General features: G+C 45.2%; 52 protein-coding genes (1 of these 52 running past the window's edge). 15 read left to right on the forward strand and 37 right to left on the reverse strand.

What is annotated here, in order from left to right; genetic code table 11:
• The 7 genes from TW84_RS06535 to TW84_RS06565 all read right to left on the reverse strand — a co-directional run.
• A partial coding sequence (locus tag TW84_RS06535; protein WP_045974850.1) for an Ig-like domain-containing protein occupies nucleotides 1-1,178 on the reverse strand: 1,178 nt, incomplete at its 3' end.
• 416 nt (nucleotides 1,179-1,594) lie between these two features.
• The gene (locus TW84_RS06540; protein ID WP_045974851.1) at nucleotides 1,595-1,855 is read right to left on the reverse strand and encodes a DUF5062 family protein; all 261 of its coding nucleotides are present in this window, start codon (nucleotides 1,853-1,855) and stop codon (nucleotides 1,595-1,597) included.
• 176 nt (nucleotides 1,856-2,031) lie between these two features.
• Nucleotides 2,032-3,852, reverse strand: a complete 1,821-nt coding sequence (locus TW84_RS06545; protein WP_045974852.1) for an ABC transporter transmembrane domain-containing protein — start codon at nucleotides 3,850-3,852, stop codon at nucleotides 2,032-2,034.
• Between the two features lie 143 nt (nucleotides 3,853-3,995).
• Nucleotides 3,996-6,056: a cache domain-containing protein gene (locus TW84_RS06550; protein WP_240478144.1), complete on the reverse strand. Its 2,061-nt coding sequence runs from the start codon at nucleotides 6,054-6,056 to the stop codon at nucleotides 3,996-3,998.
• 92 nt (nucleotides 6,057-6,148) lie between these two features.
• Nucleotides 6,149-6,439 (reverse strand): hypothetical protein, encoded by a 291-nt coding sequence (locus TW84_RS06555; protein ID WP_045974853.1) that lies wholly within the window; start codon nucleotides 6,437-6,439, stop codon nucleotides 6,149-6,151.
• 78 nt (nucleotides 6,440-6,517) lie between these two features.
• The gene (locus TW84_RS06560; protein WP_045974854.1) at nucleotides 6,518-7,561 is read right to left on the reverse strand and encodes a hypothetical protein; all 1,044 of its coding nucleotides are present in this window, start codon (nucleotides 7,559-7,561) and stop codon (nucleotides 6,518-6,520) included.
• 52 nt (nucleotides 7,562-7,613) lie between these two features.
• Nucleotides 7,614-8,663, reverse strand: coding sequence for a hypothetical protein (locus TW84_RS06565; RefSeq protein WP_045974855.1), 1,050 nt, complete (start codon nucleotides 8,661-8,663; stop codon nucleotides 7,614-7,616).
• A gap of 407 nt (nucleotides 8,664-9,070) precedes the next feature.
• Between TW84_RS06565 and TW84_RS06570 the strand changes: the two genes are divergently transcribed.
• The 4 genes from TW84_RS06570 (at nucleotide 9,071) to TW84_RS06585 (ending at nucleotide 13,785) form a co-directional block, all read left to right on the forward strand.
• Nucleotides 9,071-9,892, forward strand: coding sequence for a helix-turn-helix transcriptional regulator (locus tag TW84_RS06570; RefSeq protein ID WP_045974856.1), 822 nt, complete (start codon nucleotides 9,071-9,073; stop codon nucleotides 9,890-9,892).
• 71 nt (nucleotides 9,893-9,963) lie between these two features.
• Nucleotides 9,964-10,554: a GNAT family N-acetyltransferase gene (locus tag TW84_RS06575; protein ID WP_045974857.1), complete on the forward strand. Its 591-nt coding sequence runs from the start codon at nucleotides 9,964-9,966 to the stop codon at nucleotides 10,552-10,554.
• Between the two features lie 330 nt (nucleotides 10,555-10,884).
• Nucleotides 10,885-12,633, forward strand: a complete 1,749-nt coding sequence (locus tag TW84_RS06580) for an ABC-F family ATP-binding cassette domain-containing protein (RefSeq protein WP_045974858.1) — start codon at nucleotides 10,885-10,887, stop codon at nucleotides 12,631-12,633.
• A gap of 144 nt (nucleotides 12,634-12,777) precedes the next feature.
• Complete coding sequence (locus TW84_RS06585) at nucleotides 12,778-13,785, forward strand: Gfo/Idh/MocA family protein (RefSeq protein WP_045974859.1); 1,008 nt, start codon at nucleotides 12,778-12,780, stop codon at nucleotides 13,783-13,785.
• A gap of 41 nt (nucleotides 13,786-13,826) precedes the next feature.
• On the opposite strand, the gene TW84_RS06590 is transcribed toward TW84_RS06585, so the two are convergent.
• A complete protein-coding gene (locus TW84_RS06590) occupies nucleotides 13,827-14,435 on the reverse strand; it encodes a LysE family translocator (RefSeq protein ID WP_045974860.1) in 609 nt (202 codons plus the stop codon).
• Between the two features lie 161 nt (nucleotides 14,436-14,596).
• On the opposite strand from TW84_RS06590, the gene TW84_RS06595 reads away from it, so the two are divergent.
• On the forward strand, nucleotides 14,597-15,154 hold the full coding sequence (locus tag TW84_RS06595) for a helix-turn-helix domain-containing protein (protein ID WP_205622470.1): 558 nt from the start codon (nucleotides 14,597-14,599) through the stop codon (nucleotides 15,152-15,154).
• Between the two features lie 49 nt (nucleotides 15,155-15,203).
• Here the strand turns inward: TW84_RS06595 and TW84_RS06600 are convergent, their stop codons facing one another.
• A complete protein-coding gene (locus TW84_RS06600) occupies nucleotides 15,204-15,797 on the reverse strand; it encodes a cysteine dioxygenase (RefSeq protein ID WP_084720195.1) in 594 nt (197 codons plus the stop codon).
• A gap of 268 nt (nucleotides 15,798-16,065) precedes the next feature.
• Between TW84_RS06600 and TW84_RS06605 the strand changes: the two genes are divergently transcribed.
• On the forward strand, nucleotides 16,066-16,779 hold the full coding sequence (locus TW84_RS06605) for an SDR family NAD(P)-dependent oxidoreductase (protein ID WP_045974862.1): 714 nt from the start codon (nucleotides 16,066-16,068) through the stop codon (nucleotides 16,777-16,779).
• A 59-nt stretch (nucleotides 16,780-16,838) separates the two neighbouring features.
• Here the strand turns inward: TW84_RS06605 and TW84_RS06610 are convergent, their stop codons facing one another.
• Nucleotides 16,839-18,551: a S8 family peptidase gene (locus TW84_RS06610; protein WP_045974863.1), complete on the reverse strand. Its 1,713-nt coding sequence runs from the start codon at nucleotides 18,549-18,551 to the stop codon at nucleotides 16,839-16,841.
• A 460-nt stretch (nucleotides 18,552-19,011) separates the two neighbouring features.
• Here TW84_RS06610 and TW84_RS06615 point away from each other — a divergent pair, with 460 nt between their 5' ends.
• Both TW84_RS06615 and TW84_RS06620 read left to right on the forward strand, forming a co-directional pair.
• A complete protein-coding gene (locus TW84_RS06615) occupies nucleotides 19,012-19,581 on the forward strand; it encodes a hypothetical protein (RefSeq protein WP_045974864.1) in 570 nt (189 codons plus the stop codon).
• A 188-nt stretch (nucleotides 19,582-19,769) separates the two neighbouring features.
• Nucleotides 19,770-20,246, forward strand: a complete 477-nt coding sequence (locus TW84_RS06620) for a PaaI family thioesterase (protein ID WP_045974865.1) — start codon at nucleotides 19,770-19,772, stop codon at nucleotides 20,244-20,246.
• A 74-nt stretch (nucleotides 20,247-20,320) separates the two neighbouring features.
• Here TW84_RS06620 and ompW read toward each other — a convergent pair whose 3' ends face one another.
• The 4 genes from ompW to TW84_RS06640 all read right to left on the reverse strand — a co-directional run bounded on the left by ompW (nucleotide 20,321) and on the right by TW84_RS06640 (nucleotide 23,714).
• The gene (gene ompW, locus TW84_RS06625) at nucleotides 20,321-20,968 is read right to left on the reverse strand and encodes an outer membrane protein OmpW (RefSeq protein ID WP_045974866.1); all 648 of its coding nucleotides are present in this window, start codon (nucleotides 20,966-20,968) and stop codon (nucleotides 20,321-20,323) included.
• Nucleotides 20,969-21,225: 257 nt separating this feature from the next.
• A complete protein-coding gene (locus tag TW84_RS06630) occupies nucleotides 21,226-22,479 on the reverse strand; it encodes a peptidoglycan DD-metalloendopeptidase family protein (protein ID WP_045974867.1) in 1,254 nt (417 codons plus the stop codon).
• Nucleotides 22,480-22,696: 217 nt separating this feature from the next.
• Nucleotides 22,697-22,996 (reverse strand): isoamylase early set domain-containing protein, encoded by a 300-nt coding sequence (locus TW84_RS06635; RefSeq protein ID WP_045974868.1) that lies wholly within the window; start codon nucleotides 22,994-22,996, stop codon nucleotides 22,697-22,699.
• 100 nt (nucleotides 22,997-23,096) lie between these two features.
• A complete protein-coding gene (locus tag TW84_RS06640) occupies nucleotides 23,097-23,714 on the reverse strand; it encodes a hypothetical protein (RefSeq protein ID WP_045974869.1) in 618 nt (205 codons plus the stop codon).
• A gap of 69 nt (nucleotides 23,715-23,783) precedes the next feature.
• Between TW84_RS06640 and TW84_RS06645 the strand changes: the two genes are divergently transcribed.
• Nucleotides 23,784-24,191 carry a GFA family protein gene (locus tag TW84_RS06645; RefSeq protein ID WP_045974870.1) on the forward strand — a complete coding sequence of 136 codons (408 nt, stop codon included), beginning with the start codon at nucleotides 23,784-23,786 and terminating at the stop codon, nucleotides 24,189-24,191.
• A gap of 177 nt (nucleotides 24,192-24,368) precedes the next feature.
• Here TW84_RS06645 and TW84_RS06650 read toward each other — a convergent pair whose 3' ends face one another.
• From TW84_RS06650 to TW84_RS06680, 7 genes are all read right to left on the reverse strand, one after another.
• Nucleotides 24,369-25,622, reverse strand: a complete 1,254-nt coding sequence (locus TW84_RS06650; protein WP_045974871.1) for an NAD(P)/FAD-dependent oxidoreductase — start codon at nucleotides 25,620-25,622, stop codon at nucleotides 24,369-24,371.
• Nucleotides 25,622-27,004 carry an FAD/NAD(P)-dependent oxidoreductase gene (locus TW84_RS06655; RefSeq protein WP_045974872.1) on the reverse strand — a complete coding sequence of 461 codons (1,383 nt, stop codon included), beginning with the start codon at nucleotides 27,002-27,004 and terminating at the stop codon, nucleotides 25,622-25,624. The genes TW84_RS06650 and TW84_RS06655 overlap by 1 nt, the downstream gene beginning before the upstream one ends.
• Nucleotides 27,001-27,321: a (2Fe-2S)-binding protein gene (locus tag TW84_RS06660; RefSeq protein ID WP_045974873.1), complete on the reverse strand. Its 321-nt coding sequence runs from the start codon at nucleotides 27,319-27,321 to the stop codon at nucleotides 27,001-27,003. Before TW84_RS06660 ends, TW84_RS06655 begins: the two co-directional genes overlap by 4 nt.
• A 613-nt stretch (nucleotides 27,322-27,934) precedes the next feature.
• A complete protein-coding gene (locus tag TW84_RS06665) occupies nucleotides 27,935-29,479 on the reverse strand; it encodes a M28 family metallopeptidase (RefSeq protein ID WP_045974874.1) in 1,545 nt (514 codons plus the stop codon).
• Between the two features lie 84 nt (nucleotides 29,480-29,563).
• On the reverse strand, nucleotides 29,564-31,903 hold the full coding sequence (locus TW84_RS06670) for a M4 family metallopeptidase (protein WP_045974875.1): 2,340 nt from the start codon (nucleotides 31,901-31,903) through the stop codon (nucleotides 29,564-29,566).
• A gap of 707 nt (nucleotides 31,904-32,610) precedes the next feature.
• Nucleotides 32,611-33,591, reverse strand: a complete 981-nt coding sequence (locus TW84_RS06675) for a ribonuclease Z (RefSeq protein ID WP_045974876.1) — start codon at nucleotides 33,589-33,591, stop codon at nucleotides 32,611-32,613.
• 8 nt (nucleotides 33,592-33,599) lie between these two features.
• Complete coding sequence (locus TW84_RS06680) at nucleotides 33,600-34,475, reverse strand: LysR family transcriptional regulator (RefSeq protein ID WP_045974877.1); 876 nt, start codon at nucleotides 34,473-34,475, stop codon at nucleotides 33,600-33,602.
• A 157-nt stretch (nucleotides 34,476-34,632) separates the two neighbouring features.
• Here TW84_RS06680 and hisC point away from each other — a divergent pair, with 157 nt between their 5' ends.
• A complete protein-coding gene (gene hisC, locus TW84_RS06685; RefSeq protein WP_045974878.1) occupies nucleotides 34,633-35,751 on the forward strand; it encodes a histidinol-phosphate transaminase in 1,119 nt (372 codons plus the stop codon).
• Complete coding sequence (locus tag TW84_RS06690; protein ID WP_045974879.1) at nucleotides 35,735-36,508, forward strand: ABC transporter substrate-binding protein; 774 nt, start codon at nucleotides 35,735-35,737, stop codon at nucleotides 36,506-36,508. The genes hisC and TW84_RS06690 overlap by 17 nt, the downstream gene beginning before the upstream one ends.
• Before the next feature lie 29 nt (nucleotides 36,509-36,537).
• Here the strand turns inward: TW84_RS06690 and TW84_RS06695 are convergent, their stop codons facing one another.
• The 10 genes from TW84_RS06695 to TW84_RS06735 all read right to left on the reverse strand — a co-directional run bounded on the left by TW84_RS06695 (nucleotide 36,538) and on the right by TW84_RS06735 (nucleotide 44,677).
• Nucleotides 36,538-37,308, reverse strand: a complete 771-nt coding sequence (locus TW84_RS06695; protein ID WP_240478146.1) for a substrate-binding periplasmic protein — start codon at nucleotides 37,306-37,308, stop codon at nucleotides 36,538-36,540.
• Between the two features lie 256 nt (nucleotides 37,309-37,564).
• Nucleotides 37,565-37,990: a YccF domain-containing protein gene (locus TW84_RS06700; protein WP_045974881.1), complete on the reverse strand. Its 426-nt coding sequence runs from the start codon at nucleotides 37,988-37,990 to the stop codon at nucleotides 37,565-37,567.
• A gap of 28 nt (nucleotides 37,991-38,018) precedes the next feature.
• A complete protein-coding gene (locus TW84_RS06705; protein WP_045974882.1) occupies nucleotides 38,019-38,312 on the reverse strand; it encodes an antibiotic biosynthesis monooxygenase family protein in 294 nt (97 codons plus the stop codon).
• Between the two features lie 39 nt (nucleotides 38,313-38,351).
• Nucleotides 38,352-39,080 (reverse strand): sulfite exporter TauE/SafE family protein, encoded by a 729-nt coding sequence (locus TW84_RS06710; protein ID WP_045974883.1) that lies wholly within the window; start codon nucleotides 39,078-39,080, stop codon nucleotides 38,352-38,354.
• Between the two features lie 112 nt (nucleotides 39,081-39,192).
• Nucleotides 39,193-40,737, reverse strand: a complete 1,545-nt coding sequence (locus tag TW84_RS06715; RefSeq protein WP_045974884.1) for a cryptochrome/photolyase family protein — start codon at nucleotides 40,735-40,737, stop codon at nucleotides 39,193-39,195.
• Nucleotide 40,738: 1 nt separating this feature from the next.
• Complete coding sequence (locus tag TW84_RS06720) at nucleotides 40,739-42,061, reverse strand: DASH family cryptochrome (RefSeq protein WP_045974885.1); 1,323 nt, start codon at nucleotides 42,059-42,061, stop codon at nucleotides 40,739-40,741.
• Nucleotides 42,062-42,136: 75 nt separating this feature from the next.
• Entirely contained in the window at nucleotides 42,137-43,354 is a 1,218-nt protein-coding gene (locus TW84_RS06725) for an MFS transporter (protein ID WP_045974886.1), read from the reverse strand.
• Between the two features lie 9 nt (nucleotides 43,355-43,363).
• Nucleotides 43,364-43,546, reverse strand: a complete 183-nt coding sequence (locus tag TW84_RS23990) for a hypothetical protein (RefSeq protein ID WP_084720196.1) — start codon at nucleotides 43,544-43,546, stop codon at nucleotides 43,364-43,366.
• A gap of 124 nt (nucleotides 43,547-43,670) precedes the next feature.
• A complete protein-coding gene (locus TW84_RS06730) occupies nucleotides 43,671-44,273 on the reverse strand; it encodes a glutathione S-transferase N-terminal domain-containing protein (protein WP_045974887.1) in 603 nt (200 codons plus the stop codon).
• Nucleotides 44,264-44,677 (reverse strand): rhodanese-like domain-containing protein, encoded by a 414-nt coding sequence (locus tag TW84_RS06735; RefSeq protein ID WP_045974888.1) that lies wholly within the window; start codon nucleotides 44,675-44,677, stop codon nucleotides 44,264-44,266. Before TW84_RS06735 ends, TW84_RS06730 begins: the two co-directional genes overlap by 10 nt.
• A 121-nt stretch (nucleotides 44,678-44,798) precedes the next feature.
• On the opposite strand from TW84_RS06735, the gene TW84_RS06740 reads away from it, so the two are divergent.
• Nucleotides 44,799-45,764: a helix-turn-helix domain-containing protein gene (locus TW84_RS06740; RefSeq protein ID WP_045974889.1), complete on the forward strand. Its 966-nt coding sequence runs from the start codon at nucleotides 44,799-44,801 to the stop codon at nucleotides 45,762-45,764.
• A 100-nt stretch (nucleotides 45,765-45,864) separates the two neighbouring features.
• Here the strand turns inward: TW84_RS06740 and TW84_RS25305 are convergent, their stop codons facing one another.
• Entirely contained in the window at nucleotides 45,865-45,999 is a 135-nt protein-coding gene (locus tag TW84_RS25305) for a His/Gly/Thr/Pro-type tRNA ligase C-terminal domain-containing protein (RefSeq protein ID WP_162197120.1), read from the reverse strand.
• Nucleotides 46,000-46,227: 228 nt separating this feature from the next.
• On the opposite strand from TW84_RS25305, the gene TW84_RS06745 reads away from it, so the two are divergent.
• Nucleotides 46,228-48,075 carry a M3 family metallopeptidase gene (locus TW84_RS06745; protein ID WP_045974890.1) on the forward strand — a complete coding sequence of 616 codons (1,848 nt, stop codon included), beginning with the start codon at nucleotides 46,228-46,230 and terminating at the stop codon, nucleotides 48,073-48,075.
• A 194-nt stretch (nucleotides 48,076-48,269) separates the two neighbouring features.
• Here the strand turns inward: TW84_RS06745 and TW84_RS06750 are convergent, their stop codons facing one another.
• The 5 genes from TW84_RS06750 to TW84_RS06770 all read right to left on the reverse strand — a co-directional run bounded on the left by TW84_RS06750 (nucleotide 48,270) and on the right by TW84_RS06770 (nucleotide 56,013).
• On the reverse strand, nucleotides 48,270-49,643 hold the full coding sequence (locus TW84_RS06750) for a YjiH family protein (protein ID WP_045974891.1): 1,374 nt from the start codon (nucleotides 49,641-49,643) through the stop codon (nucleotides 48,270-48,272).
• A 293-nt stretch (nucleotides 49,644-49,936) separates the two neighbouring features.
• Nucleotides 49,937-50,836 (reverse strand): helix-turn-helix domain-containing protein, encoded by a 900-nt coding sequence (locus tag TW84_RS06755; RefSeq protein ID WP_205622473.1) that lies wholly within the window; start codon nucleotides 50,834-50,836, stop codon nucleotides 49,937-49,939.
• A gap of 71 nt (nucleotides 50,837-50,907) precedes the next feature.
• Nucleotides 50,908-53,997, reverse strand: coding sequence for an efflux RND transporter permease subunit (locus TW84_RS06760; protein WP_045974893.1), 3,090 nt, complete (start codon nucleotides 53,995-53,997; stop codon nucleotides 50,908-50,910).
• Complete coding sequence (locus TW84_RS06765; RefSeq protein WP_045974894.1) at nucleotides 53,994-55,136, reverse strand: efflux RND transporter periplasmic adaptor subunit; 1,143 nt, start codon at nucleotides 55,134-55,136, stop codon at nucleotides 53,994-53,996. The genes TW84_RS06760 and TW84_RS06765 overlap by 4 nt, the downstream gene beginning before the upstream one ends.
• Nucleotides 55,126-56,013: an ABC transporter six-transmembrane domain-containing protein gene (locus tag TW84_RS06770; RefSeq protein WP_045974895.1), complete on the reverse strand. Its 888-nt coding sequence runs from the start codon at nucleotides 56,011-56,013 to the stop codon at nucleotides 55,126-55,128. The genes TW84_RS06765 and TW84_RS06770 overlap by 11 nt, the downstream gene beginning before the upstream one ends.
• A gap of 414 nt (nucleotides 56,014-56,427) precedes the next feature.
• Between TW84_RS06770 and TW84_RS06775 the strand changes: the two genes are divergently transcribed.
• Both TW84_RS06775 and TW84_RS06780 read left to right on the forward strand, forming a co-directional pair.
• Nucleotides 56,428-57,615 (forward strand): acyl-homoserine-lactone synthase, encoded by a 1,188-nt coding sequence (locus TW84_RS06775; protein WP_045974896.1) that lies wholly within the window; start codon nucleotides 56,428-56,430, stop codon nucleotides 57,613-57,615.
• A gap of 1 nt (nucleotide 57,616) precedes the next feature.
• On the forward strand, nucleotides 57,617-57,671 hold the 5' portion of the coding sequence (locus TW84_RS06780; protein ID WP_045974897.1) for a hybrid sensor histidine kinase/response regulator. It continues 2,459 nt past the right edge of the window; the window shows 55 of its 2,514 coding nt (coding positions 1-55); its start codon is at nucleotides 57,617-57,619; its stop codon lies beyond the right edge, outside the window.

Raw genomic sequence — 57,671 nt, forward strand, 5'->3', positions numbered from 1 at the left:
ACTCCAGTTACTTTTCCTCCAGGCACGACCGTCGCTGTGCTGGGTTCGATGGTGCTCCAAGTGACGTAATCACTGATATCCGAAGAGGTGTTATCACTGTAGATGGCTGTGGCCGTTAGTGCTTGGTGTTGTCCTTTAGCGACCGCCACCATTGGTGGCGTGACGCTGATACTGATAAGCTCGGCTTCACTGACCACCACACCGACGGGTAAGCTTGTAATGCCATCTTTTGTCGCTGTGAGAGTAGTGGTGCCGATATCGTCACCAGACAACACGCCATTAGAGGTGATGGTGGCTGTATTGGTATCGGCAGGGCGCCAAATGACGGAATCAGTGATAATCGATGAGGTGCCATCACTGTAAATGGCGTTGGCGGTGAGCGTTTGGTGTTGCCCTTTTGCGATACCAACAACAGCGGGCGTGACGTTGATAGCGGTGATCTCGGCATCAGAAACCTCGACATCTACTAATTGGCTGGTTATGCCTTCTTTTACTGCAGTGACGGTGGTAGAGCCGACATCAACACCGTTGAGTAAACCGTGTTCGGTTTGTGATGTAATGGTGGCTGTAGAGGGATCGTCCGACACCCAAGTGACCGAGTCACTGATGTTCATCGACAGGCCGTTGCTGTATGTCGCGGTGGCGGTGAGCGGTTGGTGATGCCCTTTGGCAACACTCACCACTGAGGGGGTGATGGTGATACCGGTAATGGTGGCATCGGTCACCGTCACTTGCAATGAGTTACTGGTGAGGTTACCTTTGCTAAACGAGACCGTTACTAACCCTGGCGCTTTCCCTTTCAATACCCCCGATTGAATAAATTCGCCTAATTTTGTGTCACTGGATTGCCAATCAGAGAGACTTAATGCCTCGGTCAACACTTTAGATTCACCATTCGAGTATTCGCCCACGGCGAGAAAAGACTGCTCGCTGCCCGTGATCAGCGTGAGCTCGCTCTTCCCCTTGGTTTTAAGTGGGTATGCGGTGAGGGTCAGCCGCTCTAGTTGTGCGGTCGCATCTTGGTTCGGTGTGTTGGGTCTAGTAGAACTTGAAGAAGGAGGGCTTGAGGAAGAGGCACTGCCTCCTTCGTCTGAACCGCCACAGCCAAGAAGGAGTAGCACTACTATGGTCAAGACCATGAGGAGCAACAAATCTTTAACGTTAAATTGCTTGTCCATTTGATAGTTTTCCCTGTGTTGAATTAAATAGATTCAAAACGAAACGCAGGGAGGATTTGATTAATTAATGGATAATTTATGAAAAACTTTTGATAATATGTTTTATCAATCGATATATATGCGTTACTAAATTAATTGCACACAGATTTATTATCGACAGATTACATACAATTGCTAAACAATGACCAACACTGAACTCATTGGTTTTGATCGCCTTCTACGTGCTTATAGATCAGGAATGAATACTATTAGCCCTAAACTCCTGCTTAAATCAAGGGGCCGATTTTATGATGTTAAGCTTTCGAGTATTTTATAAAAATTCAAAGAAAAAAATAAACAAAGGCAACATAACGGTTGCCTTTGTTTATTCTCTGCCAACGCTAAACACTTTAGATGCGTTAGCCACTCACACGCATTTATTTTAACGGGTCATCATCAGGCAATGCACTATGAATCCAAAGCGCAAGTCTGTGCTTGATATTGGCACCATCAAGTTTACTTTCAGGTAATGGCGTGATCTGTTTTGCATCAACCAAAAACAGATATACGGCTTTCACTCTGACTGGTTGCGGTGACTTCGGCAGATCAAAACCTTGCATCTTGGCCATTTTCTCACCGATCTCCAACGCTTTCTTGACCAGTTTGTCTTCATTGTGAAGCTTTGAGCTTTTTGACATCAATTACATCCTCTTTCCTGACTTCACCTAGAATACATCAAGCTTCGCATTCAGCGTGTTAGCGTACTCTCAGATCGAACAATAAAGAATGAGATGTACGCCTAATTTAACGCTGTACTCGCTGACGCAACTCAGTAAAGAACGCCCTTAATTTGTCATCGTCCGTGTTGATCAGACTATCGGTCAATTGGCTTAAACTGCAACTCAACCAAACGCTGGTATAGTTCACAACTCTGCATTAGCTCGCTGTGGTTACCCACATCCACCAGCTTACCCTGATCTAAAACGGCAATCTGATCGGCGTGTTTAATGGTCGACAAGCGATGAGCAATAATAAGTGTGGTTCGATCGCGCATAAGTGCTTCCAGCGCCTGTTGAACATGGTGTTCACTCTCGCTGTCTAGTGCACTGGTCGCTTCGTCCAGTAGCAAAATATTTGGGTCTTTAAGAATCGCCCGTGCGATGGCGATACGTTGACGTTGACCGCCTGACAATCGCACTCCCCGTTCACCAAGGAAGCTATCGTAACCCTGTGGTAGCTGCATAATGAAATCATGAGCGTGGGCTTTTTTCGCGGCGGCTATCACCTGCTCGTCTGTTGCGGCAGGGTTACCATAACGGATGTTGTGCAGCACGTTATTGCTGAACAAAGCAGGTTGTTGAGGCACCAGAGCCATTTGTTGTCGCAGTGCACTTGGCGCCATTTGACGAATGTCAGCGCCACCCAAAGTGACTTGCCCTGACTGAGGGTCATAAAAACGTTGCAGAAGCTCGAACAACGTAGTTTTGCCTGCGCCAGAGGGGCCAACCAAAGCCAATACTTTTCCCTCTTCAGCCTTGAGCGTTAAGCGCTCAATCGCCGCATGTTCGGGTCTGGATGGGTAATGAAAAGTCACATCATCAAACATGACTTCACTCGCGAGCTGCTCGGTCGATACCACCTTATCCGCTGGTGCAATAATATGGCTTTCAACCTGCAGGATTTCAATTAGTCTTTCGGTAGCCCCTGCCGCACGTTGTAGCTCTCCCATCACTTCAGAAATATTCGCTAGGGAAGAAGCCACCATAATGGCATAGAAGACAAACGCCCCCAGATCACCACCAGACATGGTGCCATTAATGACGTCGCTCCCCCCGACCCAGAGCATACCTGCTATTGCGCTGAAGACGATAACAATCACCCCAGAAATCAATATCGCTCGTTGCTTAACTCTTTGTCGTCCAATCTCAAATGCTCTTTCAACTTCCTTAGCAAATGCGGCTCTCTCCTGAGCTTCATAACTGTAACTCTGAACGGTTTTGATGTGCTCAATCGCTTCACCAGCATAGCTACCCACATCGGCCATCGAGTCCTGACTTTGACGGGACAAAGCTCTTACCCGTCGACCATAAAACAAAATAGGGACCAGGATAAAAGGGACAGAGATTAGAACGATCAGTGTCAGTTTGATGTTGGTGGCAAACAGCATGATCACTGCGCCAACGCACAACAAAGCGCTACGCATCGCCATTGAAAACGATGAACCAATAATGCTTTGCAGCAACGTGGTATCGGTTGTAATACGCGACATAATGTCGCCACTACCATTGGTTTCAAAATAACTAGGGTGCAGGTTAATGACATGGTTGAAGACCGCCAACCTGATATCAGCACTCACCCTCTCCCCTACCGAAGAAACGAGATAAAAGCGAAAGAATGTCCCGATTGAAATCATCACTGTCAACGCCACAATGAGTTGAATGGCGCTACTCAGCTCTTGTGTCGACTGCTGAGCAAAACCTTGATCGATCAACAGACGTACTCCTTGACCGACAGAGAGAGTTAATGACGCTGTGACAATCAACGCCATCAGAGCCGCAACGACCTTCCACCGATACGGCCTGATAAATGTCATCAACTCTAGAAGAATACTAAGATTGTTACTTTTCCTTTGAGAAGATAAAAGGCTCTGTTGGGTAGAATTGGGGTCGGTCTGATGCTGTTCAGCTCTTTGCATAAATACGCCTTGAATGAGTGGGCAGTTCAGGTCAAAAGCAAAGGCCTACTTTCACCATACTCTGCGCGAGAACTGTTGCTGAGATTACCACTGGGTATTGATATCATTCAATACCTTCCTCTATCTTGCTGCAATTACAATTTTCAATCACCTTTACCTTTCGATAACCGCTTTGGCAATCGGATCGTAAAACTCACACCTTGGCTGGAGGCAAACTCCAATGTTCCTTTGAGCTTCTGGGTCACCAAGTTAAACACCAAATTTAAGCCTATCCCCGTCCCGCCGCGTGCTCTTCTACTGGTATAGAAAGGCTCAAATATCTTTTTGTGTAGCTCTGGTTCCACACCGCAACCATTGTCTTCGAACCGAAACACTACCTCATCTTCTTCAAGCTGGACGTCGATAAGGATCTTTGGTTCAGCTTGCTGATCAAATGCATGGTGGACACTATTCAGGATCAGATGGGAAAATACCTGTGTTAACGCACCAGACAAACTGTGCATTGTCAGCCCAGGTTCCACAATCAGTCTTGGCTCGACCCCAGCTTTATGAGTCTCTGGATGTAGGCTTGCGAGCAACGCTTGAAGCACTTCATTAACCTCGAAGTCCGTGCAATCTTCAGATACCTGATTGACTGCCGTTTGCTTAAAGCTTTGGACTAATTTAGATGCCCGATTCAGGTTGTCCGTCAGCAATTCGATGGCTTGTGCCTGTTGAGTCACATAGTTATCAAACTGTTCACTGGTCAGAGACTGAGCCTCAAAAGCAGCTTTGAGCTTGGTATTCGATTCATGAATAAGTGACGAGGACGTGATCGCAATGCCCAATGGCGTATTGACTTCATGAGCAATCCCCGCAACTAATCCGCCCAGCGCCGACAGCTTTTCCGATTCGATCAGCTGTTCTTGGGTTCTCTTCAATTGTTCCATACTTTGTTCGAGCGCTAGGGTTCGCTGAGCGACTTTCTCTTCTAGTGTCTCATTGAGATTTTCCAGTTTATTCTGAGCTTTGACTCTCTCTTGTATCTCCCGGTAAAGCTCTTGATTGGATTTTTCCAGCTCAGCGAGAAAATGATTAAAGTAATTAGCCAATTGAGCTAGCTCATCATTCGATCCCGAATGATCTTCTACTCTCACGCTGTAGTTGCCATTTGAAGCCTTGCTTATCCATTGCATCACATTTTTCAGTGGTAACACGATAGATCGGCTGAGGAGTATGTTAGACGGGATAATCAGTAGGATGGAGAACACCAGCACAATCACATGAATGATCTTCAGATCGAACAGCGGCTGGTTGAGCTCTTGAACGTAAGTGGAGGACACGATATACCACTTATATTCAGGTAAATAGCGAAAAACAGCGATCTTCTCACGATGCTCCGGCTCTTGTGGGTTCTTCCACGTATATTTGATGGTGCCGTTTTGTTCTTTAAGCATTTGTTGAACAAACAACTGACCTCTGGAATCACGTATGTTGTAGAAGTTGCCATCGTAGTATGGGTGAACAATAGCGTCTCCTTGGTCGTTGAGCACGTAAGAATACCCAGTTTCATCAAAGTGGAGCTTAGATATCGACTCACTAAAATCCTCGATATCCACTAAACTGGCAAACTCTTGACGATAAGAAGATGACGTGATGATCCAATCCCACGGTTCAAAATAGACCATGTACAGCGCTTTTGGTCGCTCAACGAGCTCATCAGGGTTTTTCCACTGATATTCAAGATAACCTTGTCTGGCTGCTACTTGCTTCTGAATAAACTCGTACTTCATCAAGCTCATATCAATTAAGGGATCCTTTGGGTGGACCCGTATTATCCCTTCAGAGTCGACCACATAAGAATATCCAGTCGCACCAATTTTTTGCTCTAGGAGGAAAGTCGCAGCGCGTTGCTTCGCTTCTTGCTCAGACAGATTGCCTAACTGAAATTGGCGATACTGCTGCTCGACATATTGGAGGCTGAGCTCAGAAATACCTCGTAAGTAATTCCTAATGGTAATGTCGACCGTTGTCGCAATATTATCAGTGATGGACTCTGTTGCTGTGGTGAGTTCTTTCTCTACGCCTTTCTCTATTAGATCCCGCATCAATACATAATTTGCTAGATTGGCGATGTTGAGAACAAGCAGAAAAAGTAGCAGATAACCGAACATCAATCGGTTTCTGATAGAAAGCTGTCGGAAAAGAGTCTGGAGCAGGTTCATAACCATTCGCTATTGACGCATCGGTTAATAAAGCATAGACCTGAATCCAAAAGGTCGTGCACACAAGTCCATAACAAAAGACAAACACTAGGTCAGCGATGCTCTCCTGCAAAGATCCCGAAAGTGAGAATATTGAGTGTATCAGTGACACTTTCCAATGAACTGAGAATTTGCCTGGTCGGCTCATTATCTATCAGTACTTGTCCATCAATACCTTTACTTTTCGGTTCAGGGGGACTGTTGGTTGGTGTTACCGTGACCGCACGTGTGTCTTCAACAGCCGATTCTGGGGCCTTGTTGTCTGAAGGCATATTGGCTGTACTCGTGCAAGCTGTTGTGGTGCAACTGAGACTAAAGAGTAGGAAAAGCTGAGTACGAAACATCGCCACACCTAGAAAATAAAACACCGTTCAATTATATTGCAATACAGACTGTCAATCCAGTAGTCATTGCCACAAACATCAAAGCAATTGTTGCAGAAAGGCCATTTGTTGCCTTTCCTGCTCTGTCATTTGGTATTCTTCATCAGTTAAGGCAGCAGAATCAAAACGACCAATCGGGTAACTCTCTGCGTTACTCTGCCCATAAGCTGTTTTTTCTCCGGGGTATCCTGACATTCTCTCAATCACCACATCGCGTAACTCTAAATCCGTCGCCCCCTCTGGCAAGACTCGTTTGAACGCTTTTAATTCCAGTGTTTGCTCGCCCTCCGACAACCGTTGCTTTTTGACCAAAGAGGCAATGGCATTCCCGCCTTGTTGAAACAGGTTTGCACGCAGTCTGAATATACCCTCTTTGTCGATTTGCAGCGTCACCGGAACCGTCATATCAGGCCCCTGAGCGTAACCCTGAGACACTGAAACAACGCTCGCCACAGAATGATACAAACGAACATCAGCACTGATCACATCTTCCCCTTTCTCAAAATCAATGCGCGCTATCAATCTCAGCTCTTCTGGCCAATCAGCCCCGGGCGTGATTTGCCACTTCATATCATCCATTGGCAGTGTCGCTAAAGTTTGCTGGTTAGCAACAGAAACGACATCCAATGACGCACTAACTACTGCTTCCTGTGTTACAAGCGCGACCAATATCTGCTCAGGATAGAAATGCCGAAACTTTTCAACGCTCAACGAAGCCGTTGATTTACCGTCCAACACCGGAGTTTCAACCACTTCAAACGCATTCCAACTCAGATAGAGGCTGTTTTCACTGTTTATTGGCTGAGAGTAGGATGGGTATTGGAGGATCTGCTGGTGCTGAATTGCGATTTGCTTCAATTTCAGTGTGACCTCTTCAGACTCCAAAGGCGTTTTCAGCTCAACAGCACGGCTTGATGTTTCACGCTCAAAGTGCGTGGCAGGGACAGGAGAAATAGCGTTTGAAGGATGTTCACTACGCTTCGATTTTGCATATTCAGACGTCTCGACAGGGCTTGGCCAAAACATGACACTAAGCGTTGTCAAGGCTGCACAAAGGCTCAATATCCATAACTTTTTCTTCATTCCTTCCTCCAGAAAGCAAAGGGCTGGAAGCTCTGTCCAGCCCAATATCTGATCAGTTTAGACCAACGGCAATTTCAGACATGGTGTCTTTGTTGGAGCCTTGTACATACAGATATTTTTTACCCCACCAACCACGCTCTTGGTAGGTTGTGACACCGACTGACTGCCCATTGGCTAATGTCACGCCAGTGATGCTGGAAGTCACTTTACCTTTATGTTTAGCCCCTACAACATCACTATGACTGTAATCATCTCCCATGATTAAAGGGTAATGTTCAGGCATAAAGCTGGACACACCTTTACGTTGTGAGGCTATTTTGCCATTCATTGCTAAGCTCGTTGAGCAACTGTCATAACTGCCTGCTTCTGCGGCACCACATGCCGAATGCGCGGCAACAACCCCATCGTCATTACCTGGAAGGAAAACGGATGTCGTTTTGAAATAGTCAGTTCCGTTACCGATAAATCGAATACGAGGAATTCGATGTTCTGACAGACGAGCGATTTGCCGCGCATTAGAAACTCTCAGGTCATTGAGGACTCCAGAGTTGATTTGATTAGGCATTTCACCCAGCCACAATGAAATGGCATAGCGCATAGCACTATTCGCCAAGCCTCCCCCTTCAATGACGTTCATGACAATATCGCTAAGCTCAGAGCCACCACCAGCCCCCGCAAAATCATAGGTAGCGACAATGTTGAGCGGCGCTAACCCGGCATTTGTGAGCCAGTTTTCCTGATTATCCAGTAGATAGCGCGCAACGAGGTCTCCTGTAGAATGGGTGACAAAAATACAACCTGGCTGACAAGTACCGTTGCGTGAAAGTTCTTGAAGTTTAGGCCAAGCATATTCGCTGGAGATCTTACCTTCGACACGCTCATAAGCGGGCCAGTCGATTCGTGTATCCGCGTATTGAAGCCAGTATTCTTTCCAGTAATCTTCACCCTCTCGATCGACCTGCGCGGCGTCTGGTTTGGATTTCAACTGATCAGATTGCAAGCCGTGAATCAGTACCACTTTGTAGTTTCCTATGGCAGCATGTGTGAAACTAGAAAATGCAATTGCCACTGCAATGGAGGCAATTTTTGTCATTATATTCATGATGTTATTAACCTTTTCGTCCTGAAATTAGCGTTATTTTATTTGTCATCAGCGAGCAAAAATTCCAAACATCGAAACCACTTTTGCCCATAAAATAGAAATAGTCAGTGAATAAGCTTTATTCAACTCATCCGATGAGAGCCTTTGCACTAGGTTAAAAAAACAGCATATCAAGTTGCACAAAACGAGATCTAAGGCATATTTTTTAACAAGTTAGATATGAGTTCTATTGCTTATCGTTTAATTGTCACCTAAATGACATATTTTATTGATATGAGGATCAACCATGATTTCACGTAACCATCCGGAACAATTGACTTTTTATCCGTTGCAGACAAAAAGGTCACTTTGCGAAGATGCACCGTTATCACGTACACTGATGGAGAAACAACTCACTTGAATTTGCAATGATTACGTGGAAGCAACCACTACAAGAATTTGAATGGCTTATACACCAAGTTTGGTATCTCGAATTGGGCGTTGGTGAAATGCTAGAACAAAAACCTAAACTGATCCCTAACCCAAGACCTCACTTGTTGTTTACCCCTGATGAACAGCAGTATTGCTATGAGAATGATTTGCTTAAACTCGAAGGTCGAGGCAGTCATCTACTCTCGATTAGTCAGCAGCTGCTGACCTTGGAAGACAAAGCCCCATTGAAACGTATCGGTATCACATTTAGACCTGAAGGGCTCTACCTTCTTGATCCCTCTGGCAGCCTGAATACAAATCACTGTGACTGGCCCGATTGGCTGGCCACAATGTTTGGCCCCTCGTTACAAAACCAGTTGTGGAGTTCAAACGGTAAGTTAGACTTGCTTGATGTGCTCCATCATCACTTCCTCCAGCTCAACCTTGATAAGAGAAAAGACCGCGCTTTTTCTATCACACAGAAAGTCACCACAATGGTAGAAAGTCGCCTATCTGATTGGAACATCGATCAGATTGCAGACCAGTGTGCATGTTCTAGGCGCACGTTAGAAAGGCACTTTAAGCAAGTGACTGGGCTTAGCGTAAAGCAATATCTCATGATGATGAAACTGGAAGAGATAGTGCTGTCTATCTATGCTCAGGATACCGAGCCCGACTGGGCTGAATTTGCACAAGCATTTGGTTTTAGTGATCAATCCCATTTAATTCGCCAGCTCAAAAATCAGCTCAATCGGACACCAGCTAAGTATCTCAAAAACCGAGACCTGACTATCGACATCTACGGAGATTTCCAATAGCACTTGTCGCAAATATCCAATTTTCGGTACAGATCCTGATCTACCATGCTGAGCAAATGGAGAGGTACACAATGACATACACAGCATTACAAAGTGGGCACTCATTCCCTTTAAGTGACACGCTAAGCATCCAACTAATTCAACGTGACGACCTAAACGATATAATCGCTATGCTCAACGACCATAAGGTGAATGCCTATTTGTTCTTCGCACCTGCTGCGGACAGCATGTATCAGGCGTTTTTTGAGCCCATTATTGAAAACACGGAGCAAGCGGCTGAAAAAGGAAGTTGGCCAGACAGCCCAACATTTGTCATTCGAGACCAACAAGGCCACTACATGGGCATGTGCGGGTTGTCTAAAGTCATGTTTCTCGAAGGTAACTATGAAGTTGGGTATCAACTTCCCGTCCACGCATGGGGCAAAGGGATCGCTACTCGCGCCTGTCGCTTGCTCACCGATATTGCATTCACCGAGTTAGGTAGCCACAAAGTCAGTGCAGACTGCTATGGCGCTAACATAGGTTCATACAAAACGATGGAGAAGTGCGGTTTTTCATTTGAAGGCCGTCAAGTTGACTACTACAAGGTTGAGTCAGGATTCGACGACAAGGTGTATTACGGTATCACCGCTAATCAATACTTCAAAGTGTTGAGCACATAAACATCTTCAAGATGGGTCACAAATATTGCCAACTGTGCAACGTTTCTAAATAGTGAAGCTAGACCAACAGCAGGGCATTACCTTACACTCTCGTCACTGGGCCCATCAATCAAAATAAGGAGGACCCCCCATGACTAAGTGTGAATTGCATTTCGCACGCTTCTTCAGCGAACGTGCAAGCTCAAGTTTTACTGGTATCGTGCTGCGATAACCTTTGCTTGAGCGAAGATTAATACATACAGACTAGAGTCTCTTCTCTCTGGCTTACAGGGTTATCGTCAGCAATGTTTGACGAAAGGCATCTCCATGCCTGTAATTCTTGAGTAAGTTATGAGCACTTTACTATCTGCACAATCTATTTCTTATCAAACGACTTCAGCTCCTTTGCTTGAAGACATTTCTTTCACTGTAAAAAAAGGCGACCGAATCGGCTTAGTCGGTCACAACGGTTGCGGTAAAAGTACCCTTCTGAATCTGCTTCATGGTGGAATTCAAGCAAATGCCGGAACCATTACAACAGCAAGCCATTGCCAATTAGAATGCGTGGAGCAACACCTTCCACAATCTTTGCTGCGCCAGTCAATGATGGATGCTGTACTTGATCGTTTACCTGACAGTGAACGACTCAGTCAACGTTGGCGAGCTGAACTCATTCTTTCAGAAATGGGGTTCGATTCATCACAATGGTCATATGCCGCTTCTGGCTTAAGTGGCGGTCAGCATACGCGCTTGCTGTTAGCTAGAGCATTGATCGTGGAACCCGACCTACTCTTACTGGATGAACCAAGTAATCACCTTGATCTGACAACACTACTTTGGTTAGAACAGTTCTTGCTGCACTGGAATGGGAGTTTCGTACTCGTATCACACGACCGAAGGTTGCTGGACAACACCACCAATTGCACCTGGATACTGCGTGACAATAGCCTGCACTTCTTTCAACTGCCCTGCTCCCAAGCTTTGGAAATGCTTGAGGCACGTGATGACGCTGACATGCAACGTCATCAAGCGGAGCAAAAAGAAATCGACCGTATTGAGAAAAGTGCGAAACGCCTCGCTGTTTGGGGACATGTTTACGACAATGAAGACTTATCGCGAAAAGCCAAGAACATGGAAAAACGCGTTGAGAAGCTAAAAGGCGACCAGACGATACTCACGTCTGGGACACCATGGAAGTTGGAGTTAAAAGGCGAACGTTTAAAAGCGGACCGCTTACTGCAAATATCCGATCTGGATGTTTCGCCATCGTCCAAAGCTCCATGCTTATTCAATATCGTGGCTAACCAATTGAAAAGTGGCGATCGGGTAGCCATTGTTGGCAAAAATGGAGGGGGGAAATCAACCTTGTTGAAAACGCTATGGCAAAGCTACCATCAGGATGATGCGGTACAACATAGTATTGTGTTTCATCCTAGGGCCAACGTTGGTTTTTACGATCAAAGCCTTAAGCAACTCGACGATAACAAAACCCTATTGGATGCTCTGGCGAGCTTCACTTCTGTACCAGAAGAAAAGCGTAAGATGGCGTTGATCAGCGCTGGATTCCCGTACCTTAGACACAATCAGAAAGTTCATCAACTGAGTGGTGGTGAACGATCTCGCTTGTTGCTTATCGGGTTAACTCTAGCAAACTACCACCTTCTCTTGCTCGATGAGCCAACCAATCATTTGGATCTCAAAGGCAAAGAAGAACTGGCAGAAACGTTGGCCAATTTTTCAGGTGGATTATTGCTTGTCACTCATGACAGAGAATTGATTGAAGCAAGCTGCAATCGCTTTTGGTATATCAAGGGGAATTCTCTGGAGGAATGGTTAGACCCGCAACAGCTGTACCAAGCAATGAGTTCAGAGTCATCTCTTGCCTCAAATGAAACAGCAATCGAAGAAACTCAAGTAGCGACTCCTTTCCCTCTGACGGACGGGCTCGCTGATGAAGAGCAGTTAATTGAAAAACTCTATGACCTCGAAACAAAACTGGAGGAAGATGTGTCGAGAAAAACCAAGCACCAAAAGCCTAAGCTTCAGGCTTTGTGGCGCAAAGAGATTGCTCTCATTAATCAACAACTGGGAATTGAATAGCTCTCAGCTTGATAGTGACTTTCTTTAAGCAAAAGTCGCCTACTCAAGGCGGCTTTCTTGTTTAGTTCAACGACTTCTATTTGACGTAAACCCGCACTCATCGCTAGTATCAGCCTCATTAATACTAGAATGATAAAAATTGATATGACAGGACAAAAAGTACGCTGGGGTATTGCCGGCCTAGGGAAAATTGCCCATCGCTTTACCGCCGATCTCACTCAGCACGTCAATAACGCGACTCTCTACGCCGTCGCAGCCAGAGATGAACAGCGCGCGAATGCTTTTGCCCAGCACTATCAGGCTGCCCACGCTTACTCTTCTTACCAAGCCATGGCAGAAGACCCAAATGTTGATGCCGTATATATTGCGACTATCCATCCATTTCACAAAAGCATGGTTGATCTGTTCTTGAAACACCGCAAGCACGTTCTGGTTGAAAAGCCAGCGTTCACTAACACCCAAGACTGGGACGACATGAAGACACTGGCAGATAGACAAGGCCTATTGCTCATGGAAGCAATGAAGTCAGTCACTTTCCCTGCTTATCGAGCATTACGAGATTTCATTCAAAACAATAGCATTGAGATAGAATCAGTCGAAGCGGCGTTCGGCAACTGGCATGAGTTTGATATTCAACAGCAAATATTTAACCCTAACCTATGCGGCGGTGCGACTTTAGATGTCGGTGTTTATGCGCTCTGGCTGTACGCGGATCTTTGCCAACTCAAACAGAGTGAGATCCAACCGCCATCAGTGACCTATCAAAAACACAATACTGAATCCAAGGTCGATGAAACCGTGGAGTTTACGTTTAATCACGGTATCAAGGGCAAGATTGGCGCTTCAATCAGCCAAGACCTAAAACGTGTTGCGACAATACGTGGTCCCGAAGTTGAAATTGTTATCCAAGATAAGTGGTGGAATCCAACCGTCATTGATATCACATACAAAGATGAACATACCCAGATCTCACACATACCTGCAGGCGGTGGATTTGAGTTTGAAGCTGCTCACTTATCCCAGCTGATCATTGATGGTAAATCGAGCTCGGACTTCGTTCCTCATCAAACCAGTCGTCAGGTGATTGCTCTCATGGAGCGAAGCCTGAAAGACAATGGGTTCTCGCACTTGCTTCACGCCTCTCATCAATAACACTAATCATAGCGCCGAACTTTTCGCTTGGCGCTTTTCATTCATAGTTGCCTAGCGATCTCTCCAACAACAGGCAAGACAGAGACGACTAGCAGCAGCGCCATCAGCCTATTGAAGGCTTTCAAATAGGCTGGTTTGTCTATGTATCGGCGTAACGAAGAACCAAACACCAACCACACGCCAACACAAGGAAACGAGGCAATAAAAAACATTGAAGCGATGGTGAGGTTTTGAGTCATATACCCTTCGCCTATTGTCGTAAATGCGGATATCGCACCAATTGCCACAACCCAAGCTTTGGCATTGACCCACTGAAACAGAGCTCCATTTAGAAAACCAAGCGGTCGATTTCGGCCTTTCTCAGCACTCACACTGTCAGCTATGGCGATCTGCAATGCGAGATACAAGAGGTAAAGTGTTCCCATGACTTTGACCGCCAGAGAGAGCTGTGGGAACAAAGCAAAAAGTTCACCAAAGCCCAACCCTACCAATAGCAACATCAAAGTAAATCCAACACAAATACCGGTTAACAGCGGCAGGCTGCGTTTAACTCCAAAATTAAGTCCAGATGTCATCACCATGATGTTGTTTGGCCCCGGTGTCACCGAAGATGAAACGGCAAACAAAGCGACGGAGAGTAGGTATTCCATAATAAAAGCCTCGACGTTTAGTGGTTACTGTCACCGATTGCAACCGAAGTTAAACATTATAATGAACGATAGAATTTTATAATGAACACCATAAAAACGTTTGTCAAATCATGTCATCGTTTTTTATAATGAACGGAAACACACTGACTAGAGAGAGCATTGTGGATCAAAGTAAACCGCCAATCGAACAAATCGCTGCCACTCTGAATGCTGAAAGGTTGAATGCTGGCTTAAGTATCGCCGAGGTCGCAAGACGCGCTAACATCGCAAAATCGACGCTCTCGCAACTCGAAAATGGCGTTGGAAATCCGAGTATTGAGACGCTCTGGTCCATCTGCGTCGTGCTTGATATTCCTTTTTCTCGTCTAATTGAAACACCAGCACCTACGACCAAAGTTATTCGCTATGGTAAAGGAGTGAGCGTATTTTCAGAGCAAAAGGATTACCAAGCCATATTACTGGCTGCCAGTCCAGCAAATGTTTGTCGAGACATCTACTGGATTGACGTTAAACCTGGCCAACCGTTTTTGTCCAAACCACATAACCCTGGAGTTGTTGAGCATGTCGTGATCGTTAAGGGTCGTGCAAGGCTCGGATTGCAAACCGATCCTTATGAACTTGGCGAAGGGGATTACATTTCGTACCCCGGAGACTTACCACATATGTTTGAAGCCCTCGAAGAAGAGACTCGAGCGATGCTGATTTCTGAATACCGCTGATGGCAGAAAGACGAGCAACATGGCTCGCCTTTCTGCTATCAGCCTGACATCAAATTTCATAGAACCAAGAATCTTGCTGCAAGTCCAACAACTCTGGCTCGCCTCCTTCCAACTGATACAAATGGAATTGTTGTAACGGTGGAGAATAGACATGCAGTGTGACTAGAGGTTCATCATCGGCCTGTAAATTAGAAATTTGGTGAATATCGTTGTCTTTGCTAACAGTGACACTACCTTGTTGGTAATGGGAGGATTGGGATGCATAAATATGACCATTCGCTGCCGTTGCAAACAAAGTCTCGGTCGCTTCACCATGCAGGACTCGTACGCCACAGGCGGTATTTAAATGATCATGAATTTTGCTTCTCTGGCCATTTAGCCAACTCAATATAAGCACTTCACAGTGGTCGTTTTTGAACAATCTCCTGCGACAATAGTTGTCTTGATCAAAACTGGATAACGCCTTTATCTCAGTATCATCCAATGCCACCTTTTCAAGTATGAATCTGATCGTTGCAAGCGACAATGGTTTATTAGACAACTTAATTTGCTCTATAAACCCCTGGAAATTAAGTCGATAGTCACTATCAAGTAATGCCGATAGTGCTGGTGCTTGCTCTTGAGTTATCGCAGAGTGTCGCAAATTGTCCTCCTCACACATCCTGTTATGTTTTGGCAAATACACCTAGTTATCTTTAGATGTTGCATGAATAGACAATGAGCTGCATAAAAAGTGTCACATAGAAATGTCATTCAGAGAAGGTCATCACCATTTTACAAGTAATTAACAAACGGAAAAATTACCTCACAACCTTGAATGCTGTAAACATCTGCTACGACCTCTGAGACATCGCTTACGCCACAATGAGAATCGCTGTAGAGTATGCATAAACTCAAAAGGACAACATTCAATGACCAAAACGGCTTTAATCACAGGTGCTAGTCGGGGGATTGGCAAAGCGCTATCTCACTACTTTGCTAACCAAGGCTACAACTTAGTGCTGATTGCCAAGCAAGAAGCCAACCTCAACCGTTTGTTTGATGATTTGAAGGACCAGTATCCTCATCTCAGCATAAAAACTCACCATCTAGATTTTGCACAACCCGAAATCGCTGTGAATTCTTTTGAGGGGATTCTCAATCAGCTAGAAACAATTGATGTTTTAGTAAACAGCGCAGGAGTGCTGAAAGCAGGCCATATAGATCTGACATTTGAACAGTTATCTGAGTTAATCAACGTCAACGTACTTTCCACTATCGCAGTGTGCAATGCCGTGGTAGCAAGAATGAAACATCAGGGGTTTGGAGAAATTTACAATCTAGGATCGACTGCTGGGCTATCTCCGGTACCAAAAATTGCGGCTTACTCAGCCACTAAGTCAGCATTGGTAAGCTATAGCCAGTCCCTCTATCAGGAACTACTACCGCACAATGTTCAAGTGTGTTGCTTATGTCCAAGCGTTGTCGATACCGATATGACCAATGATGGGCGAATCGAAAACGAACTAAAAATACAACCTCAAGACTTAGCAAAAGCGATAGATTTTGCCCGTAGCCTATCTACAGGAGCAGCAATGTCTATATTACCTATTCGCTGTAAAGTCATCGACTTGGAAAATAGTTGATCCGTAATGAAGCAATAAAAAAGGGCTACCACTGTAGCCCTTAGCATCTTCACATTAAGTTATTTGCGACTTTCTAACTCTTCAAAAATCGCTTCCGCATCAACAACACCGCCAGAGATTGACAGTGTGCTGAACGGTACAAGCTCTTCAGGAGTAGAAGGCTTCTTAACCAATAGTTCTGGGTAAGTGCGCGCCTTACTCTTCAGCAGCTCTTTAAGCTCAACAGCAGACAGGTCTGGATAGTGTGACCATACCATGGCAGCGACACCAGAAACGACTGGCGCTGCCATACTTGTACCGCTGTACGCAGCGTAGTTGTTGTCTGGAGTTGAAGACAGAACACGGTAACCTGGGGCAAAGACATCAACCGTCTCTTGACCAAAGTTACTGAAGCTCGCAACCAATGAATCATCCGCATATTTCGCCGATGCACCGATGTCCATCCATGTTGAGATTGGCTTAGACCAAGAGTGCTTAGCAAAACGGTTCGGGAAACTAGGCTTAATATCGTTGTCGTTACGACTGTTACCTGCAGAGTGTACAATCAGTACACCTTTACGCGCTGCGTAACGGAATGCGTGGTCTACGATGTACTTACGTGGCGAGTAGCTCTTACCAAAACTCATGTTGATGATCTTGGCACCATTGTCGACAGCGTAGCGAACCGCGTTAGCAATATCTTTATCTCTTTCGTCACCATTTGGTACCATACGAACTGCCATGATTTGCGCATGATCAGCAAGGCCATCGATACCAATGCCATTGCGACGTTCAGCAGCAATAATACCAGCTACGTGAGTACCATGAGCGCCAACAGGGCCTTTAACATCATTGTTGCCATACCCTTTCTCCCAAGGGTTATTGATGTTATCCATCACGATGTCACGACGTGTATCAAGCTCTAGGTTGTAGTGATAATCTAGAGACTCTTGATAACGACTTCTGCGTGACTCTAGGTAATCAAAAGAATACCAAGATTCAAATACGCCAAGTAACCCTTTAGCGGCTTCAACGACTTCAGTATTTGAGTGGTCAAGCAAGACTTGTAGACCGTCTACCGTAAAGTCTTTGTGATCGGTTAATTGGGTGATCTTATCTTTGTACTGATTCGCTTGCTCAGTTGCTTCCGTCACTTGATTAAGAGAAGTCTGGTTGTACTCAACTGATTCTAGATAGTCCGCTTCCACGCCCTTGTAGTATTCGCGTTTTTTGCGCGGAATCCAGTGATTACCCTCTTTTAACTTAAGGTATTTTTTGTACTCACGAGTCACTTCTAGCGTGTCTTGATCAACATTGACACCTAAAGAGTTACCAAGGAAGTTCCAACCGTGAACGTCATCGATGTAGCCGTTACCATCATCATCGATACCATTACCTGGAATTTCGTCTTCATTGGTCCAAAGTTTGTTTTTAAGATCTTCGTGGTCAATATCAACACCAGAATCAAGAACCGCAACAATAACAGGTTGTGGCTTTAATGGTGGAAGCAATGACTCATAAACATAGTCGGCACCCACACCTTGAAGGCTGGAATAATTTGCTGAAGCATTGAACCAGTCTCCACGATCGGCTGATGGGTTGCTCATCATACGCATTGAGAACAAGGCGAAAGGTTGTACTGGCTTAGGCGAGTAATCTTCAACAATGTTGCCTTTCACATCTTTGATGAAAGGTGAGTTTGTTGGAACTGTTTCAGCACTAACGCTGACTGAAACCGACGCTGAAGCCATCATAGCGACAGCAAGTGCGGAAAGCTTATATCCGTTTATCATTCTGTTACATCCTATTTAATTATACGCTTACAAAGCGTTCAAAAGATAAAATGCAACTCAATCAAGATCATTCACAAAATCAATTAAATGAGTTTAAGATCTCACTAAGCGAGATATTTATCGCTCAAAATTTGAGATAAATTCTATTAATAATATTAACATTTATATAACGCACGATATCTATTTAATTATCCTTTTAATTCATAACCTTAATAGATAAATTCATTTAAAAACATCAGTTCAAAAATTGTCTAAATTTAATATCAAAATAGTCAATAAAAATTAATATTCGATGCTGACTCATACTGTTGAATCGTTAAAAAACCAATGTAAATAAAGGGTATTTTAATGTAGATAATGAAATTTTTTAACACTAATGAGATTGCCTATCTATGACATGTGGTAATCGAACCAAGATTCAATTATTTTGGCTATTTGTCATCACCAATAGGTAAGAGATATGCCTCATAGACAGCCTGTACCAAACCTCAATTTATCCAACCTACCACTTCAGCAAGCTCTAGTCGATTCGGTCGTTGACGCTTTTATCGACGACGAAGACGTGCTTGCTGCAGTATTGTTGGGCTCCTTGGCCGCTGAGACAGGCGACAGGGTTTCTGATGCCGATGTTGTTGTCTTCACGACCAACGGTTTCCATCGGAGATCTGAACGAGCTTACCAAGCCTTTGAAAATAACAAAGACATTTTTTATTGTCTCGATGGCTTCCACAATGACCGTGCTTTTTTTAAAAAATATATCTTCAATGATATGACCAGCGCTGAAATTCATTGCCTCGATCTTGAAGAGCCTTTCATGCTCTCAAAACCTTTCAAGGTATTATTTGATAAATCAGATATCGTCACCTCCCGCCTTACTGAGGCGCCGGCACCCAAGCATAAAGACTTCCCGGCTTATACTAGCGGCGATCAAGGGCTTATTTGGGAGTTATTCGATTGCATCAAATGGTTGAGTCGTGATGACACTACCTTAGCAAAAGATTACATTAAGAAGCTGGCTAACAAGCTTTAAGTGATTTTAGGTATGGTAACGCTTTGAACCATGGCCTGATGACGTCATCAGGATTGATACCGCAGGTAAAAGCATTGAGCAAGCCTTCACAGAATTGCTAGATAAGCTTGAAGTCTGGTCATCTCCTGCTTAACTAGACTGTGTATAACTCTTTGAAATCTAAAAACACTAACGTCTCAGGAGCAGGTATGGAGCAGAATAACGCCTTTCAGGAACAGATCCCCAATAACCATTGTTTTGGCTGTGGAGCCGAAAATGCGATGGGGCTACAAATCAAAAGCTACTGGAATGGAGACAATGAATCTGTCTGTACTTTTACTCCTTCTGCTCATCACAGTGCTGGGCCTTTGCATTTCCTCAATGGTGGGATCATCTCAACCATCATTGATTGCCACTGTGTCTGCACCGCCATAGCGAAAGGCTATGAAATGCAAGGCAGAGAAATAGGAGCAGGAGAGATGATTTGGTTTGCAACCGGAAGTTTGGATGTCAAATTCCTCAGACCGGTTCCCATAGACGATGACGTTCAACTTATCGCTTCTATAATTGACGCGAAAGACAACAAAATAGAGCTCCAATGCGAACTGTTTTCTGGTAACACACTTTGCTGTCAAAGCCGGGTTGTAGCCGTCAAAGTCCCCAATGAGTGGTTTGAAGGCAGATAAACACGACTAAAAAGCCAGTGACTCGCGTCACCGGCTTTACTTAATCCATCCGACTTATTATGTCGAACCAGTCATTAGAACTTGTAACCGCCACCAATCATAAATACCCATGGGTCGATTTGTACGTCTGTTGAGTACTCAGTAGAGCCAGCTTTGTAAGTCGCTGTTGTATCGATGTCGGCATACCAAACAGAAGCGTTCAGGAACCAGTCTTCGTTAAGCATGTAGTCCACACCAAGGTTTGCAGCTAGGCCCCAAGAGTCATCTAACGAAAGATCGCTCAAACCCGCACCAGTCCCCGTACTATTTAGCTCTTCATCAAAGAAAACCGTGTAGTTGATACCTGCTCCAACATACGGACGAATGTCACTGCTCGCGTCACCGAAGTAATACTGAACCATAAAGGTTGGTGGCAGATGTTTTGTCTCAGCAATGTCACCCAAGTTACCAAAGTTAGTTGAAATTTTGTGTGAGAATGGGGTCGCTGCAAGGACTTCTAGGCTGATGTTGTCAGTCAACATATAACCAAAAGTCAGGCCAAGCTGAGTGTTAGAGTCTACACCAAACTCAGAACCTGCATTGTTTAGTACATCACCACTGCTGTCATTTGGCGCTACGGTTGCGATACCTGCGCGGACAATAAAATCACCTTCTTGGTGAGCTAGAACATTACCGGAAACAAGGGCAGCTACGACTGCCAAACCACATACTGTTTTTTTCATTGTTGATTTCCTTACGTAGGGCTTTCTTTTAATTAATGATTGAGGGAATCTTATTTATTGTGGCCTGCAAGTTATCACACAAAGACCCTACTCTTTTGATGGAAATCAATTTGTGAATTTTATTGATTAGCGATTTACATTTGTTTCGACTTGATCACCTTTTCAATGCAATATGATGACATTTATGTAATGCAGCCTTTGTGTGTATCACAGACAAAAAAAGCTCCCGAAGGAGCTTTTTTTAGATATGTTTGCAGTTAGCCTGTGGTTTCGGGCTCACCTTGTTTAGCAAGTTGAATTTCTTGCTGTCGCAACATCGCATCAAGTTCATCTCGACGTACCTTAAATGCGGTCATTTCACTTTTTGGAACAGAACTCGCCATTGGTATGTTAGCCGTCATGGCATTAACAGGCCTGCCACGGTCAATCAATTCATAGTGAATATGAGGGCCAGTCACTCGACCCGTTGCACCGGACAAACCAATTCTTTCACCACGTGATACTTTCTGCCCTTTTCGAACGAGGATTTTACTCAAGTGCAGATAACGCGTTTTGTAGCGGCTACCGTGCTGAATCACAACATAGTTACCCGCATAGGGGTGTTTACGCGTCATCACAACGACACCATCTCCCGTTGATACAATCGGCGTTCCTGTTGGAGCAGCCCAGTCAGTACCATTGTGCGGTGCTATTCGTCCAGTGACTGGATGTTTCCGTGTCGGGTTAAAGTTAGAGCTCAGCCTGTAGTTCGCATTAATGGGCTTACGTTGGAATGCGCGTTGCAGGCTATTTCCATTTTTGTCGTAATACTGACCATCAGAGTGCAGGTAAGCCGTAACTTCTTTACCACGGTTATAGATTTTCACTGCTTGAAGCTCTTTATTGCCCGTCTGTTGTTCGCCAACGTATTGTTTCGACAAAACCACTTCAAACACATCACCAGCACGAAGATCACGAGCAAAATTCAGCTTATCTTTGAGTAGCGACACAATCTGCTCGTTCTCACTACTTCCCAGCCCCAAACGGTGCAGAGATTGAGAGAAGCTGCCTGCAATTTCTCCCACCAGCGCCTGTTCTTTCCATGTGCCGGGGATCTTCACATCCTCAAACGTATAACTACCATCATCGTGGCGCTTATACACGGCGCGTTCGACGATGCTGAACTCTAGCTCCATTTTCGCTAAGTTCTTCGTTTCAGTATCTCGCCAAAACCTGAGAGTGTTTCCCGGCTTTAAAGTATCCAGCGCAAGATAGTTAAGATCCGTTTCCATAATCTTCATCAGTTCGCTGTAACCAAAGCCCAGCTTACTGAAAATGGAACTTAGATTGTCGCCTTTCTGAATTACGTACTCGTAATTTGGCATGTCATGAACCGCTTGAATGTCAGTAAACAAGTCATTCACAATGCTGGATTCAGGCAGCGAAAGATCAATAGTGCGCTGATAATGGTTGCTTTTGTTTGTTGCAGATAAAGCCAATGCAGCAACAACAGGAAGGCTCAAAAGCATCATTTTTCTCGACTTGGAGAGTTCTCGAAAGCGAGACGCCAATCTTTTGGATTGCACAATTTGACCTTATTGCTTGATTTTAAGAAAGGCCTGATGTTACGAATTTATGCCTAGCTTGTCACCTATGGAATGTCATGTTTGGATCAAAAAAGGCGCAAACGCGCCTGTATCAGTATGACTTATGAATGATAGTAATCACCCACTTTCACATGCATTCAGATTACTGATAAGTTGAAATCAATCCGTTATCTGAACCAAAACCATTAGGCTGATATTGATCTGCATTGGGGTCATTAATCCACTTCTCATTATCCACTAAGTAGCGAAATTCGAATTGGCGGTCTTTCGGTAAACGTGTTTTGAATTTATATGATTTTGATTTAGCGCCTTTTTTCATCTGTGTTGGCTGCCAGTCCAAAAAATCGGCTACGATAGCGACAGACTGTCCGACCTGCTCTTCTGAAAGTTCGAACGTCACTTCTACTTCATCTTTGGTTTTAAAGAATCGCTTATTGATCATGTTTAACTCCATTAACGACAAAAACAAATCCATCTCATCACTTGTGAGGCTAAAGAATAAGCAATCTGTACCCTATGCACAATACCGTATTGAACACCGATTACTCGACACGTTCTAGGCTATCTTGCCCATTCAACTTGAAAAGTATAGTCGTTGAAATGACAGGCTCATGTGACATTGATTGATCAGCATCACGTTGTTTAACTCTTACACTTATATTGTGCTGCTGTTTTTCTAGCAAATCTACGATGATTCGGTCCCCTAGAAATTGAGCTTCTTTTGAAATCATGCGTTTTCTAAACTCATCATAGTGAAACGTTACCAAATAGTTGAACACGCCAGAGCCTTGGTTTGAGACGGTCATAATTGAGGCATAAATAGTGGGGGTAATCTGAAGCAACTTACTGGTATCAACAGTAACGACACCACGTTCTTCACCGTCTTCATACGTGCCACTTGCTAGCCCTGTCGTTGGGTTTAGCTCTTCCATAAACGTATAAGCTTGGCTTTCGGGTACTTTCACCGTCCAAGGATTCATAGTCGAAAGACCAAAAACAGACTTCATCACAGCATCACTGCTCGCCATTTGATTAGGAAACTTTGCCATGATCTCTTCATCAGAAAGGCTGAATCGGTAGAGGCCAGCGATCGTGACTACTATTAATAAGAAGATCGGAATCAAAAGAATCAGAGGAATAGGTAAAAGGCGCTTTTTCATCTTGTAGTATGTCTTATCAAATACATGAACACAGTGGCGTCATGTTAGCAGCAAGGACAAGGAGATAAAATGGAATACGAGCAGAAAATACGTATGGCAGATTGCAGTTGTGGGCAGGTCAATCTGGTTTGCCGAGGTGAGCCAGTGAGAACGTCAGTGTGTCACTGCTTTGAATGCCAAAAGCGAACGGGGAGCGTTTTCGGAGTTCAAGCTAGATTCAAGCAAGAGCAAGTTTCTTTCAGCGGAGATCTTGTCGAATACACTCGCATCAGTGATTCAGGTAATGAAGTCACCTATTCGTTTTGTCCTAGATGCAGTACGACAATGTCACTCAAACTCAGTGCAGCCCGAAATTTTATTGTTATACCTGTTGGTATTTTTCAAGAGCAAGATTTTCATACCCCAAGCTTCTCTGTTTACGAAGAAAGGCAACACGGCTGGGTGAAATTTGACTGCCAGATGGAACATCATCACTAACTGAATGAAGTGTTGAACGACAAACCTTGTTTTGATTTAGGCTTGACTGTGAATGTGAAGAAGGATGGATTTTTATATCTACTGACGAACTGACTACTGAATAACCGTAGGGACGCCCTTAACCAGAAGATGAGCCAGCTTGGTTGCTGGCTCAGTTCTATTTACACGCGAGCGTGTTTACAAAGCGTGATCCAGTTGGTATTTACCAATCATTTCACCTTCGCTATTTAGGAAGCGTTGGTAAGAAAAAGGCGAGATATCAACGCAAGTCGGCAAACTTCTCACAAGCTCATCAAGAATTCGCCCAGTGATCGCTGACGTCAACATCCCCGTGCGGAAATGTCCGCATGCATTGAGGTAGCCCTCGACACCCGGAACAGGGCCAATAATAGGTAGCTCATCTGGAGACCCCGGACGCAAGCCCGCCCAACAACGCTTGATGTTCATATCTTTTAGCGCTGGTATGGATTTCATCGCACCTTGACCTAACTGCTTGATGTACTTAATGTCGTTACTGGTATCAAACCCGCGCTCTTCAGTCGTTGAACCAATCAAGATTTCACCATTGTCTTTTTGCGCGATGTAACAGTCACTGGTTGTCAGACAACCATTCAGTAGCTTAGGCAGTTTCTCTGTGATGATCACTTGTCCTTTCACCGGGAACACGGGTAATTTATAACCGGTTGCCCACTGACTAATGGTCTCTGCCCAAGCACCTGCAGCATTGACCATCATTTTACATGGCAACACACCCTGCTCGGTTTTTACCGCAGTAACTCGATTGCCTTGTCTTTCAATGCCTGTCACTTTGGTATTCAGATACAGCTCAGCCCCATTTTGGCGTGCGGCTTCCAAATACGCTTCATTGAGACGATACGGATTAATTTGATGGTCACAGTCAAACTCCATCGCCCCAATGGCTTCCTTGGAAACATTCGGCTCTTCAGCGTGTAGCTCATCTTGAGTTACCCAGCGGACGTGATCATGACGATCCGGCACTGCTGCTGCGATTTGCTCAGCGTACATACGATCGTACTTATCGAACAGCAAAAACTTAAGCCCAGTGCGTTCAAACTTGAAGTCAACACCGTGGTTTTCAACTAACTCTTCGTATAGAGCGGGATACATAGCGTTCGACATCATCGCCATATCAAAAAAAGGTTTTGGCATTATATGAGGATTCATTTCCGGCGCTTCGCTAACCCCAGACTCCTGCATTTGTTTCGACAACGTCTTAAAAAGGATGACACCACAACCAAGTCCAGTCGATTCGCCCATCGCCCACAGCCCACCTGCCGATGCTCGAGACGCATTCCCTGGATATTTGAAGTCAACAACGGCAATCTTTAGATCTTTCTGTCGGCTAAGGAAATAAGCAATGGACGCACCAATAACACCGCCACCACAAATGACTACATCATACGCTTTCATTATTCTTCCTCCAGCGCTGCAAATGGGATTGGATCAAGTGGGAATCTAGGACGAACTAAGCCTTGTTCCTGACTGAACCCTTCTTTCTTCAACCTGTCGTAGCAATAGTGAGCGCAGGTTTTGCCCTGACAGTCACCCATAGTGACGCGGGTACGCATTTTTAGAGTCACAATATCGCGGCAGCCTTGAGCTATCGCCTCATCTATCGCTTTTTTCTTAACCTGTTCACAGCGACATATCACCGTATCTTCTTCTGGTAGAGAAAGCAGGCCTAACTCACGGAAACCCGCATTGTCGAATGCCTGACGAAAACGATAGAGACGAGATAACTTACGTCGTATCTCAACTATGTATTGCTCTGCATCCGCACTACCCAGTTTTCCCATTTCACAAGCAATGGCTTTTGCGGCAATCTTGCCTTCAAGCATGGCAGCGTCTGCACCTGCAATTTTAGCGCTATCACCAGCGCAGAAAATGTTTTCCTGGCTGCTCTTTTGCCATTTATCAACGGCGGGGATCGCCCCACTCATGTGGTCATACTCTATGTTAAGACCGATGAGTTGGGCCAATTGTGAGCGAGCAGCAAAGCCATAGCCCACACCTAGAGTATCAACAACATGAGTCACAGCCTGAGAGTGATCTGGAAACCAGTTGTTATCATAAGGAGCAACAGTGACTTCATTGAGTTGGTCGGTGCCTTCTGCTTTTACAAGTCCCCAACCGTAATGGAGAGGGATATTGTGCTGCTTGAGGTACCACATCATTGATAGCCCGTCTAACGCTTGCTGAGGGCGATTGAGCATTGCAAATGTTTCCTTGGCTATTGACGAAAACTTTGCCGCTTCATAAATCGCTTCAACCTGACAACCAGCTTTGTGTAACTGACAAGCGACGAGCACCAACAGTGGTCCACTGCCCGCGATCACGACCTTATTCCCAGGACGAACTAAACCACTCTTGATTTGAAGCTGTATAGCACCTAGTAGCATCACTCCAGGAAGCTGCCATCCCGGAAAAGGGATACTTCTTTCCTGACACCCAGTGGCCAATATCAGGTGGTCATAGTCAATGCGAGAAAGCTTGTGATCATGCGTCAGTAACAAGCTATTTTCTCCTAAAGGCCCAAGTACTCTTGTCTGAGTTCTTAAATCGATAGAAGACGCGTTGCTCTGGTAATCTTCTTGAAGCTTATCCATCGCCTTGGTGAGTTTTTCATCTAAGTGGGGCATATCCGCTGTTTTGCGCCACGGCCCACGATAGATAACCCCTCCAGCTTTCGGTGCTTCGTCAATGACGGTGGTATGAATACCAAAGCGTGCCAGTTCGGTTGCCGCCGACATACCTGCCGGCCCACCCCCTACAATCACGACTTTATTAGTCATATCTCACCCCCTTGTTCCATCACCAAATTGCGGCTAGTTTCCACCTTCATATCTGGCTTCACGATCGTCTGACAGGCTCTTTGCTTGTGACGACCATCAATGTGCAGCAAGCAACAATGGCACACTCCCATTCCGCAGTATGCGCCTGATTCAGCGCCATAATCATTCTTCATTAACTGACGAATGTTTGAAGCTAACAAAGCACTGAGTACACTCTCACCTTCAACAGCCGGAATGGTTTTTCCGTCAACATTGATGGTGAAGGGCTTATCGAGCACCTTAGTAATATCTTGGTTTCTTTTTGTTATAGAATTCATATACCTCTCCAATGCAACAAAGCGCACACGCATCATACCCATAAAAAAATTAAGGGAAATGATCAAAAAAGACGCATTTTCAATTTAAAAAGAGCCATCACAATTATTGTGGGAAATACTTGTGCTACTACTCAATATCTCATCAGACCACTGCAAAAATAGAGTTTGGCAGAATAATCTGTCCGAAAAACACAAGGATTCATACAGAAAATTTATGACCACGACTCATAATAGTGAATTAGAAAAATTAATTTTCGATGACATGAGCTAGGTTTCGAGCGTTAAGCTCTTTAAAGTAAAACCTATCTCCAGTGTCTCCTAGTTCAGCTCTCAGCCTCTTCTCGTTAGAACTTATAGATACCTTTCCACTGGTCGGTATTGCATCTCATCAGTCACCCAATGCTTGGCGAGGGTAACTCACCAGAAAGCTATCTACTTAGAAGCTAGCGATCACGAGCCCTTGAACACACTTGTTCAGGATTCTTTGCACCAGTATATAGGCAGAGTAAAATGACGAATGTCGGTCGCCAGATATCCTATTGGTTTGCCCTAAACCAAAATTCAGTGACGACTCATCATCAAAAAAGTCCACCATTTGGTGGACTTCTTTCTGTTATTGCTTCTGATCCTGTGCATTTTCTGGGCTAAAGCTAGCCACAATATCTACTTCATCAAAGTTACGGTAACCACGAATCATAATGTTGAACTCACCGGCTGGTTTATTGAATACACACTGTTCATTGCTGCCATTCTGGAATGGACGACAGTCATATTCTGTTTTCGAAACCGAACCTTCGTAGGTCACATATAAATCCGCATCACCACTGCGTGGCCCTGTAATAGAAATCGTCACCTCACCTGGCTCTGTGGTGCGGAAAACGAAGAACTGTTCATCAAAATAACCAGACGTCAGATTCTCCACTGGCGTACCGTTTTCCAGCTCCTTCACTGGCGACTCAACATCATCCAAACTGGTTTCAACCAAGTAGGCGATCGCTAACTTAGCAAATTTACTCGCATGGCTTGCAGTTGGATCGGAATTCTCCAGCGTGTCGTGTTCAGTGTGGATATGCGGGTTGTAATCATTGAACATGGTTTCAAACGGCATTGCTGACGGGTAACCAGCGTTATGCCATGAAGCGTGGTCAGAACAGGCGTAGCCACAGCGGTCAAAATCATAAGTAATTTCACTCGCGTAGGTGTCAATCAGTTCACTGAGAAATTGCGTTAAATTCGCGTCGGTGTAATCGTTGATGAAAGTAATATCATGAGCCGAACCGTTGTAGTTGGTCATATCCAGTTGCAAGGCAGAGACAACATTCGCCTGCTCGCCTTTCAGCGTTTGAGCAATGTCTTGAGAACCTCGCAAGCCCACTTCTTCTGCAGCATAGCCGTAGAACTTGATGGTGCGATCTGGCTGGATACCGCTGGCGATCATCAGGCGAAGTGCTTCCGTCACCGTCGCTATACCCGAAGCGTCATCATCGGCTCCCGGTGATATTGTACCTTCGGTTGTCCATGACCCAACTGTTGAATCTAGGTGACCACCCACCACAACGATCTCGTCTGGGTGCTTGGCACCGACTAAAGTAACTTCAACCGATTTCTGTGGGTAATCACTGTGTGAGATTTGCTGAGCTGAGGCATAAGGTACATCCTTAATCTCTTCTTGCCAGCGCTCTAGCAACCAGTTCGAAGCAGCAATACCCGTAGAGGTGGTATAAAAACGGTTAGTAAAGCTGGTTAGGTTTTCAATGGTAGTAACCATGTTGTTTGGTTCAACCTGCGCAATCAACGACTCGACCGTATCGTGGTGGCTGATCACCGGCTTCTCAAACGTACTCATCGACAGTGGCATACCCGCTGCTTTCATTGCGCTTGCCTTGTCTGCATGCACCATGTAACCACCACAACGGTGTTTTGCTTCGTGCATATGACTGGAAAGCGCCGCCAACTGCTTCTCATTAATTTTGGCGACAACAGCATTTGGATTCGCTGCAAAGCCGCTGACTACCGCTGCCCCGTGCTGCGTAACCAAATGTTGCGCATCTGCATCTGTGGTAATCCATACTTCTCCATCTTTCAGTACGTTGACATCTGAAGCAGCAAAGGCGGAAGCGCTCCCAAATAGAGCTAAAGCTAGTAATGTCTTTTTCATAGCAGAGCTGAGTTCCTTATAAATTCTTTAGGCTTGATAAAAAGCAGGGCCCCATAGAAGGAGCCCCGTCGTTTTTAGAATGGACTAGTTGGCTTTGATGAAGCGGTAACGCTTCGTTTCAGAACAAACGTCACCTGAGGTACATACCTGGTACTCAACATCAATCGTGCCGTTGTGACGGAACTTGTCGACGTAAGAGGTAAATTCAGTTGCACCCACCACTTTGCCATTGCGTTTCACAACAAAGTAATCGTCTGTTAGGTATTCCCAAGCTAGCTTAACGCGGGCCTTACCATTAGGCTGCTTGTTACCAAATTGCAGTTTAAGTGGGAACGCGTCTGTTGCCGTATCTTCAATTGTGATGGTCTTATTAGTCGACGTCGCAGAACCAGCATTGTCTGTTACCGTCAGAGTCACAACGTAATCACCAGCTGCCGCGTAAGTGTGGCTAACCACAGCACCTGACTGAGAGTTACCGTCACCAAGATTCCACTGGTAAGAAACAATCTCGCCATCGCTATCACTGCTCGTGCTGGTTAGGTCAACTTTCTTGCCCGTGACAACGTGGTTGAATGAAGCTACTGGTGGAACGTTAGTGCTACCGGAATCAAACGATGCTTTAAGGCTTGCATCTGCATATTCAGAGTAGCCAAATACATTGACGGTATAACGGCCAGCCGTTGGGTTTTCGATGACACAGATTTCATCAGTCACCGACTCACTCTTACAGATGTTTTCCTGAGAGCTCGGTGCGTAGTCAAGACCAACGTATATATCTGGGTCGCCAGTTGACACGCCAAGTTCTACCGTTAGCTTCTCTTTACCTTCTGGCACTTCTATATCGAAGTAAGTTTTCGAGCCTGTACCACCAGCAACCGTCACTGCTTGAGCGTTTTCGAGACGTTGATACTCTGGCTCAGGTGGTAAAGGTGGCTCAGCACATGGCTCAACACCAACCAGACCAAATGCCGCCACAACATCTTCAGAGTTGTAACCTAGGTCATTTGCAGCGTTTTTCACACCACAGGCGCCTTGCCAGAAATCACTGTCTTCTGCCCAGTAGATCTGGTTGGCCAGAACAAACAATTCAAATGCTTTCTTAGTATCCCAACCCTGTGTGGTCGCGATGTGGTAGAAGGCTTTATTGAATACACCAGAACTGTAGTGAACGTTAAGACCATCGTAGTAGTCAGAAGCGTGATTGATAGAAGAGCCGTCACGTGAAGGATCATCCATGTAACGCAATGCACCGTCTGCTTTAAAGATGTCACGACCGACCATCCAGTCGTTAGTCCCTTTCATGTAGTATTCAGCGGCTTCACCAGCGATATCTGAGAAGGCTTCATTCATACCACCAGACTGATTTGCATAAATAAGACCAGAGTTTTGCTCAGTAAAACCGTGGCTGACTTCGTGCGCGGATACATCCAAACTCACTAGAGGGTAGAAGTAACTTTCACCGTCACCGAAGGTCATTGCCTGACCATCCCAGAAGGCGTTTTCGTAACCGTTTCCATAGTGAACACGCATCATCAGTTTGAACGTCAGCGGTGCCGTATCAAACCAGTCTTTATACATGTCGAATACAACGTTACCGAAGTAATGTGCGTCGTTCAGCGGTGAAAAAGCACCATTGATTTCTTTGTGCGCATTACGCGGACATTCATAGGAATAAGGCGTAGAGCCTGACGTCGCACCGTTCAGATCCACGGTGACAACGTTATCGGATTCCATTACACACTCAGTGCCGTTTTCCGTCACATCAAGGTAGTGGTAATCAGTACCGTACTCATACTGGCCTGTTTTCTCGTTACCGCCAGGGCCAGTACCAATTTGGGCGTGGGCAATCCCCTCCCAACGTTCAATAATTTCACCGCTGTGGGCATCCAACATGGTAAACGGACGCGACGGATGAGCTTTACCTTCGATTAGGTAAGAAATCACATAAATCAAACGAGTTTTATCACCGTCTTGATATACGTAAAGGTCGTCTTTGGCGTTCGCTAAAGATGGACTCGCTGCAACACCAGCTTTAAGATCTTTGCTCGCCAGCTCTAGTGCTTGTGCACGGTTGAGAGAAGGTTTTACGAACTTACGATCAACGCCGGCCATCTTAACGTATTTACCCTGAACGGCTTTTAGGGCACCACCTTTGGCACTTTGCGTTGCATTTAGGTAGTGACCCCAAACAGGCACTCCCCAGATATTTTGCTGGACTTTGACTTTGTAGATACCACGCTTCTTCAGGTTAACTTCTTTTACCATTTTGAAGCTGGAGGCATTGTCTACACCAAGCTGAGAGTTCAGCCCGGAAAATGAAGTAAAGTTGATTGGTTTGCTTAAATAAACTGACTCACCGGCATGTGCAGATAGTGACATCGCACTCGCTACGGCTACTGCCAAAAAATGCTTGGCTATTTTCATTATGATTCTCCTTATCGTGGCATTTTATAAATGCCGGAGATAAACATAACATTAACAATTTAAATTAATACAAACCATTTTTAACAATTATTTAATAAATCAAACAAGTGCACAATATCAACAGTATTTATTTTATCAATCATAAATTAAACCAATTTATTTCAAACAAAATCAGTTAGCGTCAAGTATAAAACCTATTAATTGATAAAAACTATAGGGATCTTTGTATTATACAAATCCCTCTATAGATAAAACTAACTATATTTATAGTAATCAATAGAAACAGTTATTTATAAAAAACACAGTTCATCACAATGAAGAGAAAATCATTTATAGTCATTTTTCAGATATTTTAAATTTAAAAAATGAGCAAAGTAATATTTATACCCTTATATTTTATGACAAATTTAAAAATATAAAGCCGTTCAATAGTGATGATTACTGAATAAATCGAACTCGGCTTAATACCAATATTATCGCGACCAGCAACTGAAGTATAAAGCATGTAACGAATACCGCTTGCTCACCAAAGCTAACAACTATATATGGCACACCCCAAACTAGCCACGAGGCTCAAACAGTTTGAAAAATTGAGAAAAGCTTAATCAAAAAAGACATCTATCAACCACTCTTTCATGTAGAACAGGAGCTCAATATCTCAGACACCGTGACAGCACCTGCACTGCTTGCTAACGGTTGGACAGACTTCAATCAGATGGTGATGAAATAGGTGGCTCGACTAACGTCACTTTACCCTGTTTGTCGATTCGATAGCGCAGTAAGTCTTGTGCAAGGAATAAGTTGCCAGAGTATACCTGCTCAGCCTCTGAGCGAATAATCTCGACTGACAGCTCCGCTTGAGGGTGTCGCTGATAACGTGGGCTAAAATGAGTAAGAATCAAGTTAGGGATACCAGCGACTTCAGCAAACTCCGCAACCAACTTTCCGTAGCTGTGGCCAAACGCTTTCGCCTGTTTGGCAAAAGCTTCGGCATAAGTCGACTCATGAACCAGCAAATGGCATTCTTCACATAAGTGTTTGAGCAACTCAGGCTCGGCATTATCACCAGCGATAACAAACTTTCTTGGCCCATGTTCCAAATAAGTGAACTCTTCGCTGATCAGCGTTTTACCTTGATGTTCGACATTTTGCCCTTTGACTAACTGCCCCCATAACGGGCCTCGTGGTACACCTTGCTGTGCCAGCTTGTCAAAATTTAGATAAGCTTTTACCGTACTTTCGGTAAAACAATAGGCGAAAGAAGGCACACGATGCTCTAATTCACACAACGAAATAGTGAATTGGCCTATCGTCATTGAGGGCAAAGATTCAGCAGAGACAAACTGAAGCTCGTAAGGCAAGTGAAGCTTAGTAAATTGCATTGTCGCTTCAAGCCATTCTCGGATCCCTTTCGGCGCAATAATGATTAAAGGATCTGAACGACGATTCATTCCAGCGCTGGCAAGTAAGCCCGGCAAACCAAAGCAATGGTCACCATGTAAGTGAGTAATGAAAATCGCCTTGAGGTAATTGAGCGACAAGGGCGTATGCAGCAACTGGTGTTGGGTGGCTTCACCACAATCAACCAGAAACCAGCCTTTGCCTACGCTTTCCATCACAGCCGTAGCAGAGACGTTTCTTGCTTTGGTTGGTGTACCTGATGATGTCCCTAATAAACAAATTTCCATCATTTACCTTATTGTTGTTCCAGCCAGTCAGATAACGCTTTGACCGATTCATTCGGCTCTTGATTGGCTGAAAGCAGAAAGTAACTATTGCCAGATCGGATACGTTTATCAAACGGGCAGAGCAAGCGATTTGACCTTATGTCCTGCTCCGCCAAGGTGACATCTCCCACGGCCATCCCAAAACCCTGTTGAGCGGCATTCATGGCCTGATCTAACGTAGCAAACGTCTGATTCCCTTTCCCTTTAAGTGTAGATTCGTCACAACTGTTGCACCATAGCATCCAGTCAGACTGCTCAGGGTTTGCATGTAACCAAGTAAAGCGATTGACCAAAACGTCTTGTAAGGGTTCATTCCGCTCGACGCACTGTGACCACAACTGAGGTGAACAAATGGGCGCTAGAATTTCATCAAACAACAGGGTTTGGGAAACCTGTTTACTTCGCACTGGCTTACCATAAACGATCACCATATCAAAACTGTCAAAATCTGGATGAAACTGGTGCTTAGTAGTTGAAGTCAGTTCGACATTCACATCAGGGCTGGTCTGCTGAAAATTGGCTAAGCGCGCCAGTAACCAGGTGGTAATACAGCTGGGTGCGAGTAGCTTTACACGGTTGGCACTTTCAGACACTTCTCTGACTGAGCGTTGTAAGCGCTTGATAATATCTTGCGCGAGTGGCATGAACATACTCCCTTCAGGCGTCAAGGCGAGTCCTCGAGCACGGCGATAAAACAAGCTCACTCCCATCAAAGATTCGAGAGACTGAATCTGCCTGCTGACCGCACCTTGCGTCATGTTGAGCGACTCAGCGGCATGGGTCAGGTTAAGGTATTCAGCAGTTGCTAAGAATGCCTGTAAGTTTTTCGTCGAAGGTAAGCGCATCATTACCACCCTACTAGCTATGCGTTTTATGCATAGCTAGTATGCCTTTATTTCGATTCTACTCAAATGGATTTTTGACTATGTTTTTATCAAATAAGAAATTCTACTTATTAATTCGTTTTGTTATTGATTTATTATGCAGTAAAGGGATATTGAAATGACGTCACTGGCAGACAAGATCGCACCAGATAACATAAAAAAATTAATACCTTATCAATCTGCACGACGCATTGGAGGGTCTGGTCGGTTGTGGCTAAACGCCAACGAGTTAGAGCAACCACTGCATTTCAGCGACCAACAAAATGCTTACCATCGTTATCCTGACTTTTTGCCTCAGGACATCGCTTGCGCTTATCAGAATTACTGCCACACCCAACAGCCCGTTCTCGCAGTGAGAGGCGCTGATGAAGCGATTGATCTTCTCGTGCGCACTTTCTGCCAACCCGGAAAAAGTCGCATCGCTATCTGTAGCCCTACGTATGCGATGTATGAATTTTGTGCTGATTCACTTGCCGTTGAAACCATCGACATCCCTTTGCTTACGCCGGATTTTGCTCTGGATGTAGACGGTGTTGTAAAAGCGGCGGAGTCGGCAAACTTGGTGTTTCTTTGTTCACCCAATAACCCGACAGGCCAGATGCTGAGTCGACAAGATGTACTATCTGTGCTCGAACAAACACAAGATCAAGCACTGATTGTCGTGGACGAGGCATACATTGATTTTGAACTTGAAGAAAGCGTTATCAGCTTAATCGAGCAATACCCAAATCTAGTCGTTATTCGTACTCTCTCTAAAGCCTTTGGCCTTGCTGCTGTCCGATGTGGCTTCATTATCGCTGATACATCCGTGATGGACTACCTATATAAAATGGTCCCCCCTTACCCAATGCCAGACAGTTCAGCCGAAATCGTATTAAACGCACTGAGCCAAGAAGGGTTGGCCAAAGTGACACAAAGTACCCAGAAGTTGATCGCCACTAAACGTTGGTTCGTTGACCAGATCCAGTCATTAGGTTGGATTGAGCAGATCTACCCTTCTTCCACCAACTTCGTGCTGATTCGCACCCGATCGGATATCGATCTGTTCAACTATTTGCTTAATGCTGGAATCGTCACCCGCAACCAATCACACGAGCCGAGCCTGAATCACTGCGTGAGAATCACGATTGGCTCACAAGAATCTATGCAGGAAGTCGCTACCATCATTGGCCACTTCGCTGACCCAGTATCCATGAAAAACGAAGATAAGGATTTCGAACATGAAAAAAGTGCTTAGTGTCATTGCTTGTACTGCAGCTCTTCTGTCTACACCTACTTTTGCAAAGCAAGTACGTCTGGCATCCGACTTCACTTACCCGCCGTTTAACTACAAAGATCAAAGCGGCAACCCAACTGGATTCGATATCGAAATTGCCGATGCATTGTGTGCTGAAGCCAAACTCGATTGTACCTGGGTCGCTCAGAACTGGGATTCACTCATCCCAAGCCTGTTGGCACGAAAGTCGGATGTCATCATGGCTTCAATGCGTATCACCGAAGAGCGCAAAAAGCGTGTATTGTTTACCAACAAGTATTACCAAACTCCGGCTCGTTTTGTCACAGCGATGGACGCTAAAGTCGACATTTCAGCGCAAGGGATGAAAGACAAAGTCATTGGTGTTCAAGGGGGTACAATTCACGATCGTTATGTAACGGACAAATTCGGCGACGTCGCAGAGATCAAACGCTATACTGGTCAGGATGAAGTCTACATTGACATGGTAAACGGCCGCTTGGATCTGACTTTTGGTAATTCTGATCAGCTAGCGTTAGCATTTCTAGCCAAAGAGATTGGACAGGGGTTCAAGTTTGTCGGCAATCCTGTGACCGACAAAGCCTACATAGGCGAAGGGACAGCGTTAGCAATGCGCCAGAGTGACAAAGCACTGACTGAGAAATTCAATAAAGCGATTGTTGCTATTCGCACCAACGGTACGTATGACAAGATTGCGAAAAAATACTTCTCTTTTGACATCTACGGTGAAGAACTGTAAATCCATTTGGGCCTGCCATAGGCCCATTTTTATTGCTTAGCCACCTGTTTTCGATAACGAAGCATCACAGCGCTATCCGGTTGATAAGCGTCAATCAAAGCTGCGAGCTTGCCTTGTTTTTTCAACGTATCAAAGCTTTGAGTTAAAGCATGAACTATCTCCGGAGACGTTTGCTTGCCCGTAACTAACCACAATGCTTTGCACAATGGCTTTACCTTCATCACTTCAACAAAATTTTCAGGCTCAAAGCCGTATTGTTCCATCCGATAGGGGTAGCTGACCGTCACCAAAGGCGCGTAGTCGACCCGATTCGCACGCAGCAAGCGAATCGCATCCTTACCGTAGTTAACTGGGATAATCCGAGCAAAACCCAGAGACTGAATCAACTCTTCAAACGACCCCTCAGTTTGTGCACCAAAACGAAAGCCTTTGAGCGCCTGCAGTTGATCCGTTTCTAATCTTGGCCCATTAACATGGCGGTAGATCCCGACTTCGTAGGGTGAGACCTCACCAATCCAATGAAATTTGTCTTCTCTGACTGGCGTACGCGACACGGAAAACAGCAAGGCGTTCTTACGATTTTGTGTGATTCGCATTGCTCGTTTCCAAGGCGTGAAATGAATCTGATGAACTTGCATAGGAAAGGTTCGAGCAGCGTCTTGTACCACAGCTTCGACAAACTTGACCACATAACCTTCTGCCACACCATCTACTTCCACCTGTAGCGGCGGAAATTCCTGAGTGTAGAGCTCCAGTTCTACAGTCTGGGGGTTCGCATAGCTGATTGTAGATACGATCAAACTTGACGCGCAGAGTAAGGTTTTTATCTTTGTTATCCAGCGCAGCATTAAGGGGTTATTCTATTTCTAAGTAGCTAATTTAGCGCACTACTATAAATGACATTTATATCGGGTCAATGTCATACAGGCCCAAACTGTCGGGTTAAGCCATCTCTTTTATTAGACAACTGAACGAGGAGCTCACTAGCGCTTCTAATATAGGCGGGCGTCACTTAATCTTTGACTGAAAGCAGAAAAGCCCCAATTGGGGCTTTCATTATTTAGAATACCTAGCCATCGCCGCTTGCTCTTTCGGCACCACAGTTTTACCAATCGGAGCTAGCGAGATGTACGCCAGTTTAAGGTGCTGAATAGCAAATGGAATACCAATGATGGTCACAAAACACGCCACTGCTGACAGGATATGACCTATCGCTAACCAGATACCAGCAAACACAAACCAAATGATATTGCCAACTAGGCCCAATGGGCTAGTGCCAATATCCATTTCATTGGTCAACTCATCTCGGGCAATCGCTTCCTGACCAAACGGGAAGAAGGAAAAATTGCCCATCACAAAACAGGCCCGCCCCCAAGGGATACCAACGATACTGATAAAAGCTAGCAGGCCGAAGAACCACCACATCAGGCCCATGACAACTCCGCCCAGCAAAAACCAAATTATATTACCTATCGTTCTCATAACCTGTTGTTTCTCCTTTTAGAAAACCTTAATCGAACACACTCTCATAATGTTCTACGGTCGGGAATGGATCATAAAAATGATGTAAAAGTGCTTTCCATTCTTGGTACTCAGCAGATTGCCTGAACCCGATTTCATGGTCTTCTAATGTTTGCCAGTTCACTAACAAGATATAGCGCCCCGGATTCTCAATACAACGTTGCAACTGGTGTGAAACATAGCCTTTCATACTTGAGATGATAGCCTGAGCTTTTGCAAAGTTTTGCTCAAAATCTTTCTCCATATCTGGCTTCACATCCAAGATGGCGACTTCTAGTATCATGTTTTTTCCTTAACCTAAGATGAACGTCAATAAAATGAGTTATACCAAGCCCTGCCAGACTGCCGTCGCACCACTGACGGTACACAGCATCAATGCTCCAAGGCGAATTTTTTCTTTGGGCAGAGATTGAGTCGTTGCTAAGGCGAGTTTATACCCCAACCACGCAGCAGGAAGAAGCGGAATACTGATCCACAGATGACGCGTCGTCAAAAAGCCCGCAGGCATTTGGATAATCAATGAAATGATTGAGCTGAATACAAAAAAGGCCGACAAATTGCCTCGCAGCTGATTCGCTTCCTGATGTTGTAACAACAAAGCCATCGGCGGCCCTCCAATACCAGAGCTAGTGCCGAAAAAACCAGAAAAGAAACCAGCTACGCCCATGCGGGCTGGTGTAGGCTCAATGCGAAAAGGAAGTAGACTCACTGCGACTGCAAACAATACCAGCAAGCCAAGCCATAGCGCCAGCAAATCGGTCGATACCATCACCAACAGCACACCACCCGCGATAGAGCCCGGTACTCGACCAATTAATGCCATCTTAAGCCCCCCAATCTCTACGCTATCTCTATGCTTCAGTGCATTGAGAATTGAGATATAAAGCGCTACCAAGCAGATAGGAGCAGGAACATAATCTGGCGAGATAAGAAATAGCAGCGGTGCGGCAACAATCGCTAAACCAAAACCAATCGCCGTCTGCACGAACGAGCCAAGAAAAATCAGCAAAGCAGCGAGTAACGCCTCTGTGGTTATCCATTCCGCATACATATAAACAAAGACCGTTGGGATCAAAGGTCTTAATCATAATCCATTTTATTCTCAAGCGGTTCCCTAAATACCCTCTGGCACATTTTTATTTCCCATCACGCTAGAGATTGAGTTACAAATTTTCAATATGCGCCAAATAATACTCTGCCTTTTGCAAAATCTCACTTTGTGCCTGTTCCTCAAGATTGTCCCAAGACCGATAAATAACGCCAATACGCGGGTTTTGCGTTAGCGTTTCTCTGTGTTTGTGCATGAAACGCCAATACAAGCTATTCAATGGACAAGCATCGTCCTGCGTTTTTTTGCTGTGGTTATAATGGCACCCTTTGCAGTAATCACTCATTCGATTGATGTACGAACCACTCGCAGCGTAAGGTTTCGTTCCCACAATGCCACCATCGGCGAATAGAGCCATACCTCGGGTGTTAGGCATTTCTACCCATTCAATCGCGTCCACATAGATACCGAGATACCATTCATCAACCTGGGCTGGGGCAATCTCTGTCAACAAACAAAAGTTGCCTGTCACCATGAGTCTTTGAATATGATGCGCATAGGCGAAATCCAACGATTGCCCGATGGCTTCCTTCATACATGCCATTTTCGTCTCTCCAGACCAAAAATATTCAGGCAAGTCGCGTTTAGCGTCGAAGTGGTTGTGCTCAGCATAATCTGGCATATTGGCCCAGTACACGCCTCGGATGTATTCCCTCCAACCGAGAATTTGACGTATGAAGCCTTCAGCCTGAGAAATATCTATGTCTGGGTTCGACTCATACGCTGACAATGCACTATCAATCACTTCGAGAGGGTGAAGCATTTTGCTGTTTAAGGCGAAGGATAATCGACTATGGTAAAGCGACCATTTTGATGCATGCGCCTGGGTCATTGCATCTTGAAACCGGCCAAAGTTAGGTAGGCATACGGAGCAAAAGTGGGCAAGTAGCGTCAGACTTTGATTGCGGTTGATCGGCCACAACAATGGGCCTTCAAGTTGCCCTATAGTGCTGATATTGTGCCGCTCAAGCGACGCTCTAATCTCAGTGACATCATTGCCAAACAATAGCGGGGTTGGCAAACGCTCTATATCCGCTATTTTGAGTTTGTTGCGATTGTTCGCATCGTAATTCCACTTTCCACCTTTGGGCTTTCCATCTTCCATTAAGATGCTGAAATTTTTTCGCATTTTACGATAGAAATGCTCCATCATAATGTGCTTTCCTGGAGGAAAATGCTGTTCAATCTGCTCAAAAGACAGAAGAAAGTGTTCACTCTCTGTACGTTGAATACGGCAGCCTTGTATCTCTATTTCATCGAGGAGCGTTGCTAAACGAAACTCATCTGGTCTTTGATACTCGAACACGGTTGCACCAGATTCTTTGACATAGTGACGGACGAGTTGCGAGACATCAGAGAATGCCAAAGTTTGGTCCAGATTGAGGTGCAGCACTTCGTGCCCATCTTGCTGAAGATCATGCGCAAAAGCCTGCATTGCTGCGAAAAATGCACACACTTTTTGTATGTGATGTTTAACATAAGTCGCCTCGGGATGGAGCTCTGCAATCAAGTACAACACAGATTTGTCTGATTCTTTAAACCAAGAGTGACGCATATTGAGCTGATCGCCGAGAATAAGGCGGATAGTGTTAAACGTCATCTTACTCATCTCCTTTTGAACAAGAGAGTGGCCAGTCGACCATATCAACATGATCACTTGGCGTATTTGCTTTATTTCCGCGCCACCGCTCTATGAAAATCTTATCTGGATCGTACATTTCAGTTTGTTTCGCTAAATTAAAATGACGAGAACCTCTGGGGTCCGCGCCCACGCCCGCCAAATATTGCCAATTCCCCCAGTTCGAAGCGACATCATAATCAACGAGTTGAGTCTCGAAGTAGGCGGCCCCGTAGCGCCAATCCAAACCAAGTTCATGAATCAAACAGCTTGCTACGAGTTGCCTGCCTCTATTAGACATGTACCCCGTCGCTTTAAGCTGTTTCATGCACGCATTGACGATTGGGTATTGCGTTTCACCATGTTTCCATTGCTGAAACCGGTAGCTATAAAAGCTTGTCAATGGTGCGATATCTTTAACGCCAGAAAACTTAAACAAACGTCTTCCCCACTGCTTTCCATACCAATGAAAATACTCCCGCCACAGCAACTCAAAGAAAATCCAGTAAGTTGAGTCGTTGGCTCCTTCCCTCTGCTCATATTCTTGAAGCAATACAAAGATCCTCTTCGGACTCAGGCATCCTAAGGCTAACCACAGAGAAAACTTAGTCGAAAAATCAAAACCATCGAGCTCGTTGCGAGTTTGTTTGTAGTGACTTGCTAAAGATGTAGCAAAGTAACCAGAACAATGTGCGAGCCCCTGAGTTTCTCCCCCAGCGAATAGCTGACATGGTACCTTTTCTATGTTTAATGTGCTGATTACCTGCGCAGGTTGTTCAGGTAACAAAGACAGGCTTGATTCTACACCGATAGGAAGGTGCTCGACTTGCTTTCTGAATTGGGTAAAGGTGCCGGGCAATTCGCCTAACCTAAAAGGGAGAAGGCGCTGACTGAAGAGTGTGTTAACTGGTTCTTGAATACAGGTGAGATCCGAGTGCAGCTGAGACAACCTGTCGACTACGCTTTGCTCATTGACACCGGAAAATAGGTCACAGTACAAATGCGTGACATCATAATCTCGGATAAAACGATGGAGGACATCCAGAGGGCGGTCATCACAGACGATCAAATGCTGTCCCATATTTTCGAGAGATATCGATAAACAGGCCACGGATTGCTGAAGAAATGCCATTCGCTCAAAGCCTAAACTCTGTTCTTGTGAATAACGAATCAGATAACTGTCCATCTGAGGCAAGCAATAGATGCATAGCAGGCTATCAACTTCACAACTCGCCTGCCATAGCAATGGGTTATCTTGGGTGCGAAGATCGCAAGTGAACCAGTAAAGACCAACTTTTTGTTTCAAGCCTCAGCTCCTGACTTTTCTCTTTTACATTAGTACGTGAGAAACAGGAACTAAGACTTGTGGCGAATGAATTTATTACGCTACCGCAAAGCGTCGAACAGGCTTGTCGTTGATTGGCAGATGAATAATCGCCGCAGCAAACGCGAGAACAACCGTCGACCACCAAATGGGCTCATAAGAACCGTAGTAATCGTAAATACGGCCACCAGCCCAAGCCCCTAAGAAGCTACCGACCTGATGAGTGAAAAAGACCAGCCCATAAAGCGTCGACAGATACTTAGCGCCAAAGATCTGCCTCACTAAGCCAGACGTCAATGGCACGGTACCTAGCCAACAAAAACCAATAGCTGCACCAAATATCGCTGCTGTGTGCTCAGTAACTGGCAATGTCACAAATGCACCAATCACCATGGTACGCATCAGATACAGCGCAGACATCACATGGCGTTTACTGAATTTATCGCCCATTACTCCCCAAAAATAAGAGCCGAAGATATTGAAAACCCCGACGTAAGCGAGTGCCATCGCAGCCGTTGAAGCAGGTAACTGTTTGTCGGCTAAATAGCTAGGTAAATGGGTAGCAATAAACATCACGTGGAAGCCACAAACGAAGAAACCAAGATGGATCAGCCAATAACCTTTATGAGACAACGCCTCTTTTAACGCCTGACTAAGCGTTAAATTGTCTTCTTTCATCTCACTAGCAGAGTTTTCATTTTTGACTGCGGTTTTCGGCGCTCGCATAAACAATGCAAATGCAATCATTGTTGAGCAAAGCATAGCAAAGCCCTGAAGCGCCCCTTGCCATCCCAAATCACTCAGCAGCATCTGCGCTCCGGGAATCATAGCAAACATACCAAAAGAGCCAGCAGCAGTGGTCAAGCCAAATGCTTTTGCTGCGTGCTCCGCAGGGACAACTTTAGCAACGGCGCCAAGAACGATGACATAACTGGTTGCGCTCAGGCCTAAGCCAACGAGAACACCAAGCGTCCAATAAAGTGTTGAAGGCTCGACAGCGATAGAGGTCAAATACAGGCCAACACCATACGCCATAGCGCCTGCAATGATGATGCGTTTTGCGCCGAATCGGTCAGCAGCCATACCGACAAACGGCTGAAAGACACCAAACAGCAAATTTTGCAGCGCAATAGCAAAGCTGAAAAATTCACGTCCGGTTTGAAAGTAATCTGAAACCGGCATCATGAAAATACCAAAAGATTGCCTGATACCTAGGCAGATAACCAGAATGGCGATACCTAACCAGACCATTGCTGGAAAACGGAAAATGCTCATGAACTGACCTTAATGATGGTGATGATGAGAATGGTCACCGGACATATCGTGACTTTGCTGGTGGCAACCGCTATTGATCGCCTGCTCCGCTAACAGTTCCATCAGACGCGGTGACTGATGGACGGCCAACAGAGTTAGGCAAAGCAATATCGTCATTCTCACGAGCTGAGCAAAAAGTGATTGAGAAAACATAATTCATAGTCTCAGCAAGAAAACAAAAGAGCGCGAAGTGTATTGAGCCTCTCTTGATGACTCAAATGACATTTTCACAATGACTCTATGCATGTTAGTCATAGAGTTATTGTGGATTCCTCAATCACCCGTTACGCCACTGTTTGGCTGCTTCAATCGCATCAGTTAACCCGTGCCACTCAAGCAAGCTTCTTTGGTATTCCGCCGCTTTGCCTTGAAGAGAAAGGCCGTAACGTTCGAGGCGATAAGCTAAGATCGCATAGAAGGCGTCAACCACGGTCGGCTCATCGTACATAAACGGCAGCCGAGCCTTGGCAAAAATGGTATTGATACGCGTAAGATCAGAGGACAGCTCTTGCATAGGAAGTGAGTCAACCTCCAGCTTATCCAGAGTAAACGAGCAATGCGTTCTCAGTGCGACAAAACCTGAGTGCATTTCACAGCATAAACTTCGTGCTTCTGATCGTTGAAAATCACTTCGAGGTAACAATTTTCCTCCCGATAGTTCGTTTAAATACTCACTAATGGCCAGCGAATCATGGATCACGCGGTTGTTATCAATAATGAGTGCTGGGACGAGCCCTGTCGGAGAAACCAATTTAAGCTGTTCTTTCGCCTCAGGTTTCGTTAGATCGATCACCTGAGTTTCCATCTCTACCCCTGCAATGTACGCACATATCCAAGCGCGCAAAGACCAAGTAGAATCTGTTCCAACCACTAAGCGCATGCTTCAGCCTCCTGTTTGACCAGCTCAAACCCTTCATCGAGCCAGCCTGTGACACCACCAATCATTTTTTTCACAGGTCGACCAAGTTTTGCCAAACGAATAGCCGCCTTCTCGGTACCATTGCAGTGTGGCCCGGCACAATACACCACAAACTGTGTATTTGGTGGAAAGGCGCTCAGGCTCTTTTCATTCAACCTCGGGTGAGGAATGTTAATCGCTCCCTTTACCTGTCCTTGCGCAAATAGCTCTTCTCCTCTGACATCAAGCAACACAAAGTCCATACGATCATTGGTGATAGCATGATGAACATCCCAGCAGTCTGTTTCAAACTCCAATAGTCGACTGAAATATTCCAGCGCTCGCTCACTACTGGCGGCTGGAACTCTAGTTACTGCACTTGTCATAACGTCTCCTTGTTTGTCTTTTGAAACATTATTGCGTTCAAATAAGCAACTCAACACTGGCCTAAAAGCCAATATTCGATAATAATCAGCCAAAGACTGTCACTCACTAACGAGTCTCCAGATGATCAAAGTTGCCATTCTTGCCCACTCTCACATCACCTTGTTTGAAATGTCCTGCGCTGCAGAACTGTTTGCCTTACCACGGCCTGAGTTCGATCCTTGGTATGACTGCGAGATCATTAATATGGAGAATAAAGATTTTGACAGCACAGGTGGTATTACACTCAAGACGAAATTCGTCGAGAGTTTAAAGAGTTATCACACATTGATCATTCCTGGCTGGCCGACTGGAGACTACGATATTCCTCCACTTATTCAGCGCGAAATTCGTCAGTTTGTCAGCGATGGTAAACGCGTTTTGTCACTTTGTTCAGGCTCTTTTTTACTGGGAAAACTCGGGCTGCTTAGAGGGCGTAAAGCCACCACACACTGGATGTATGAGAATGCATTTCGTGAGCAATTTCCTGATGTCGAATACCAGAAAGATGTACTGTACGTAGTCGATGGACAAATTGGATGCTCAGCTGGAAGCGCTTCAGCACTTGACCTTGGTCTGGCAATTATCCGTCACGATTACGGTTATCAGATTGCTAATCAGGTCGCGAAAAGGCTGGTCATATCTTCCCATCGAACAGGCGGACAAGCGCAGTTTGTTGAAACACCCATGCTCAAAGTTCCGGGCACATTTTCACAAGCGATCGCCTGGGCATCTGAGAATCTGGATAAAGCCATCACGGTTGAAGACTGGGCGCAGCAAGCCAGCATGTCTCGACGTACTTTTGATCGTAAATTTCGCGCCAGTTTTAGCCTTTCCCCCAAAGAGTGGCTGATCCAACAGCGCATCGAAAGAGCAAAAGGGTTGCTGGAAACCGAGTCCTTACCTATCGAACAATTGGCTAACCAAGCCGGGTTTGATAACGCCGTGACTATGCGCCATCACTTTCGTCGCTTGGTGGGCGTTTCCCCGCAGAAGTACAGAGCGCAGTTTGGTAAGATGAGTAGTAAAAATCTAGGCGATGAAGCCTAAGTCAAGCAATACAAAAGTAGGCCTGTTGGCCTACCTCATTTGTCACTATCACCGACCAAAACTAAGCCAAAGACAGTGCCACCTCCGAACGGCCCACTATCTAGCAGGCTTGACTGAGTTTTTCCTTGAGATAAATAATGAGTTCATCCACTGCTACCTGAACAATTGTTCCATCCTCACGGCATTTTATCGCCAGACTGTTGTTGGCTCGCTCCTTGTCTCCCACTACCAGCACATATTTCAACCGATTGATAATCGTCTACTTCAACCAAACCTAATGGTCCCGTTTGACTGCAACGCCCAATTTTATGGAAGAAATCACCAACAGTATGTTGGTGAGTTTTGGAGCTAAACTCACTTAACGTTAGAAATTGAGAAAACACAAAAATGCAACATATGTAACTGATTCCATTAAATCAGTTATGTGATAATACTACTTCATACCCACATTTTATGGACTGAAATGACTGCCACTCAATACCTCAAAGATCTCAACCAGCGTTACCTAGACGTTCATCGTACCAAAGAAGATTTATTCTGGGACACCTATATGGGGATCAGTAACGAACATGATCGTTACACGGCTGCGCAAACCGCATGGACTCACTTCCTAAGTAATGCTGAGCAGATTGCTACTATCGAACAACAGCTCAGTACGCTCAATGAAATAGCCGATACAGAAGAACGTAACCAAACTCAAATCGGGCTTGAAGGCTGGCTAGCCACTTTTCGCTCACACGCTATCGAAGGAGATAAAGCTCAGGCTCTTAAGACGGAACTGATCGCATTTGAAACTGCACTGTTTGAGAAAAAACAAAACCATGCGCTGGTTTACGTCAACGAACAGGGAGATCAAGTTGACGCTTCTTTACCGGCACTGCGCTCAACCATAATGGCAAACGATAATGAAGCCGTACGCCAGTCAGCACATCAAGCATTGTTAGATCTTGAACAGTGGCTCCTCGGTAATGGCTTTATTGACCTAGTCAAACTGCGCAACCAGTTTGCCCGCTCTTTGGGGTACGACAATTTCTTCGATTACTCAGTGCTTAAAAACGAAAAAATGACCACCACTGAGTTGTTTAACATTCTGGATGATTTCGAGCAGCGAACCAGACAAGTCAATCTCACCAGTTTAGACAAACTCGCTAGTGAAAAAGGCCAAAATGCGCTCACAGGTTACAACTTCAATTACTCCTTTTCTGGCGATTCGATGCGTGAACTGGATCCATATGTACCGTTTTCCAAGTCACTCAGACGCTGGGTAGAATCTTTTGGCCGGCTGAACATTGATTACTCTGGCGCAGAGCTCACTTTGGACTTGCTGGATCGTCAAGGAAAATACCAAAATGGTTTTTGCCACGGCCCTATTCCTTCGTTTTATAACGATGGGCAATGGGTCGCGGCCAAGGTCAATTTCACCAGTAATGCAAAACCCGATCAGATTGGCAGCGGTTATGATGGTATCAACACCCTTTTCCATGAAGGTGGTCATGCCGCGCACTTTGCCAACGTCAAGATGAACTCGCCTTGTTTTTCTCAAGAGTTTGCACCGACGTCAATGGCTTACGCCGAAACTCAATCCATGTTCTGTGACAGCCTGCTGAATGATGCCGACTGGCTGAAACAATACGCTCTAGATGTGGACGGTAATCCAGTTCCAAACGAGATCATTCAATCGATGATCAATTGTAGCCAGCCGTTTAAGGCGTATCAGGAACGCAGCATTTTAGTGGTGCCTTACTTCGAAAAAGCCTTGTATCAACTTAGCGATGAGGAACTGACGGCGGAACACATTACGGCTTTAGCACGTCAGTGTGAGAAGCAGATCCTGGGACTAGAGTGCAGTCCTCGCCCATTGATGGCGATTCCTCACTTACTTTCTGATGAGGCATCCTGTGCATATCACGGTTACTTGCTAGCAAACATGGCAGTGTATCAAACACGAGCTTACTTCCTCGACAGGTTTGGGTATCTGACTGACAATCCTGAAATCGGTCCCTTACTGGCAGAACATTATTGGCGTGCAGGCAATCACTTATCTCACAATGACACCATCAAGAGTCTGACAGGAGAAGGCTTCAATGCCAAATATCTTGCCGAGGCATGCAGCCTCACTGCCAATCAAGCGTGGGAAATTCAAAAGCAAAAAATTGCCGACTTAAATGATCGTGAACAAATCAATGCAGCACCGTTGAATGCAAAGATCAGCATCGTTGATGGCGCCAATTGTTTAGCTGATAACGATACCTCTGATGAGATGATGTGTAAGCAGTTTGAGCTTTATATAGAAAAAACATACGGCTGTTGATCATCCATAATGAGTCAGACTAAGAGCTGGCTCAAGCAGCTCCGCATAATACAGATGCCAATAAACATCGTATTCCCTAGCTCTCGGGCATGAGTTAAATCTGTACCAGCTTTGATGATAAGTAGCCCATAAACAAATTAGCCCGCTAAGTCAGACGTAGCGGGCTAGTTCATTAGGCAGTGTCAATCAACGCATTAGAAGATCCAATGTGCGACCAACACAATGATTGGCAGCGTAACTAGCGTTCTTAGCAGGAAGATAGCGACCAACTCCAAAAAGTTCACAGGAACTTTACTGCTTAGAATCACAGAGCCCGTTTCTGACATGAAAATCAGCTGAGTTACGGACAATGCTGCCACAACAAACTTGGTCAGATCGGCATTAATCGTCGACGCTGCGATGATCGAAGGTACGTACATATCAGCAAAACCAACTAGCATGGTTTCCGCAGCGGCTGCTGCTTCCGGAACATTCAACGCGTTTAGCAGCGGAATGAACGGTGCGCCCAGTAATGAGAATAATGGCGTCGTTTCAGCAACAACCAGACCTAAAGTACCGATTGCCATAACCACAGGCAGCACGCTGATTACCATGTCCAGTGCGTTGTGCACACCTTCTTTAGCTACCGCTCCAAGGCTTTTCACTTTGCTTGCTCTGTGCAGTGCCAACTTCAAGCCAAAGCCCATAACCGACTGACCCGCAGGCACCAATTCATCATTACGATTAGGCTTAGTGCCATCAATGTACAGGTCTTTCTTATACGATAACGGTGGCAGATACTGAATCACCATCGCAGCAATCACACCAGACAAACAGATAGAGAAGTAGAACGGGACAAAGAAATTCTCTAAGCCAACCTGAGTTAATACCACCAGCGAGAAAGAAATCCCAACCGGAGAAAACATAGTCGCGACAACCGCTGCTTCACGCGCAGTGTATTTTTTGTCTTCATATTGTTTACTGGTCAGAATCACCCCAACGGTGCCATCACCTAGCCAAGAAGACATACAGTCAATCGCAGCACGACCTGGCAAACGGAAAACTGGGCGCATAAAACGGCTCAGAACAGTACCGAGCAACTCAAGCAAACCAAAGTTGAGTAACAGTGGCAGCAGCAAACCAGCCAGGAAGAAAGTCACCAGTAAAGAAGGCAGAAGGTCATTAAGAACCAGACCACCCGTATTGCCGTTCCAAATCACTTCAGGCCCGATCTGGTGTAATGCCATAAGAGTGAATACTGCACCTAAAACTCGAACGACTAGCCAAACTGGCGTCAGAACAAACAGTCTTGTCATCAATGCAGATTGAGTCACAAAAGTTGGCTTGATGAGGCTGGCAAGAATAGAAACGACCGCAGAAAAACAAATCACAGCGGTGACAGTTGGTAAAATCGCATCTCCAAGGATCGCTTTGACGCCTTTCGCCATCAGCGCTAGCGGAAAGGTGAAGTTGCCATCAATGGTTAACGGTGCAAGGAAAAAGAAAAGACCCAACAAAGACGGAATTGCGAACATCAATATGTTGCGACTGTTTTTGTGGTTCTCTTCGGCTAATAGTGTATCACTCATCTGACTGCTCCCTAGATGATTATAATTTCACAATTAGTGAATAAGTTATCGTTGCCGCAATTATAACGACAAAGATTTCACACTCAAGCAAATAATGAAAAATAATTCACCAAAAACGCATAATAATATAAATCAATACGTTATGGAGCTAAGCAAATTGGTGGCATTTTGTACATGTAAACTTTAACAATAAACACAGACTCTTTAATCCCTCTCTTTTATACCGAGCGAAAATGTGACTATTTATGCAACAACTACAAGGGAAGTTATTCGAATGAACCCGATGAATAGAGTTAGCGGATAATAGGTATCTGAAATGAAAACGTTGCCCCTCCTGTTAAGGTCAACTCAATATCACGAACCATTTCAATCAAAAAAGCGTTGCCATCAATTTCCAACTTCTGTTCGTCTACGATCTCAAACAGCGCTTCTACAGCAGCACTGTAAGCAACATCAGAAATCAGATACACCTCAGCGCACAGGTAGTACCCTTCAGGAATGACAAAATCGTAGATAGCTTCGTCGACTTGCCAATCACCAATGAAGGTCTCAATTTGGTCCCATACTTTTTCAAGTTGGTTAATCGGTGTTGCGCCGAGTAAATTGACTGTTTTTTTGCCATAGATTTCGATCACCGAATCCCAGTCAGGATCTTCCAGAGCGATCTTTTTCATCCCTCGCTGAGGGTACCAAATCAACTCAGTTGGCATAGACTTGGCCAACTCGCTTTCAATCGACTGCTGAGCGCCGGGATGAGCAAGCTTAGCAATAAAATCAGCCGTCTCTCGCGGTGTGGATTCATAACCCATTTTGCGAATTTGTTTCGCCGTCACACCAAGCTCTCTCTTTAAAGCCTTACCTAAGGCTTGCGAAGAAGAGAAACCACAATAGTGAGCTACCTCCATCACACTCCAAGGTTCATCATTAAGCAGCAGATTCACCGCGACTTGCAGTCGTAATCGGCTGAGATACTGCCCCGGCGTCTCATGGAACAATTCGCTAAACTGGCGATGGAAATGATAAGGCGATATTGCGCTCTCAGTAGCAATTTGCTCCCACGTTCTGTGTTCTGCCAGCTCGTCATGCATCAACTTCAATGCGTGGGCAAAGCGGTTTCTCAGATGCTCTGGCAGCGGTTCTAATAACGCAATTTCAGGCACCAGTTTAAATGCAGGTTTCTCTTGTTGTGACATAGATACGGGCCTCACTGGAGCGACAGAATCACTATCGCCCGTCAACCGGATAAAATCAATCACGCTCAGCATTAAGCTCCCTCCAATGCCAATTCATCTTCGACAGGCTTTGGCGCTTTACGACTGGTCATCCCCAGCAGTATTGGTATCAGAAGCAGGGTTACAGCCGTAGCAAATAGCTCACCAAACACCAATGAAACCGCTGCAGGTTTTAAGTACTGCGCTTGCTCTGCGGTCTCACTGAGTAGCGGCAGCAAACCACATACCGTTGTAATAGTCGTGAGGAAAATCGCCCTCAATCGACTGGTACCAGCCGTGATCAAGGCCTGTTTAAGCGGCACACCGCTACGATACTCAGCATTAAAGCGCGTGATCAGTACCAATGAGTCATTGATCACTATTCCCGTCATTGCCATCATGCCGAACATAGACAGCAAACTGATTGGCAGATCCATCAAGTAGTGACCGAAAATAGCGCCAGAAAAACCAAATGGAATCACTGCCATGATAATGAACGGCTGCCAGTAAGATTTCAGCGGAACCGCCAACAAGATGTAAATCAGCAGAATGGTCAAAATCATCGCAGAGCGGAAGCCGTCTGAAACTTCACCAATCTCTTCAAATTCGCCGCCTGCTTTGATCTGAACCCCTGGATACTGCTGATGCAGCGTTTTGATCTCAGGGCTAAGCTGAGCCATAGTCTGCTCAGGCGCCTGAACGTCTCGGCTCTGCTTCCAATAGAGGTTTACCACTTGCTCACGATTACGTCGGTAGAGGATCTGAGGCTCCTGCTCATGACGAAATTCAGCAATATCACCGAGTAAGACACTCTTTCCTTTAGGCAGCAATACCATAGTCTGCTCAAGCTGAGCGAGGGTTTTACGCTCTGAACGAGGGTATTGCAGCAGCACCTTGGTTTCTTGGCCTTGTTCCAACAAGCGATGAATTTCTCGCTCACCAAATGCCTCACCCGCCAATCGCGCCAATTTGTCTTGCGTCAATCCGAGCTGCTGACCGTATTTATTCAACACTAACCGCACCTGAGGCTGGCCGCTTTTACCGTCATCATAAATATCCGCTACGCCAGGCAAAGCGGCCAGTTTGTCCGCCAATTGACTACTGACGCGCTCAGCGAGCTCTAGGTCGCTGGACGATATCGAGATGAATGTTCCACCAGCAGGCGCCTCAGCCGCACTAAACTGAACCGAATATGCTCCTTCAATACTTCCAGTATGAGTACGCCAACTATCGGCCAGTAAATTACCCGGCAAGAGGCTCAGGGCTTCACTGGTTAGCTCAGCGGTCACTTCCACCTCTCCATAACCATCGGACCACGCAAGCAGGTTGACCACGGGTGGCTGGCTCAACGGATAGTCTCGCATCAGCTCGTCTTCGACGTTGATCATCGCCTGTTCGATTTGATCTAAAGCTTTCTTTTGTAGAGGTAAAGGGGCACCGTCTTCTAGCTCAACTTTCGCGGTAACGTATCGACCCGGGATTTCAGGGAAAATGGCACTTCGGATCGTCCCAGTAGACCACATGCCATATGCCAGTACGATCGCGGCTACAAAGCCCAACAGTGATGCCAATCTATAATCCAGTACCTTTTCCAAGGTAGGTTTGTACACTCTGAAATTGAACCACTCCAAACCGCCTTGAGCGACAGACTGAATGCGAGAGAAAATGCCATTAGATTTTTTACTCACGGACAACTGTGCTAGGTGCGATGGCAGAATGAACTTACTTTCAATCAGGGAGAAGAGCAGCGCAAATATCACCACAGCGGAGAACCCAGCCAGAATCTTGGCAAAATCGTTGTTAATCCAAAGCATTGGCGAAAATGCCGCGATGGTGGTCAAAACACCGAATACCGTTGCAACGGAAACCGAGTGCACGCCGTGCCACGCTGCTTTGCGCCCACTCGCATGTTTACCTCGTTGTTCGTGAATGGCCTCGCCTACGACAACGGCATCGTCAACTAGAATCCCCAACACCAGAATGAAGCCAAACAAAGTGATGTCATTGATGCTGTAGTTAGCTAATTGCATCGCCCCTAAGGTACCTGCGATAGCGACTGGTATACCTACGGCTACCCAAAATGCCAATTTCAGCTCTAGAAAAATGCCTAGTAGCACCACAACAATCAAAAGGCCTTGCCACGCATTATCACCGAGCCTGAACAGTTGCTCTTCAATATAGGGCGCCATGTCTGCCATGGTATTCAGCTCAATGTCTGAAGGCAGGATTTTGCGTTGCTGAGCCAAGGTATCCTTAATTGCATCGCTCACTTTGAGCAGGTTGTCGGTCTGGCTGGTGCTGATCAGCAGAGCGATTGCGTTGATGCCATTATTACGGACGATGGAGCCACTGCGCTCATAGCCACGACTCAGCGTAGCGATGTCACCTAAATAGACGGTACCGGATGGACGAGAGACGATCGCCAGACGACGCAGCTTCTGTACGTCATCGGCGTAGCCATCACCACGGATGACCATGCGGCCCTTGTCACTGATCAGCTCACCCGTGCGAGACTCAAGTGACATCTGTCCGATGCTGGTGGCTAAATCTTCCAGACTCAAACCCAGTTTCTTGAGCTGTGCTGGATCTGGCTCAATAATAAGTTGTGGCTTGCGACTTCCCCAGTTGGATACTTTAGAAATCTTGGGATTACTTTTTAGCGCTTGCTCGACCTGTCTTGCGATGGGTTGAAGTTGCTCATCGCTGCGTGGCCCCGAAACGACAACAAAAGCAGCCAAGTTGGTAAATTCATTTCTAACCACCTGCGGCTTTTCAGCTTGAGCAGGAAAACCATTGATCGCATTCACTCGATTACGTACATCATCCAGCAGCTTATTGAGGTCGGCGCTGCTGGTTTTGCGTACAACAACGCTCGACATTCCTGCGCTAGACTGGCTAGTCACCTGTTTAATACCAGAGATACCACTGATGGACTCTTCAATTCGCTGCGTAACACTCTCATCAATCTGTTTAGCTGTACCTCCCGGGTAGACAACATTGATCACAACCGATGACGGCGCAATCTGCGGAAAGGACTCCACACGGAGTTGACCAAACGCCATAACACCACTGGCGATGATCGCGAGCATCAACAGATTCGCCCCTACTGGGTTGTTGATAAACCACTTAGTCAGCCAGCTCATTGATTACCCTCCTGCTTCGCGACCAATATCTGCGCAGCTTGAGGAACGACTTGCTTCCCCGGTAGCATCGACAGCAGTGGGTACACCACCACCTGACGTGCCTTAGCGCTGTCCTGATCAAAGCGGGCATAAACCTGATTACGCGCTTGTCCTACTTGCGTAATCCACTCTTTCTGCAATCGGTTCTGCTCATCAAGTGTCCAGACGTATCCATCTCGTGTGATAGCACTGAGTGGCAAGGTCACAATTTCAGGCCGTAAGCCGAGACTAACGATGACTTTCACCTGTTGATTGGGCAGTAAACGAGTCATTCCTTGATAAGGTTCGCGAACAGACAAAACCACTTGTCGCTGACGTGTGGTTGGATCAGCCTGCGGCGAGACATATCGAACTTGTGCCTGCCACTCGCTGCCATCTCGATTCACAATTGTAATCTCAGGCTGACGCAACACGGATTGCACCTGCTGCCAGTGAATTTCCGAAACAGGCAGCTCGACATCCAGTGAGTCGCTGGCGGCGAGTTCAAAAGTCACCTGTCCGGCTTCCAACCATTCACCGGGGCTGATGTTACGACGCATGATCACAGCATCAAACGGCGCTGCAATACTTGCTTCCTCAAGCAACTTTGCTGCACTGGTGTAAGCCTGTTTTGCCTGTGCCAACTCTGCCTTGGCTGCCAACACCTGTGGCTCACGGCGAGCAAACGGTGAGCTTTTGGTCGGTGATAGCATTTTTAACGCGACCGTTTGTTCGTGCTGTGCCTGTTTAAGGTTTAATTCTGCCTGCTTAACGCTGCTGTTCGCCTGAGCCAAATTAGACTCTAAAGCGCTGGTGTTGAGCTTCGCCAACAAGGTACCTTTTTTCACCAATACACCCGGTTCGATATCGGGGTTCAACCACGCCAACTGAGCGCTGCTTGAAGCCTTAAGCTGGATCGGCCAACGCGCAGTTGTTGTTGCCAGCAAAGTCAAATTGGAATCGTGATCTTCCGGCGTCACTTGCAGTACCGAAACCGGGGTTTTGCTCGGCGCTTTTTGCTCAATCACAACTGGCTGAGGCTCTAAAACATCCACAACCACCAATGCCGCGAAAATTGCCCCGCAGCCAGCTAATATTGCAAGAGTCTTTTTAAATTTCATAAGGCTTATCCTCTACAGCCAATTGAGCGGGGTTTTGATTTAGTCGTTGGCTGATCTCCATCAGACGCGACAAGGTTTGCAGTGTGATAGGCAACATCACTGCCGTTTCCACGAATTCCAATGAGTAAGTTACGATGGAAAAAACCTGACCTACTGTAGGATCAATAAGGATGCTGACCATCCAAAGGTTGGTTAGGACTGCTGCAAATAAGACAATAAAGATCAGCCCATACACCAGCGCTTCGGTATCTGACAATTTGATTTCACAGCGTTTCAAGCGTTCAAAGTGCGTTCTAATCGCCGCGAAAGGCTGACCGCTAAGCACGCGAACCTGTTGCTCTAACTGATCGTTTAACGCGCCATTAAGTCGCGTAAATGTTTGATGGAACAGAGCATAAATCAGCAGCATACTCAGCCCTGCGACCAACACGCATAATGCAAGTTTGATGTGAAAAGTGGCGAGAATGACAACCGTAGCGACCAACTGCACAACGGCAGTAATCAGCGATGGTAAATCTTCCTCTAGAAAATCCACCAGCTCGCGGGACATGGACAGTCGGGCATCTTTGACTGAGACTGATTGACCGCGCAAATTACGCTCAACCAAATTGGACAACCGCACTCGGATCCCGCCATAAACACGAGTATCGTAAAAACGACGGGCAACACTGAGTACCACCAGTACAAATAAGATCGCTGCAAACATAAGTAACGGCTGCAAGTTTTGTTTGAGCACACCATCAATAGCAAAGCCAATAAACAGCGGCAGCAAAATCATAAATACGTTCTCAGCCAGTACCATCAGCCAAGTCAGCATGACTTTAATGGGACTCAGCCGGATAACGGATCGAAGTGTGATGGGTTGATTGAACAGCATTATTGACCCCACAAATAATTGTGATGCCAGTATTACCAATTATTAATCAGAAAAAGTGTCCCAAATTGCTGTTTTGGTCGCCCCGCTTAGAAAACTACTTTATTTTCGTCACTAATAGATTCCATCATAGTGATAGGATTGTCACTATAATTATATCGCGTCGCATATTTGATACCTTAACAGGCAAACAGGAAATGGTAATATATACACAGCTCTCTAAGAATTAACTTCGCTTAAATTTTACTTTCACTTGCGGGTCAACTGAATGGGTAATATGGCGTACACTAAAATTAAAACTATCACCAAAAATGCTGCTCACATCGCTTTTCTTAGCATGGCAACACGCACACCCTCATGATATATTTGAAAATTATAAAACACAAAAAATTATTAATATTATCAATAAGGTACGTCATGACGCTTGATTTTAATCTGGATGTTCTATCGAATAAAAATTTGCCCATTAAAGAAAAGAAACAAAGTCTGATTGACCTTGTTCTTACTCATTGTAGCAAAAAACAAAGAGCTGAAATTTTTCTTAGCGTAACTAACATGCGTAAAAAGCAGTTAGTCACTCTGTTCCCAAAATATAGATTGCGAAGCCTTTCAACACTATTTGAATTAATGGACTATCATGACTTAATAACACAGTATCCTAGTTCATTTCCTGAAAATATCCGTAATTTAGAATATCAAGCTTCATGTTGTTTCTCTCACTGGCTAGAATTTTGGTGTCAATGTGAAATAGAAGCGATAAAAAAAGATTCTACGGCTATCAATCAAGTTAATTCAGATAACAAAATATCATTCGACGATAATGATTATGCTTGTATGTTAGTTGACAAAATCGAGAATTCAGGACTAATCGTCAAAATGCCCGGTTATGCCAACATTATGTCGCTTAAAGATGCAATTACCCTTAGTAACCTAGAACAATTTGTAAAGGGTGAGAAGTGGTATGAGATGCTGCCTCTACTTTCCTTATCACAAAAAGGAAAACACTTTATCCTCTATAAAGACAACCCTAATGAACCATACCCTACTCTGGTCGCTTCTGCACTCGTACAAGATTGGGACAATCAAACTAACTGGCTAAGTTACACTCCTCAATTTACTAATAACAAATGGACATTTTGCTTACCCAATCAAGCCTACTATGAATTTTATCACTACCGGCTATTTGACAATCAATCCTTACCATCTTGTGACTCTCTTTCAGAGTTTGACCATTACTTTAAGCGTACGCTATCAAACACAGAGCAAGTATGTGAAGTTTTACGTTTAGCCGTCAATGGAAGCACACAGCAAAAGCTCTACTTTTTATACTTAGCACAGAAAAAACTCATGAACTTAATGCATAAGAGTGGATATAAATTTGGCTTTACAGTTATAGAGCAGGTTTTTATGCTAAACTATTACCAATCAATTAGTGAAAATGCATACTTCCATGCGGGTTATTGTGATATAAATGACGACCATAGAATCACTTACCGTGGTTTCTGGAATTTTGAGAAGATGGCGGAAGCATTAAACAATACTCAATTCCGTGAATATAAACGAGCCGTGTTTTCACAGAAGCAACTATGTTCCTTAAATGAATGATATGTCTGACTTAGATTCAATTGTTATACTTTACCCTAAAGCAATAACCCTGATTA

The sequence above is a fragment of the Vibrio neptunius genome, assembly GCF_000967495.1.
Lineage (GTDB): Bacteria > Pseudomonadota > Gammaproteobacteria > Enterobacterales > Vibrionaceae > Vibrio > Vibrio neptunius.

Coding starts and splice junctions, on each gene's coding strand:
- TW84_RS06560 (WP_045974854.1), bottom strand. CDS start 7,561: ATGAAGAAAAAGTTATGGATATTGAGCCTTTGTGCAGCCTTGACAACG.
- TW84_RS06675 (WP_045974876.1), bottom strand. CDS start 33,591: ATGGAAATTTGTTTATTAGGGACATCATCAGGTACACCAACCAAAGCA.
- TW84_RS06605 (WP_045974862.1), top strand. CDS start 16,066: ATGACCAAAACGGCTTTAATCACAGGTGCTAGTCGGGGGATTGGCAAA.
- TW84_RS06550 (WP_240478144.1), bottom strand. CDS start 6,056: ATGAACCTGCTCCAGACTCTTTTCCGACAGCTTTCTATCAGAAACCGA.
- TW84_RS06545 (WP_045974852.1), bottom strand. CDS start 3,852: ATGCAAAGAGCTGAACAGCATCAGACCGACCCCAATTCTACCCAACAG.
- hisC (WP_045974878.1), top strand. CDS start 34,633: ATGACGTCACTGGCAGACAAGATCGCACCAGATAACATAAAAAAATTA.
- ompW (WP_045974866.1), bottom strand. CDS start 20,968: ATGAAAAAAACAGTATGTGGTTTGGCAGTCGTAGCTGCCCTTGTTTCC.
- TW84_RS06690 (WP_045974879.1), top strand. CDS start 35,735: ATGAAAAAAGTGCTTAGTGTCATTGCTTGTACTGCAGCTCTTCTGTCT.
- TW84_RS06725 (WP_045974886.1), bottom strand. CDS start 43,354: ATGAGCATTTTCCGTTTTCCAGCAATGGTCTGGTTAGGTATCGCCATT.
- TW84_RS06665 (WP_045974874.1), bottom strand. CDS start 29,479: ATGAAAAAGACATTACTAGCTTTAGCTCTATTTGGGAGCGCTTCCGCC.
- TW84_RS06745 (WP_045974890.1), top strand. CDS start 46,228: ATGACTGCCACTCAATACCTCAAAGATCTCAACCAGCGTTACCTAGAC.
- TW84_RS06710 (WP_045974883.1), bottom strand. CDS start 39,080: ATGTATGCGGAATGGATAACCACAGAGGCGTTACTCGCTGCTTTGCTG.
- TW84_RS06575 (WP_045974857.1), top strand. CDS start 9,964: ATGACATACACAGCATTACAAAGTGGGCACTCATTCCCTTTAAGTGAC.
- TW84_RS06750 (WP_045974891.1), bottom strand. CDS start 49,643: ATGAGTGATACACTATTAGCCGAAGAGAACCACAAAAACAGTCGCAAC.
- TW84_RS06705 (WP_045974882.1), bottom strand. CDS start 38,312: ATGATACTAGAAGTCGCCATCTTGGATGTGAAGCCAGATATGGAGAAA.
- TW84_RS06630 (WP_045974867.1), bottom strand. CDS start 22,479: ATGATGCTTTTGAGCCTTCCTGTTGTTGCTGCATTGGCTTTATCTGCA.
- TW84_RS23990 (WP_084720196.1), bottom strand. CDS start 43,546: ATGTTTTCTCAATCACTTTTTGCTCAGCTCGTGAGAATGACGATATTG.
- TW84_RS06615 (WP_045974864.1), top strand. CDS start 19,012: ATGCCTCATAGACAGCCTGTACCAAACCTCAATTTATCCAACCTACCA.
- TW84_RS06590 (WP_045974860.1), bottom strand. CDS start 14,435: ATGGAATACCTACTCTCCGTCGCTTTGTTTGCCGTTTCATCTTCGGTG.
- TW84_RS06670 (WP_045974875.1), bottom strand. CDS start 31,903: ATGAAAATAGCCAAGCATTTTTTGGCAGTAGCCGTAGCGAGTGCGATG.
- TW84_RS06650 (WP_045974871.1), bottom strand. CDS start 25,622: ATGAAAGCGTATGATGTAGTCATTTGTGGTGGCGGTGTTATTGGTGCG.
- TW84_RS06715 (WP_045974884.1), bottom strand. CDS start 40,737: ATGACGTTTAACACTATCCGCCTTATTCTCGGCGATCAGCTCAATATG.
- TW84_RS06660 (WP_045974873.1), bottom strand. CDS start 27,321: ATGAATTCTATAACAAAAAGAAACCAAGATATTACTAAGGTGCTCGAT.
- TW84_RS06755 (WP_205622473.1), bottom strand. CDS start 50,836: ATGTCACAACAAGAGAAACCTGCATTTAAACTGGTGCCTGAAATTGCG.
- TW84_RS06740 (WP_045974889.1), top strand. CDS start 44,799: ATGATCAAAGTTGCCATTCTTGCCCACTCTCACATCACCTTGTTTGAA.
- TW84_RS06585 (WP_045974859.1), top strand. CDS start 12,778: ATGACAGGACAAAAAGTACGCTGGGGTATTGCCGGCCTAGGGAAAATT.
- TW84_RS06735 (WP_045974888.1), bottom strand. CDS start 44,677: ATGACAAGTGCAGTAACTAGAGTTCCAGCCGCCAGTAGTGAGCGAGCG.
- TW84_RS06610 (WP_045974863.1), bottom strand. CDS start 18,551: ATGATAAACGGATATAAGCTTTCCGCACTTGCTGTCGCTATGATGGCT.
- TW84_RS06580 (WP_045974858.1), top strand. CDS start 10,885: ATGAGCACTTTACTATCTGCACAATCTATTTCTTATCAAACGACTTCA.
- TW84_RS06555 (WP_045974853.1), bottom strand. CDS start 6,439: ATGTTTCGTACTCAGCTTTTCCTACTCTTTAGTCTCAGTTGCACCACA.
- TW84_RS06565 (WP_045974855.1), bottom strand. CDS start 8,663: ATGAATATAATGACAAAAATTGCCTCCATTGCAGTGGCAATTGCATTT.
- TW84_RS06775 (WP_045974896.1), top strand. CDS start 56,428: ATGACGCTTGATTTTAATCTGGATGTTCTATCGAATAAAAATTTGCCC.
- TW84_RS06760 (WP_045974893.1), bottom strand. CDS start 53,997: ATGAGCTGGCTGACTAAGTGGTTTATCAACAACCCAGTAGGGGCGAAT.
- TW84_RS06620 (WP_045974865.1), top strand. CDS start 19,770: ATGGAGCAGAATAACGCCTTTCAGGAACAGATCCCCAATAACCATTGT.
- TW84_RS06730 (WP_045974887.1), bottom strand. CDS start 44,273: ATGCGCTTAGTGGTTGGAACAGATTCTACTTGGTCTTTGCGCGCTTGG.
- TW84_RS06765 (WP_045974894.1), bottom strand. CDS start 55,136: ATGAAATTTAAAAAGACTCTTGCAATATTAGCTGGCTGCGGGGCAATT.
- TW84_RS06655 (WP_045974872.1), bottom strand. CDS start 27,004: ATGACTAATAAAGTCGTGATTGTAGGGGGTGGGCCGGCAGGTATGTCG.
- TW84_RS06640 (WP_045974869.1), bottom strand. CDS start 23,714: ATGAAAAAGCGCCTTTTACCTATTCCTCTGATTCTTTTGATTCCGATC.
- TW84_RS06680 (WP_045974877.1), bottom strand. CDS start 34,475: ATGCGCTTACCTTCGACGAAAAACTTACAGGCATTCTTAGCAACTGCT.
- TW84_RS06700 (WP_045974881.1), bottom strand. CDS start 37,990: ATGAGAACGATAGGTAATATAATTTGGTTTTTGCTGGGCGGAGTTGTC.
- TW84_RS06645 (WP_045974870.1), top strand. CDS start 23,784: ATGGAATACGAGCAGAAAATACGTATGGCAGATTGCAGTTGTGGGCAG.
- TW84_RS06770 (WP_045974895.1), bottom strand. CDS start 56,013: ATGCTGTTCAATCAACCCATCACACTTCGATCCGTTATCCGGCTGAGT.
- TW84_RS06540 (WP_045974851.1), bottom strand. CDS start 1,855: ATGTCAAAAAGCTCAAAGCTTCACAATGAAGACAAACTGGTCAAGAAA.
- TW84_RS06635 (WP_045974868.1), bottom strand. CDS start 22,996: ATGATCAATAAGCGATTCTTTAAAACCAAAGATGAAGTAGAAGTGACG.
- TW84_RS06570 (WP_045974856.1), top strand. CDS start 9,071: ATGATTACGTGGAAGCAACCACTACAAGAATTTGAATGGCTTATACAC.